Origin of the sequence: Streptomyces sp. STR69 (genome assembly GCF_024519455.1) — a bacterium.
Taxonomy (GTDB): Bacteria; Actinomycetota; Actinomycetes; order Streptomycetales; family Streptomycetaceae; genus Streptomyces.
In genome coordinates, this window is the sequence record NZ_JALJRY010000004.1 from 113,734 (window position 1) to 169,913 (window position 56,180).

Below are 56,180 nucleotides of genomic sequence, written 5' to 3' on the forward strand. Positions count from 1 at the left end.
ACCCCGCTGAAGCGGACCACGAGCGGGTCGGTGGCCAGGCCCCGGGAGACGTTGAGCACCACGCCGTAGGTCACCCAAGCGAGGCTGAACACGCCGAACGCGGTCACCCCGAGGGAGCGGGCGACGTAGATGCCCACCGCGAAGTTGCTGATGCTGGAGGCCGCCTGGTCGGCCAGTCCCCAGGAGAGCCGACCGACGAGGGCCCGTTTGGCGGACCGGGCCGGTCTCGCCGTCGTCTGTGGGTTCTCCCCGTCGGTGGTCATCGGCGTCATGTCTTGATCAGTCCGGCCTCGTGCAGGGCGTCGGCCGCGCCGGCGACGCTGTCGAACGGCAGCCCGGACCGCTCGGCGACGTCCAGCAGACTGTGCTCTCCGTCGGAGAGGTTGAGCACCCACAGCATGGCCATCTGCGCCTGCTTGGTGTCGCTGCGTCCGCCGAGCGCGTCGTACAACCCGCGGCGGCCCAACTGCGGTTCGCCGTAAGGGCTGAGGTTGAGGTACCGCCGGTTGCGGTCGAGAACGGTGAACGCCTCGCGGCAGACGGCGAGGGTGTCCGCCATCGCCTCCGGGAAGACGAAGTCCGGGTTGTCCGCCGAGGTGTGGTACTCGGGGTACCCGGCGTACGGGGTCCGGCTGAGCGAGCCCACGCCGAGGTTGAACCCGGGCGAGCAGTACTGCCGCTCGTCGTAGCCGTACGGCGTGAACTCGTTGATGTGGTGCGGCCGTTCGGACGCGGTCAGCACGTGCCGCAGCACCCGGTCGATCTCCGCGTCGCCGCGCCTGCTCTGCTTGTACGTCAGCTGCCCCGCGTCCCCGGCGCAGGCCAGCACGAGCCCGTGCTTGACCCGGTCGATCCGTTCCGCGTTGCGGGCCAGCCAGGTGATCGCCCCGATGGTGCCGGGTGCGTAGATGAACCGGTAGGTGTAGTACGGCGTTTCCCGCGCCAGCGCGCGGGCCAGGAACGTCGCCACCGCGATGCCGGCGAGGTTGTCGTTGGCCAGCGACGGGTGGCAGGTGTGGCAGGAGACGATGACCTCGTCGGCCACCTGCCCGGGGACCACGTGCTCGGCGTAGGTGAGGTGGCCGTCCGCCAGGGTGGAGTCGATCCGCACCTCGTAGTCACCGTCGGGCAGCGCGTCCAGGGTGTCCTGCGCCAGGCAGAATCCCCACTCCGGCTTGTAGTAACTCGTGCGGTACGGCACCCAGTTCGGGTGCTCCGGCAGCGTGTGCAGGTGTTCGCGCAGCTCGGCGAGCGGCATGGTCCGCGACACCGGGACGCTGTAGCCGAGCACGTGCAGGCTGGACGCGGCGAAGTCGACGACCCGCCGGCCGGTGGCGTCGGCGATGTACGCGTCCCGGATGTTCCACTCCTGCGGAACCGTCCAGTCGAGGACCTGGGTCCCGGTCGGCACCTCGTGCACGTCCAGCGGGAGGTACTCGCCGACGATGTCCAGGGTGGCGCGCACCCCGTCGCCGGTGATGCTCCGGCAGAGCGGGTACAGCCGCTCCACCAGTGCGTGCATCTCCTCGCCGACCGCTGTCATCGGCGCCACCGCAGGGTGTCGTCGACGGTGCCGGCTTCGGTGGCCGCGCGGAGCACGGCGAGGCGGGTGAAGCGCTGCTCGAAGTCCTCCCGGGTCAGCCCGAACTTCCGGTAGGCGTCGGCGAGTTCGAGGGCGCCCTGCTTCACCGTCCACTCGCAGTCGAAGTCGGGGATCGCGCTGCGGAAGCGGGAGAAGTCCACCCGGTACGAGCGCGGGTCGGCGCCGTTCTCGCCGGTGATCACCACCTTCGCGCCGGACACCGCCTCGGCGACCTGCTCGGCGATCTCGGCGACGGTGACGTTGTTGATCTCACTGCCGATGTTGAACGCCCGGTCGTGGACCGCCTCGCGCGGCGCGGTCAGCGCGGCCGTGAAGGCGCGGGCGATGTCGGCGGCGTGCACGAGCGGGCGCCAGGGGGTGCCGTCGGAGAGGACCAGCACCTCGCCGGAGAGCAGCGCGTGGCCCACCAGGTTGTTCAGCACGATGTCGGCGCGCAGCCGGGGCGAGTAGCCGAAGGCGGTGGCGTTGCGCATGAACACCGGGGTGAAGTCGTCGTCGGCCAGCGCGTGCACGTCGTCCTCGACCCGCACCTTGGACTCCGCGTACGGCGTCACGGGGCGCAGCGGGGCGTCCTCGGTGACCAGGTCGTCGCCGCCGGAGGCGCCGTAGACGGAGCAGGTCGACGCGTACAGGAAGCGTCGAACTCCCGCGTCGCGGGCCAGCTTTGCCAGCCGTACGGACGCGTGGTGGTTGATGTCGTAGGTGAGTTCCGGGGCCAGCGAGCCGAGCGGGTCGTTGGAGAGCGCGGCCAGGTGGATCACGGCGTCGAACCCGGCCACGTGCTCGGCGGTGAGGTCGCGCAGGTCCACCCGCGTCCCGGGCGGGTCGGCGGGCTGCGGGCCGAGGACGGAGTCGGCGAACAGGCCGGAGTCGAGGCCGACGACCTCGTGTCCGGCGGCGGTGAGGACGGGTGCCATCACGGTGCCCAGATATCCCTGGTGTCCGGTCAGTAGTACGCGCAAGGTGTTCAACCCCCCAGGTTGAGCGTGAGTTTGGTGACGGCGAAGGCCTCGGCGTAGCGCGCGTGGCATTCGATACCGCGGATCCGGGCGAGGCCGAGGAAGGCCTCGCGGTCGTACCACGGGCGGTGCCGCTGCGAGGGGTAGTGCTCCTGCAGCAGCCGCACCTTCTGTTCGGCGGTCTCGGTCTCCAGCGGCTGGTAGGCCGCCGGACGGCCGAGGTCGCCGTCCCACTTGACGATCTCGTAGCCGAGCACGAGGTGGTCGCGGAACGCGGTGGTCATGAGTTTCGCCAGGCCGCGGTGGTCCTGGTGGGCGTCGTCGGTGCGCGGCGCGAGGACCAGCTCGGGCTCGGTCCGCGCGCGGAGTTCCTCGACGGCGGCCTTGGCCTCCTCCCAGTGCGCGGGCAGGCGGCCGTCCGGCAGTTTGTGCACGGTCAGCCGCAGGTCGGCGCCCGGGCAGAAGGCGGTGAGCGCGGCCTGTTCCTCCTGCTCGCGCTCGCTGCCGCCGCCGGACAGCACCAGCGCGTCGACGCGGATGCCGGGCCGTGCCTGGCACAGCGTGAGCAGGGTGCCGCCGGCGCCGATGGCGATGTCGTCGCAGTGGGCGCCCACGACGACGATCCGGTCGAGCCGGCCGGCTCCGAGCCTGATCACGCACGCACCCCCGCGCTGTCCCGCTCCCACACGGCCCACGGGCGGTCGCCCCGCGCGTAGGCCTCGTCGAGCGCGGCCCGCTCCTTCACGGTGTCCGTCGGCTTCCAGAAACCGCGGTGCTGATGCGCCACCAGCCGTCCCCGCTTGGCGAGTTGGGAGCATCCGTCGGCGACCAGGTCACCGTTCTCCGGTATGTGGTCGAAGACCTCCTGGCGGAGCACGAAGTAGCCGCCGTTCTCCCACAGCGGCATGTCGCTCACCGCGGTGATGCCGCCCACCAGGCCGTCCTCCCCCAACTCCACGCAGTGGAACGAGGATTGCGGCGGCACGACCATCATCGACGCGCCCGCGTCGCGCGCGGCGAACCTGTCGATCATCTCCGGCAGCGGGGCGTCGGTGAGGACGTCGGCGTAGTTGGCGAGGAACATCTCGTCGCCGTCCAGGTGGTGGCGCACCCGGCGCAGCCGCTCACCGATGGGCGACTCGATGCCGGTCTGGGCGAAGGTGATCGTCCAGTCGGCGATGTCGGTGGAGAGCAACTCGGTCTGCCCGCCGCGCAGGACGAAGTCGTTGGACACCGTCTCCTCGTAGTTGAGGAAGAAGTCCTTGATGTGGTGGGCGCCGTAGCCGAGGCACAGGATGAACTCCTTGTGCCCGAAGTGCGCGTAGTAGCGCATGACGTGCCAGATCAGGGGTCTCGGCCCGACCATCGCCATGGGCTTGGGGACGTCGTCGGAGGTTCCGTTGCGCATGCGCATCCCGTAACCGCCGCAGAACAGGACGACCTTCATGCTGTGACCTCTTTCGACTGCGCGACCTCGACGATGCTCAGTTCCGGGATGGGGAAGACGAGCCGGCCGCCCCACTCGTGCACGTAGGACAGCTGCTCGACCAGTTCGGCCCGCAGGTTCCACGGGAGGACGAGGACGTAGTCCGGCTTGTCGACGGCTATCTGCTCGGGCGGCAGGATCGGGATGCGGGTGCCGGGGGTGAACCGGCCGTGCTTGTACGGGTTGCGGTCGACCGTGTAGGCGAGCAGGTCGGGGCGGATGCCGCAGTGGTTGAGCAGGGTGTTGCCCTTGCCGGGGGCGCCGTAGCCGACGACCGTCTCGCCGCGGTCGGCCGCGTCGATGAGGAACCGCAGCAGGTCCCGGCGGACCTTGGCGACCCGGGCCGAGAACTCGGTGTACCCGGCCAACTCCTGCAGTCCGGCGGCCTTCTCGCGGGCCAGTACGTCGGCCACGCGCTGCGAGGGCTCCCCCGCGACCTCGGCCGGCCGGGACCACAGCCGGATGGAGCCGCCGTGCGTGGGCAGCAACTCGACGTCCACGAGCGTGAGTCCGCCGCTGGCGAGGGCCCGGATCGCGGCGGCGACCGTGTAGTACTGGAAGTGCTCGTGGTAGATCGTGTCGTACTGGTTGTCCTCGATCAGGGTCAGCAGGTGCTGCACCTCGATGGAGACCCAGCCGTCGTCGGCGACCAGGGCGCGCAGCCCCTGGGTGAATCCGACCACGTCGGGGATGTGCGCGTACACGTTGTTGGCCACGACCAGGTCCGCCGGGCCGTGCTCGGCGCGGACGGCGGAGCCGGTCTCGGGGCTCAGGAAGTCCGTGAAGGTGGGCACACCCGCCTCGCGCGCCGCGGCGCCGACGTTCACCGAGGGCTCGATGCCCAGGCAGCGGATCCCCCGGTCCACCACGTGCCGCAGCAGGTAGCCGTCGTTGCTCGCGACCTCGACCACGAAGGAGTCGGGGCCGAGGTCGAGGCGCTGTACGGCGCCGTCGACGAAGGTGCGCGCGTGCTCCACCCAGGAGGTCGAGAAGGAGGAGAAGTACGCGTACTCCTTGAACGTCTCCTCCGGCGTGATCAGCGGCGGTATCTGCGCCAGCCAGCAGTCGGTGCAGACCCGCAGATGCAGCGGGTACGCCGGTTCCGGCAGGTCCAGTTGGTCCGCGGCGAGAAAGCTCTCACACGGCGGTGTCGCCCCCAGGTCGACGACGCTCGCCATCGCTTCCGAGCCGCAGAGTCGGCATCGTGTCATGTGCTGTCCCCATCCCCCCTGCCCGCGTGGGTGTCCCCACCGCGAGCCAGTGCTGACCGTCCCGCGATCGCGGTGCGGTACTCCTCCAGCAGGCGCTCCAGGCCGACGGCCGGGCTGAATCCCTGCTCGTAGCGGTGCCGGGCCGCCCGGCCCATCTCGCGGTTGCGGTCCGGGTCGGCCGCGATCCGGCGGATGCCGGACGCGAGCGAGGCGGCCTCGCCGGGCCGGTGCAGCAGTCCGGTGACGCCGTCCTCGACGAGTTCGACGAAGGCGCCGTGACCGGCGGCGACGGTCGGCACCCCGGCCGCCATCGCCTCCACGACCACCAGGCCGAACGCCTCCAGCCAGGTCGAGGGCGCCACCACGGCGACCGACCGTGCGATGGCCTTGCGGCACTCCGCCGGGTCCAGCAGGCCGACGTAGCGCACGTCGTCGCGGCCCGCCGCCCAGGAGGTCACCTCTTTCTCCAGCGGCCCCGTGCCGGCGATCGCGAGCGGGACGCCCACACCGCCGCTCGCCGCGACCTCGTCCCACGCGGCCATGAGCAGCCGTACGCCCTTGGCCTCGGCGAGCCGGCCGAGGTAGAGCACCTGCTCGCCCCCGCCGTCCCGGCGGATGTCGGGTTCGGGGACGAAGTTGTGCTTCACCGCAAGGCGTTCGGCCGGCATGCCGGAGTGCACCAGGACCTCGCGCTGCGCGGCGGAGATGCAGAGGAAGCGCTCCACGCCGGTCCACCAGCGCCGCCGGTTGACCGACAGGCTGACCGCGAGCGGCACGGTCGCGAGGCTGGAGTTGCGGTAGCAGCCGTGCCGGACGGCGGGCAGCGGGGTCGAGCCGACGCACTCGGTGCACGGTCGGCCGTCCCGCTGGAGTGTGCCGGGCGGGCACACCTGGGTGTAGTTGTGCAGTGTGGCGACGGCGGGCACTCCGACGTCGGCGCAGGCGGCGATGACCGCGGGCGACAGGAGCGGGAACACGTTGTGGACGTGCACCACGTCCGGCCGCTCGGCGCGCAGCCTGTCGGCGAGTTCCTTACGGACCCCCGGGTTCCACGGCACCAGGAGCGGCACCGCGACCTTTCCGAGGAGGGAGCGGGCGCCGATGTCGTCGCTGCGCCGCTCGAACAACTCGACCCGGTGACCGGCCGCGCGGAGCAGCTCCACCTCCTGGTCGACGACCTTGTTCTCCCCGCTCGGCTGCGCCGAGTTGTAGCGGTTGTGCACCACGAGAACGTGCATGCTCAGTTCACCTCCGATCCACGGGCCCAGCGCGGGACGTGCCGTCGAGGGGCTTCGAGCTTCGCGAGCGGCTTCCCGAGCTGCGTCGAGAGCGGAGCGGCCTGGGCCGGTGCCGCCAACAGCGAGGCGGCCAGGGCCAGATGGAGCAGATACGGCGAGGCGTCGCCGAGACCCGCCTCGGTGTACGAGGCGATCGCGCAGTAGCTGATCAGGAAGATCGCGCAGGCCCGCTGCAGCGACGGCGGGCGCAGCAGCGCGACACCGCCCAGCACGACGATGATCACCGCGACGAGGGCGACACCGACCAGACCCTGCTCGTTGTAGACGGCCAGCCAGCTGTTGTCGATCGGCAGCCCGCCAAACGACTTGTCGCCCAGACCCACGCCGAACAGCTGCTGCGCGGTCGACCGGGGCTCGGCCAGCAGGGCGTTCCAGACCTTGGCCCGGCCGGTGAGACTGGAGAAGTTCTCCTGGCTCTGCCCGCGCAGGAACCAGGTCTGCAGCGCGGAGGCGAAGCCCACCGCGGCCACCACGGAGATCAGCACCGCCCAGGTGAAGAAGCGGCGGGCCGCGGCGCTGGTCAGGATGAGCGAGCCGATCGCCAGCGCCAGCCCGAGCAGCAGGCCGAGCGTGGCCGTCCGGGTGTGGGTCAGTGCGAGCAGCACCAGCGACGGCACGATGACCAGCACGGCACTGGTCCGGTCGGTCCGCTTGCCGATGACGAGCAGCGCGGTGAGCCCGATGATGACCGCCGCGTACTGCCCGATCTGCGGCGGGGTGAGCGGCCACACCGCGCCGACGAGCCGTCCGCCGTAGAGGCCGGGCAGGGCCTTGCCCGGGGAGACGAGCAGGCCGAGGGTCACCGAGCCGAGGACCGCGAAGTACGCCCGGATGTGGTAGCGGACGAACGTCAGGCTGCCGTCCCACCAGCGGCTGAGCAGCCACAGGGTGCCGACGAAGAGCGTCAGCCGGAAGCAGCGGAACAGCGCGCCCATCCCGGACTCCAGGCTCGCGCTGGAGATCACGCTGGACACCAGCAGCAGGCTGAGCAGCAGCACGTAGGCGCTGGACCGGACGCGCACCCGCTGGTTGACCACGAGTGCCAGGCCGAACGCGGCGACCAGCGAGCCCATGGTGACCATCTGGATGAGGGAGCGGGGCAGCGGGACGATGGTCTTCGCCCCGGCGGAGCCGAGCGTGTTGAGGACCAGCAGCCCCCAGACGACCCCGACGGTCTTCGGTGTGCCGGCCGGGCGCGGTACGGCGCCGGGCGGCGTGCCCGCCGGGTCCGGTCCGCGCGTCGAGTTCTCGCTCATCTCAACCACCGGCCTGGAGGTCGAGGGTGCTGCCCTTGTCCTGCTGGTACGGCGCCGTCTGCCACTGCCCGAAGTCGAGCACCTTGCTCTGGTCCTCGGCGACGAACTTCCACGGCCCGACGTAGACGTTGTCGTGCCAACTGTTGTGCTGCTGCTCGGTGATGGCGTCGGCCACCCCTTCGCCGTGGTAGGGCGACCAGTCCGGATAGGTGCCGTAGTTGGACAGCACCGCCATGCGGTCGCACATCTCCGTGCACTTGACGACCGACTCGTCCAGCACGAAGCGGTTGTCGTGGATGTCCACCCACTGGGTCTTCCACCGGCAGTCCGAGTAGAGCGGTGCCTTGGCGATGGCCGGTCGCACGCAGGTGCTCGTCTTCTTCACCAGCAGGGTGCAGTCACCGGACGAGGTGTTGGCCGGGCTGTTGCAGAACCGGTCGGCGTTCTCCCACAGGGTGATCCCGGACCAGTTGTTCTCCAGCACGTTCCCGTAGATCTCGATCTTGTGGGTGCGGGCCTTGACCCGCGGTTCGCCGCCGGACTCGGACAGATAGATCGTCGCGTACGGGAAGTTGTCGCCGCTGTCGGCCGCCTTGCGGCCCTCGACCCAGTTGTTGCGCCGGATCGTGTTGTCCTTGATGACGGCGTTGTAGCTCGTCTCGTAGATCAGTGCGGCACCGTCGTTGGCCTCGATCACGTTGTTCTCGATGAGGAAGTCGTTGTTGTTGGTGTCCGCCCACAGCCCGGTGCCGCGGTTGTCGTGCACCCAGTTGCCGCTGATGTCGGCGCCGTTGACCTCCCAGAACTTGATGCCTCCGGTGCAGCCGCAGCCCTTCTGCTTCCGCTCCCAGTCACCGGTGTTGTTGCCGACGATCTCGTTGCCCTGGACCACCAGGCCGGTGAGGGGGCCGTTGCCCTTGTAGGCGTTCATGCCGTACTGGCCGTTGTCGCTCAGGCAGTCGGCGCGGACCTGCTGGCGGGCACCGGCCATCAGCCCGGCGCCGGAGTTGTCCTTGATCGTCGAGTGTTCGATGACCCACCCGTCGGCCGAGTCGTGGTTGACGACGCCCTCGTCCTGCGGCGCGACGAAACCCCGCACGGTCAGATAGCGGATGGTGACGTCGGCGGCGTTGCCGGTGAAGGCGTACTGGTTGACCTTCCGGCCGTCGAACACGGCGCCCGGCGCGCCGATGTAGTGGTCCCCCTTCTTGGGGATGACCTGGGCGTAGCGGTCCCGCTCAAGCCGGTGGGTGCCCGGCTTGAGCCAGAACGTGGTGTTCGGGGGGCTGTTCTTGGTCTTCGTCGCGAGGTCGCCGACCACCTTGGGGTCCACGGTCACCGCGCCCGCCGGCGCCTTCGCCGGTCCGGTGGCGGGGTTGGCGCACACCCGGGCCACGGACCGGGCGGCGGACGTGGCCGTGGACGGCGCGGCGTGCGGCTTCGTCGTGGCCGGGGCGCCCGACGTGCTGTCGCAGCCGGTCGCCGTCAGCAGGATCAGCGCCAGCGGTGCCACCGCCGACGCCCAGTGCCGTCTCATGTTCCCCACGCGCCCCCCTGGCCGCGAAACCCGAGCACGGTGGTGAACCCGTCCGTGCCGTCGGCGAATCCGGTGCCGACGAGCGTGGTGGTGGGTTCCTTGCGCCCGAATCCGGCGGAGTACCAGCCCAGCGGCGGTTCGCTCGCACCGCGGTGCGTCCGCCAGGACAACTGCTCCGGCAGGTCGAGCACCGCGGAACGCCCCTCGCCGTCGCGGATCCAGGTCAGCACCGCGCGGTGCCCCACCAGGTCCGCGGCGATCGCCGGGCCGAGGTGGAACGCCAACTGCACGTCCCGGCGCGGGCCTTGCACCTCGTCGACGATCCTCAGCTCCTGGCTCGCGGCCGTCAGCTCCACCCGGCGGCGGTGCACCGAGCCCTGGTAGCCGTCGTGCTCGGCGGCCCAACGGGTCACCCCCGCACCGGAGTTGTCCACGTCCAGGACGCGGGTGCGGGCATGCCGGGTCCACAGGAACGGGCCGCCCGAGACGGACTGGTCAGCGCCGTCCAGCTGGAGGGTGTTGTGGCCGAGGGTCGAGCGGAAGTACTCCCGCCACTCGGGCTGCCCGTGGTAGCAGTACGTCCCCGGGTCCGCGAGCACGTCGATCCCGTCGTGCCGGACCTCCACGGACAGTGCGTCGGCGTGGGCGTGCGCGGCGATGGACAGGAAGCCGTGCGGACCGCCGTCGCAGCGGCACCAGATCTCTCCGGGACCGCGCAGGACGGTGAGCCCCGCGTCGGCGAAGTGGTCGGGCCTGGTCGCCGGGCGGGCGGTTGCGTCCTTCGCGTACGGCCGGATGAGCGCCGCCAGCAGCGGGGTGCGCACATCGGTGCCGGTGACCGCCGGCCACCAGTCGAGCCGGCCGAACACGGCGTCGCCGGTGGCCAGCAGCGAGCCCCAGCGGTCGGTGCCCGCGCCGTCCAGGATCAGGCCGTGGCCGTCGTCCGCGTCTCCCTGGCGGGGCGGTCGCAGCCGGTTGTCCACTACGGCGGCGAGCGCGTCGGTCATCCGCAGCAGCACCAGCCGGAGCGACTCGGGCACCGGCACACCGGCGGCATCGGCATCGGCCAGCGCGGCCAGGCCGAGTTCCAGGACGAGTCCGTGGTACTCGGTGGCCAGCTCGCGGTTGAGGCCGGAGTCGAAGGTGTTGGCGCGCAACTCCCGGTCCAGCGACCGCAGCGCGTCGGACCGCCAACGCGCCGACGAGGGGAACCAGTTGAAGGCGCAGGCCGCGGCGAACTGTCCGGCGGTCTCGGCGATGACGTGGTTGTTCGCCGAGGAGCCCCGGCTGGGGAAGGCGGCCAGCCAGCGCTGGTGGTGCCAGATCTGGTTCAGCGCCACCGGGTTGTCCTCGAACAGCTCGGCCGCGCCCGGCCAGCCGTCGAGCAGCCGGCGGATCCACACCCAGGACAGCAGCCGGATGCCCAGCTCGATACCGCTGATCCAGTGCACACCGGACAGCGGCGGGTTGGCCTTCCACCACGACCGCAGGTGCTCGGCGACGCGCTCGGCGTACCGCTCGTCCCCGGTGACCGCGTAGGCGGCGGCGAGCACGGTGAGGTACTGGTGCCGGGACGGCTCCCAGATCTGCTTGATGTCCCCGGCCACGTCCTCGTCGCGGTACGGCACGTCGAAGGCGTAGCCGGACGGGGCCCGGCGCCCGGTCTTCGGGTCGTACGACCAGTCCGGGTCGGTGAGGTCGTCGCGGACCACCCCGAAGAACTCGGCGTGCCCGGCCATCAGTTGGTCCGCCTCGGCGACGAGCCGCTTCACGGCGTCCGGCGGCACCTCGGCGACCGTGCCCGCGGGCAGGACCGCGGTGAACCGGGCGCCGGTCACGCTCGGGCTGTCGGGCCGCGCCGACCGCCACCGCCGTCTGCGCACGGCGTCGCCCGCCCGGCCCGCGACCTCGCGCGGACCCATCCGGGACAGCCGGCGCAGGTACCAGCCCGCGCTCATGGTCATGGCGTCCTCGCCAACGTCACCGGCGCGCCGGCGGCCAGGCCAGCCTGCACGGCGAGGGTGGCCGCCGTGGTGGCGACCAGCGACTCCAGCGGCACCGGCATCGGCCCGCCGGACCGAACGGCCTTGATGAACGCGGCGAGTTCGGCGTTCTGGCCCTTGTCCCGGGCCTTGGGCAGCCGCGAACTGACCCACTTCTTACGGCCGTGGACGGAGGCGCGGACGAAGTCGTCGAGCCGCAGCACCTTCCCGTCCCCGACCAGGTCGAGGGTCTCCTTGGGGAAGCCGGAGGCGCCGGTGGTGACGTAGCTGATGGTGGCGGTGGATCCGTCCGGGTAGCGCAGGACGGCCTGGAGGTCCTCGTTGCCGGGCGCGGCCGTCGCGTACACGGAGACCGGGTCGGCGTCGAGGAGCCAGCTCGCCGTGTCGATGAAGTGGCCGCCCTCGCCGGCGAACCGCGAGCCCTCGGCGCCCTGTTGGAGGTACCAGCTGCCGTGCTGGAGCTTGCCCGCGTTGACGAGGTAACGCAGGTTCGCCGGACCGGTCCGGGCGCCGAACCGCTCCTTGGCCTCGTGGAGCAGCGGCGCGAAGCGGCGGTTGAAGCCCACCTGCAGGCGGTCGTTGCCGGACTCCTCCACAGCGGCGAGCACTCCGGCCAGCTCGTCCTCGGTGAGGGCCAGGGGCTTCTCCACGAACACGGTCTTGCCGGCCAGCAGCGCCTGCCGGGTCAGTTCGGCGTGCGAGCTGTGCCGGGTGACCACGAACACGGCGTCGACGGACTTGTCACCGAGGACGGCGTCGAGATCGGTGGTCGCCTTGGCGAAGCCGAACTTCCGCTGCGCGTTGGCCCCGGAGAGCGCCGTCGTGGTGACGACGGTCGCCAGCTCGACGCCCTCGCGTTGTGCCAGGTGTGGCAGCAGCATCGAGGTCGCGTAGTTACCGGCGCCGACGAACGCGAGACGCACCGGGGTCTTGGCGGACCGGGCCGGGGTGGAGGTTCCCTCGCTGCGGCGGACGGCGGGCACGGCCACCGAAGGGGCCTCCGGCTCCCCCGCCTCCTCCCTCTGCTCGGGGTAGCGGAACAGCACGGCGACGGCCTTCAACTCGCCGTCCTTCAGCCGCTGATACGTCTCTACGGCGTCATCGAAGTCGGCGACGTGGGAGACCAGGGGCTCCACATCGACGCTGCCCCGGGCGACGAGGTCGAGGAAGCAGGCCAGGTTGCGGCGCTCGGTCCAGCGGACGTAGCCGATCGGGTAGTCGCGTCCCTCCAGCTCGTACGACGGGTCGTAGCGCCCGGGGCCGTAGGAGCGCGAGAAGCGGACGTCGAGTTCCTTCTCGTAGTACGCGTTCCAGGGCAGGTCGAGGCGGCACTTGCCGATGTCGACGACCCGGCCGCGGTCCCGTGCGAGCCGGGCGGCCAGCTCGACGGGCTGGTTGCTGCCGCCGCCTGCGGCCAGGAACACCTGGTCCACGCCGTGGCCGTCGGTGAGTTCGGCGACGGCCGCTTCCACGGCGGCGGAGGCGGGGTCGCCGCAGGCAGCGGCGCCGAGGCGTTCGGCGAGTTCGCAGCGCGCCGGGTCCGGGTCGGCGCCGACCACTCGGACGCCTGCGGCAGTGAGGAGCTGGACGACCAGTTGCCCGATCAGTCCGAGGCCGATGACCAGGGCGACCTCGCCGAGCTGCGGCTCGCCCTGGCGCACGCCCTGCATCGCGATCGAGCCGACGGTGCCGAAGGCCGCGTGCCGCGGGGCGAGGCCCTCGGGGACGGGGGCGTAGAGGTTCTTCGGCACCCAGTTCAACTCGGCGTGCAGCGCGTGTTCGTTGCCCGCGCAGGCGACGAGGTCGCCGACCTTCACATCGTCGATCCCGGCGCCGACCTGCTCGACCACCCCGCACAGCGAGTAACCCAGCGGGGTGTAGGAGTCCAGCTTGCCCATCACCTTGCGGTAGGTGGCGGGCAGTCCGTTGGTGGCCACGCTCTGCATGACCTTGGCCACCTGGTCCGGCCGGGAGCGGGCCTTGCCCAGCATCGACATGCCGGCCTCGGAGACCTTCATGAGCTCGGTCCCGGTGGATATCAGCGAGTAGGCGCTGCGCACCAGCACACCGCCCGGCTTGCACCCCGGTACCGGAACGTCGAGCACCGCCAGCTCGCCGCTCTTGTAGTTCTGTACAACCTGCTTCACCAGAACTCCTGATTTCTAAGCCGTCGACCGAGTGCTCTGGGCGGGGCCAGAGGTCGCGTCGCGATACCAGTACTCGAGGGTCAGTACGTGCCACAGATGCTTGGAGTAGTCCGCCTGTCCGGCGGCGTCCTCGGCGACCATCCGGGCCAGCGCGTCACGGCGCAGCAGCCCGGACCGGACGAGCTCGCCGTCGTTGACCACCTCACGCACCAGCGGTGCCAGGTCCCGGCTCATCCAGGCGCGCAGCGGGGCGCTGAACAGGCCCTTGGGCCGGTACACGATCTCGCGGGGCAGGATCGAGGTGGCGGCTTCCTTGAGGACGGCCTTGCCCTGCCGCCCGACGATCTTGCGGTTGCCGGGTACGGCGAACGCCGCCTTGACCACCTCGATGTCGACGTACGGCGTCCGGACCTCGGTGGAGGCGGCCATGCTGGAGCGGTCCGTGTAGGCGAGGTTCAGACCCGGCAGGAACATGCGGGAGTCGGTCAGGCACATGCGGTTGACGAAGTCGTCGAGGTCGTTGTCCTGGTAGACGTCCGTGTGCTCGGTGATCACGTCGTCGACCGTCCCGGCCAGGTCCGGGTTGAGCAGGGCGAGCAGCTCGTCCTGGTCGTACATGGTGTAGCTGCGCCGGAACGCGGTCTCCTCCGGCAGATCGGCGAAGGAGAGGAACCGCTTCGCGAAGCGCACCGACCGGTAGCCGCGGGTGGCCGAGGCGACCGGCAGCCGGTCCACGACCCCGGACACCCCGCGCCGCAGGGGGCGGGGGACGCGCTGGTAGCGCAGCGCGAGCAGGTTGGCGAAGTGCTTGCGGTACCCCGCGAACAGCTCGTCGGCGCCCATGCCCGAGAGCATCACCTTGACCCCGGCCTCCCGGGCGGCCAGGCAGATCAGGTAGGTGTTGATCGCGGCGGGGTCGCCGATCGGCTCGTCCAGGCTGTACGTCATCTGCGGCAGCAGGTCGAGCACGTTCGGGGCGATCTCGATCTCGTGCAGGTCGACACCGAACTGCTTGGCGACCTGCCGGGCGTAGCGCAGGTCGTCCGGCATCGCCTCGAACTTGGCGTCCTCGGCGCGGAATCCGATGGTGTAGGCGGAGATCCCGGGCTGGTGACGGGCCGCCAGCGCGGTCAGATAGCTGGAGTCGAGGCCGCCGGAGAGGAAGGTCGCCACGGGCACGTCGGAGATCAGGTGGCGCCGGGTCGACTCCTCGACGATGGCGGCGAGGTCCGGCTGTTCACCGGCCAGGGCGCGGTCCCGGCCCTCGGCGGCGACGTCCTTCAGGTTCCAGAAGCTGCCGCGCTCCACCCTGCCGTCGGGCCGGCACCGCAGCCAGCTGCCCGGCGGCAGTTTCTCCGCCTCGCGGAACGCGCAGCGGGAGTCCGGCACCCAGTAGTAGAGCAGGGAGGCCACGAGCGCCGCCTGGTCCACCTCCAGGGACTTGCCGGTCGCGGCGGCGAGCGCCTTGAGCTCGGAGGCGAACATCAGGCCCTCGCCGCGCCGGAGCAGGAACAGCGGCTTGATGCCGAGCTGGTCGCGGACGAGCACCAGCTCACCGGTGCGCTCGTCGAAGATGCCGAACGCGAACATGCCGCGCAGCCGGGGCAGACAGTCGGTGCCCCAGCGTCGCCAGGCCTCCAGCACCACCTCGGTGTCGGAGGTGCCGCGGAAGCGGACCCCGGTGGCCTCCAACTCGGCCCGTAGTTCGGGCGCGTTGTACAGCTCGCCGTTGTACGTCAGGGCGAGGCCGTCCGAGACCATCGGCTGGGCGCCGGTCTCCGACAGGTCGACGATGGCCAGCCTGCGGTGCCCCAGCTGCACCTCACCGTCGCCCAGGGGGTGGCCGTAGCGGCCCGAGCCGTCCGGGCCGCGGTGGGCGAGGGTGTCGGTGAGCCGGTCGGTGACGGCCTTTCCGTCCGGCCATCGGTATGTGCCCGCGATGCCGCACACGTCTACCGCACCTCCTGGTCGTTGTCCGGGACCCGTGCGGCCCGTATCGGCTGCCGTTCGGTGAGCCGTCGGCCCGGCGCGTTCTGCCAGGTCGGCGGCTCGGTCCGGCCGCGCAGGGCGTTGGCCAGCCCGTCCCACAGCGTGCCGTCGGTCCGGTCGCGCGGATCGGGGTCGATCAGCACCACACCGACGACCGGGATGCGCTGGTCCGCGAGCTGCCGTGCCACGGTGTGCAGCCATGCGGCACTGCCGTGTCCGGCACGTACGACGAGCACAGTGCGGGTGCCGAGGTACTGGAGGTCGGTCCACGCCGTGCCCGGTGCCACCGAGCCGACGCCGATCCGCTGGTCCTGCGGGGACACGGTCGCGGCCATTTCGCCGCCGACCACGTTGGGGTCTCCCGGTTTCGGGCGGCGGCCCGAGAGCTGGGTGCCGGGGAGACCGTCGACGACGGTCACCGGCCCGTCCGCCGACAGTGCCCGGGCGAGGCCGAGGGCGATCGCCGTGGTGCCGCGCGCGGAGCCCAGTTCCAGCAGCGACAGCGGTTCCGCGGAGCCACGCGCGGTGCGGGCCAGCGTCGTGGTGAGGCGTTCGCGTGCCACCCGGGTCCGTCGGCGCTGCCACAACCTGCCGGAGCGGCGGGGCAGTTCCGCGATGACCGAGGCGCCGAGGTTCGCCGCGATGTCCCGGCGCAGCACGGGGCGGTCCGCGACGACCACGCCGACCGCGGCCAGCGCGAGCCCGACGAAGAGCCCGAGGACGAGTCCCACCACGCCGTCGGTGACGAGGGCCTTGGGCAGGGAGTGCGGCACCGCGCGGGGGGCGTCCACGATCTGGGTGCCGGCGACGAGCTGGGGTGCGCCGACGCGTGCCTCCTCGGCGCGTTGGCCGAAGTCGGAGATCTGTGAGGTGAGTTCGGCCCGCCGCGCGAAGAGCGACTCGAGGTTCGCCGCGTCCTTGGGGTCGGTGTCGGGAGACCGGCCGCCGATCGACTTGTTGACGTCGGCGAGCTCCGCCTGCATCCGGGCCTGCTGATCGAGCAGGCCCTGGGCGTTGGCGTTGGCGATGTCGTTGATGCGCTTGGCGTGGTCCGCGACGAACGCCTCGGCCAGTGCCTTGGCGCGGGCCACCGCTTCGGCGTCGGTCTTGGCCGTCACATCGATCTCAAGGACGTTGTTGGTGAGTCCGGTGCCCCGGTAGTCCTTCATGAAGTCCTCGGGTTTTTCCGGGGACTTGAGGATCTTCAGGGCCGCACCGGCGATCCGCGAGGTCGCCAGCAGCTGGGCGTCGGTGCGGATCAGCGTGCCGGTGTCGTTCGGCTGGTCCTCCTGATGCGCGACCAGGACCTTGGTCACAGCGGCCGGGGCCGGCGGCATCAGGACCGCCACGGCCGCGCCGGCCAGCAGTCCGAGCAGCGCCATGGCGCCCCACAGGCGGCGGCGTCTGCGCACCGCGACCACCAGTGCCTGGAGGTCGAGGAGCGGGGTGGCGGCCGACGACTCCGAAGTCGTGCTCGTCGTCACGCTGGATCTCCTGTCGCGTGGCCATGGACCGCGAACGTCAAAGTGGCGTCGTCGGAAAGTCGGTCGGCGGTTTTCTCCGTCGGCCGGGTGCGGACCGTGCCGGCGACGACGACGCCGACGAGCTCGTGCCCGCCGTCCGCGCACGCCTCGGCTATGCCGGCGAGTTCGGCGGCGGTCCAGCTGCCCGCGCTGAGGACGGCGAGGGCGCCGGACTCGGTGTCGCGGTCCGGCACGATCGGCCGGTCCGCCGAGACCTCCACGACCCGCAGCCGGGGGTCGTTGGTGGCCTCGGCGACGAGCTGTCCCGCGGCCAGCCGGGCGACCTCGTCGCCTTCCGGTACGACGACCAGCAGCCGCCGGGGGGCGGGCAGTTGGTCTCTGAGGCGGGCGCACACCCGCCGGTAGCGGATCCGCCGCTCGGCCTCGTCGCCGGAGCGCTGCGGGGCCGGTACGTCCCATCGGACGTCGGTGCCGAGAAGCCGGCGGAGCCGGGCCCGTGCGCCGTGGCTCTCGGGCCGGTGCCCGGCCCGTTCGCCGGGCACGTCGACGGTGCCGAGGATCGGCGAGCCGAGCGCGGCGGCGATCTCCGGTTCGGTGCGCAGCCGGCGGCTCACCCGTGCGGCGGCGAGATGGCCGACGACGGCGAGCAGGAAGAACAGCAGTGCCCCGGCGCCGATGAGCTGTGTCCTCGTCGGCGCCGACGCGCCGGTCGGCCGGGGTGCCGGTCCCATGACGACCATGCTGGCCTTGGCGGACGCCGGGTTGGCCTCCTCCAGCTTCTTCATGGCGTCCTGGAGTCCGGTGCGCAGGCCTTCGAGCTCGGTGCGGGCCTGCACGCCCTCCACGGTCTGCCCCGGGTTCGCCGAGTCGGCCAGGTCGGTGATACGGCGGTTGGTCTCGGCCACCTGCTTCCGCAGTGCCTCCGTCGCCGTGTCCGCCGCGGCGTCGGTGCTGCCGCCCGCGATACGGGTGGCGAAGGTGACGAACTGCTGGGCCAGCTGGTCGGAGAGCCGCTGCGCGCGCTCCGGGGTGTCGGCCGTACCGGACACCTTGATGATGTTCCCGTCGTCCGCCTTGGCACTCACGTCTTTCTGCAACTCGGTGCCGCTGACGCCCCACTTCAGCGCGTCGGCCGCGCGGTCGACCACCGCCGAACTGGTCGCGATGTCCACCTGGGTCAGCAGTTCGCGCTCTTCCCACTGGCCCGGCAGCAGGACCGATGCCTCTGCCGTGTAGCGCGGCGGAAGCAGCAGCACCGAGGTGCCGTAGCCGAAGAGCGCGCCCACTACGGCGAGGACGGCGAGGAGCCGCCATCGCCGGCGGAGAATCCGTCCGATCGTGACCAGGCGGATCGTGTCGTCATTCAATGGTGCGGCCTCTTCCCCGTACGGACCTGCCCACCCGCGGACACCGGGGCTTGGTCCCGGCAGGCGGCGGTGTAGGCGGCGAGCAGTGACGCTTGCGAGTTCTCCCAGGACAGCGGTCCGCTGATCCGCTCCTGGCCGATCTTTCCCATCCGGTCCCGCTTCTCGGGATCGTCGAGGAGCAGCGCGACGAGTTTGGCGAACTGGGCCTCGTCGTTGGCGGGCGCGTAGACGGCGGCGTCGCCGGCGGAGACGCGTGCCTCCCGGAGGTCGAACGAGACGATCGGCCGTCCCATCGCCATGTACTCCAGGACCTTGTTCATGGTCGACACGTCGTTGAGCGGATTGTGCGGGTCGGGGGAAAGGCAGACGTCGGCGGTGCACAGGTAGCGCACCAGGTCGGCGTCCGGGATGCGTCCGGTGAACTGCACCTGGTCGGAGAGGCCGAGCTGCCGGGACAGTTCGACCATCGCGTCGAAGGCGTCGCCGGCGCCGACGAAGACCGCGTGCCAGTCGGTCCGGCCGACCTCGTCGCGCAGTTTCGCCAGGGCCCGCAGGGCGTAGTCGACGCCGTCCTGGGGGCCCATGACGCCGAGGTAGCACAGCAGATGGGGCTTGCCCTGCTTCAACTCCGGCTCCGGCGGCACCGGTTGGAACCGGTCGGTCGCGGGCGCGCTGCGCACCACGAAGACGTCCTCGGGCCGTCGGCCGCCGCGGCGCAGCGCGACATCCTTGTAGCTCTCGTTGGTGGCGAGCACGATGTCCGCGGCCCGGTAGGTCCGCCGCTCCAGCGCGCACACGGCGCGGTAGAGCAGGTCCTCGCCGCGGTCGAACCGGGAGAGGTACAGCTCGGGCACCAGGTCGTGCTGGTCGAAGACGAACCGCGCGCCGCGCCGCTTCATCCACAGGGCCGGCAGGAACAGCAGGTCGGGCGGGTTGCAGGCGTGGACCACGTCGACCGGGCCGACCTTGCGGGCCAGCCGGACCGTGTGCCACAGCGCCGATCCGTACTCCCGGAGATAGCCGGCCGGCCCTCCGGTGGCCGCGCGCAACGGGTAGCGGTGGATCCGCACCCCGTCGATCACCGCCTCCGCCTCCGTGTCCCGCTTCTCCCCCCGGGGGCAGATGACGTGCACCTCCCAGCCCGCGTCGCGCAGCGTGGTGCATTCCTGCCACACCCGCCGGTCGAAGGGGACCGACAGGTTCTCCACCAGGATCAGCGCGCGACGGTTCGTGCCGTCGCCGCCGGTCTCGTTACCAAGCAAGGCCTATGTACCCCGGTTCGGTCCGGCGCGCGTCGGCGTCGGGAAGGCGGATGAGGTCGATGATCGCCGGTTCGCCCGTGTGGGGAAGTGCCGACAGCACGGTCGCGTCCTTGGTGCCCACCAGGCACACCTCGGCGTGCTCCAGCACCTCGTCGACGGAGTCGGCGAGCAGTTGCGCGAGGTGCGGCAGGCGGCTCTCGATGTACTCGCGGTTGGCGCCGAGGAGCCGGGAGAGGCTCACGTTGGCGTCGTAGATCTTGAGGTCGTAGCCCTTGCCGAAGAGCCGCTCCGCGAGTTCGACGAGCGGACTCTCGCGGAGGTCGTCGGTGCCGGGCTTGAAGGAGAGTCCGAAGAGGCCCACCTTGCGCTTGCCGGTGCGCTCGACCAGGTCCACCGCGCGCTGCAGATGGTCGGAGTTGGAGGCCAGCACGTGGGACAGGATCGGCACCGAGACGTCGGCCCGCTGCGCCGCGAAGACCAGGCTGCGCAGGTCCTTGGGCAGGCAGGAACCGCCGAAGGCGAAGCCGGGTCGCAGGTAGGCGGGGCTGATGTTCAGCTTGCGGTCGGCGAGGAACACGTCCATCACCTGGTGCGAGTCCACGCCGAGGGCCTGGCACACGGCGCCCAGTTCGTTCGCGAAGCCGATCTTGAGGCCGTGGAACGCGTTGTCCGCGTACTTGATGGCCTCGGCGGTCGGGATCGGCACCCGGAACACCTCGCCGGGCAGGCCGTCGTAGAGCGCCGCGACCGCGTCGCCGCTGGCCGGGTCGAGTTCGCCGATGACGGTCTTCGGCGGGTCGAAGAAGTCCTTGACGCTGGTGCCCTCGCGCAGGAACTCCGGGTTGACCGCGACCCCGATGTCCACGCCGGCCGTGCCGCCGACGTGCTTCTCCAGGATCGGCACCAGCAGGTTCAGGCAGGTGCCGGGGAGCATGGTGCTGCGGAACACGACGGTCTGCCGTCCGCCCCGCTCGGCGAGCGCGGCGCCGATCTCCTCGGTGACCCGCTCCAAGTAGGTCGTGCACAGGCTGCCGTTGGGCTCGGACGGGGTGCCCACGCAGATCAGCGACACCTCGCTGCCCGCGATCGCCTCGCGGACGTCGTCGGTGGCGCGCAGGGCTCCGGTCCGCACGACCTCGGCGATGAGCTCGCCGATACGTTCCTCCACCACCGGGGCCTTGCCGTCGTTGACCAGGTCGACCTTCACCTGGTTGACGTCCACCCCGATGACCTCGTGGCCCATGCTGGCCAGGCACGCGGCCGACACACAGCCCACGTAGCCGAGCCCGAAAACGCTGACTCTCATGACCGGTCTCTCCCCCCAGGCAGGCCCCTGCGGCCTGCGGTCCGCGCGCCGGTCGGACGACCCCCGCGCATCAGTAGGCCCCCTGCCCGTGGATCACGGCACGCAAGGTCTTCCACAAGATCACTGTGTCCAGGGCGAGCGACCAGTCCTCCACGTACCGCAGGTCGAGGCGCACGGCCTCCTCCCACGGAAGATCGCTGCGCCCGCTGATCTGCCACAGGCCGGTGAGCCCGGGCTTGACCAGCAGCCGCCGCCGGATGTCCGGGCCGTACTCGGCGGACTCCTCCGGCAGCGGAGGCCGGGGGCCGACGAGCGACATGGATCCGGTGAGCACGTTGAAGAGCTGCGGGAGCTCGTCGATCGAGTAGCGGCGCAGCACCCCTCCCACCCGGGTCACCCGCGGATCCCGGCGGAGCTTGAACAGCAGGCCCGCGCCCTCGTTGCGCTCGGCCAGTGCCGCACGTGCGCTGTGGGCGTCGGCGACCATGCTGCGGAACTTCAGCATGGTGAACTCGCGACCGTCCTTGCCGACTCTGCGCTGGCGGTAGAACACCCCGCCCCGGCTGTCCATCAGCACGAACAGCGCGACCAGGATCATCAGCGGCGCGAACGCGATCAGCAGGATCGCGGCGCCCATCCGGTCGACGACCCCCTTGATGGCCCGGCGGCCTCCGGTGAAGGTCGGCATGCTGACCCGCAGCAGCGGTATCCCGAGGACCGCGTCGACGTGCAGCCGCGGGCCGGCCACCTCCATCAGCACGGGGGCGACGATCATCTCGGCGTCGCTGCCTTCGAGGTTCCAGGCCAGCCGCTGCAAACGGTCCGGTGACCAGTGCGGGTCGGGTGTGACCGCGACGACCCGGTAGCCGTCGTGGCGGACGTGCTTGGCGACGTCCTCCAGCAGGCCGATGACCGGCACCCCGTCCAACTGGTCGCCGTCGAGGGCGCCTTGGTCGCCGTCGACCCCGCGGCCGTCCGTCGTGCACACGGCCTCCACGCGCCAGCCGAGGTGCGGGAACTTGCGGGTCCGGCTGATCAGGTCGCGCACGGTTGCCGGGCTCCCGGCGGCGAGCACCGGTCTCAGACAGCGTCCTTCGTTGCGCTGTTTGTGCAGCCAGAGACGGAGCACATACCGCTCGGTCATGGTGACGATCGCGATCGCGGGGATCGCGACGAAGATCCAGAGCTTGATGTTGCGCGAGGTCAGAGCGATCCCGCCGAGCGCCAGGACGACGGTCGCCGTGAACAGCGAGCGTCCCAACCGGCGGAATTCCTCGGCGCCTTGACCGAGTACGGCCGGAGACCACGAGCGGCTCACCGCCAGCGCGCCCAGCACCAGCAGCTGGGTGCCGAAGGCGAGAATGCCCCACTTCTCATGCCAGTTGGCCGCGTCCCGGGCCCCGAAGAAGTCGCCTATTCCCCCCACCACGCAGGCGGTGGCCACGGTGTCGCTGAAGATCACGGTACGTCTGTACCGCTGTTCCCATTCGATCGCCGGCTGTCCGATCGCCCCGCTCGCCAGCCGTTCGCGCGCCGACGGAAAAGGCCCGACTATTCCCCCCTGCCGCACTGAACCCCCCAAGGTCCCCAGTGGTGTTGACGTGGTCGCCGCACACTGTCACTCCCCTACGGGAGGCCCCCGCCCCCCGCACTGCAACTCCCCCGCGGAAGCCTCCGCTCCGCTGTTCCCCCTCGGGAAGCCCGCGCCCCCGGCGCCTGACGTCCCGGCCATGTCACTACTTCGCGAGCACCCCACCCTGGCGACATCGGACTCGCAGGTCCCACCAGACTCCTGAATCGCACGGGAACCCGTCGCGACCTCGGATGCTCTCCATGCCCCAAGCCCCCCTCGGGCCAACAGAATTGATCACCCCCACGTCCGGCGCGAGAGACACAACTGCTGGCCATCTGCATCGCCGGACACATAGATCATCTTTTGTCGCCTGGTGTCACACCGTGCGAAGCAAGGTCAATCTAGACCATGTGTGCCCGCCTGGAGAGAGGTCTGTGTGGAATTTGTGCACAACATTTGACGCCGAGTCGATAGATCTGTGACTGCCCGCAGGTGCTTCGGTGACGCAAAACATGCCGTGTGCCCAGTGACGGTGGGAGTTCTCCGGACCGTTGGCACTGGCAATCAGAGGTGTCCGACACTGATCGACTGCACCGGGGAAGAGGACTTCACCGCTCCGGGTGCTGGTGAGGCTGTCGGCATGGTCGTGGGCATCGCCGTCGCCGCCGTTCCGGGACGATCGGGCGCGGTCGCCGGGCACCGGAGACGTCGAGGTGGGGGTGTCCGGTTCCAGCAGGCCCCAGCCGCCGCGGACGCAGTTGACGAATGGCGGGAAAGCGACGGACACGAGGGTGTCGGAGGCCGTGGGGGCGGTGCCGGTCCAGCCGGGTGAGACGGGTCGGCGAGTGGACGTGACCGGGCTGGAGGGCGACGGAGAAGTGCCCGTTCCCGGGTGTTGCGCTTCTCGGCCTGCGGCCCACATGGCAGAGGACCGCGCGGTGTTCACGTCATCGGGCCGCGCCGGTGCTGTTCCATGATTTCTTCGGCCACGACCAGGTCCTGCCAGGACATTCCCACGCTCTTGAAGACCGCGGTGCGGTCCGGGGCGAGCGTGCGCGTGCCGCGGACGACGTCCGCCATCGGGATCAGCCCGTCGGCGTGGAGGTGGCCCTCGCGGATCGCCAGGACGACGTCCCCGGCCTCGCGCAACGCCGTGCGTACGTCTTCGACCACGACGTTCGCGCGGGCCATCAGCGAACCGTCCAGCTCACGCACGTCCGGCTCATGGGATCCGACCGCGATGACGACCGTACCGTCCGTCAGGTGCGCGGAGTCGAACAGCGGCGTACGGGCGCTGGTGGCACAGACCACCACCTGTGCCCGTCCGAGCCGTACCGTCAGGTCCGGTGAGTCCGCGGCGACGACGGTGGTGCGGGGTGGCAGCTGCTCGCGGGCTCGGTCGGGGTGGCGAACCACATAGGTGACGTCGGCCGGTTCGACCGAGCCGCCGGCCCGGATCGCGTCCACGTGGCCGACCGCCTGGGGGCCCGCGCCGAAGACCACCAGCTCGATCGGCCGGGTGAACCGGGTGAGCAGCGGAGCGGTCGCCGCGACGGAGACGGCCGGCGTGCGAAGGTTCGTCACCGCGATCCCGTCCATGATCGCCCGCAGTTCGAGCGTCTCCGCGTCGAACAGCAGGTAGGCGCCCTGGATTCGAGGCAGTCCGCGGCCCGGATTTCCCGCGGCGAGCGTCACCGTCTTCAGGCCCACGGCGGAGGCCCCCGCCGACGGCATGAGCAGCAACTGGCCGCCGGCCACGTCGAGGACGGACCGTTCCAGGTCCGCACTCGGCTCAAGTCCCGCCCGAAGCGCGCGGGTCAGCGCCGCTGCCGCCCGGTCCCGGGTCAGTGCCCGCTCGACGTCGTCGGCCGAGAGGATCGGAAGGTGCTCGAAAGATGTCATCGCAGCACGAATCCTGACGCGAGAGGATCCCTGGGATCAACAGTGAACCGACTCCAACCGCAGCGGTGGGCCACGCCGGTCACGCTCGCAACGGCGGCCTCGGTTCCGCCGTCCGCCGTGGTCTCGGCCACGACCGTGCAGACGAAGACGGTGACGTTGCACTGGTGAAGGTCACCGAGGGACTTCACCTCTCTGCCGACGGTCCGGTGTCACTGTCTCCCTTTCCGGCGCCCGGAAGGGGACTCCGATCAGAGGGCGATGCCCTTCACCGGGTCGGCCGGGAACGCGCCGGCGATCCGCGGGTACGCCGCGTCCGCCTCGCCGAGCCGGGTGTCGAGCGGCTCCTGCGGCCGGACGGCGAGCTTGCGGTCGTCGCTGGTCAGGCATCGCCCGGTCGCCAACTCGAATTCCCACCCGTGCAGTTGGCAGGTCAGTACGCCGTCGGTGACGGTGCCGAAACGCACCAGGTCGGCTTTGAGATGCGGACAGCGGCGCTGGACCACGTGGCCGTCGGCGAGGGCGTACTCGTCGACCCCGGACGACTCCGCGTAGTAGCCCTCCGCATACGCCATCCGGGCCTGCGACAGCGACTTGAAGAAGGTGTAGACGAATTCGTTGTACGACCCTGAGCGGGACGCCTCGAAGCGGCACGACAGGAACAGTTCGTTCACCCAGTCCTCGGCCCGGTCTCTTACGAGCCGCTCGATCAGGGGTCGTGCCGCGCGGAACCGGTAGCGGAACGGCCGGCCGTCGTGGGCGGCGATCTCGCGGCTCAGGAAGTCGAAGACGATCGACTCGTCGTCTCCACCGTCCACGGCCCCGACGTCGAGCAGGATGCGGCCGTTCACTCCGGCGCAGGTGTGGTTGGCGGTCCGCATCAGCGGTTCGACCCACTCCTTGAGCCGGCCGAGCAGGTCCGAGCGGTCCTGCGGCAGCTCACCGAGGATACGGTCGATAACCGGCCAGGTCTTCTGCTGGTATGCCAGCAGCTACGGGCGCCGGTCCCGGATACGTGCGATCTCCTCATCCGGTATCTGTGTCACCGCGCACCCGTGCTCCGGGGTCAGTTCGACCGTGGTGCCGGTGAGGAACAGGTGCGCATTGTCCCTCCCGTGTTCGCGCAGAAAGTCCAGGAAGGCGAACTGGTCGGGGAACACGTTGGTGTCGTCCTGACCGAAGTCGTTGAGGTGGAACAGGTCCTCGTCCAGGAAACAGGGTGGACCCGCGAACGGCAGCACGTGCGACGCCTGGTACTGCTCGATGTAACTGAGCGCCCGCGCCATGCCGTTGAGGCGTTTGCGCTGCGCGCTGATGAGGACGCTCAGTCCGCCGTCCAGTTCCATGACCTTGTCGTTACGGGTCTGCACGAACCGGTGGAACCCGAGGTCGGCGAGGGCGTCGCGCAGATGCGGGACGGGACAGTCCGGCAGCAGCACTGTCACGTCCTTCGACATGTGCCGCTTCAGCCAGTCGGGGTCGAAGTGGTCGCGGTGCAGATGCGAGACGTAGAGGTAGTCGGCGTGGGTGAGCAGGCCGGGATCGATGCCCGTGTTGTCGGGGAACGGTACCCAGGAACCGAAGTAGGCCGGGGTGAACCAGGGGTCGCAGACGATCCGTCCGGCGGCCGTCTCCAGCAGCAGGCCGGCATGGCCGATGGAAGTGATGCGCATGGCGCAGGGGCTCCTTGCCTCGGTCTGTGGGGTGGGCGGGGTCGCCCGTCGTGGCGGGACGTCGTCATCCGCGGCGTGGCATGCGTGTGTGTCGGCAGTGCGAGGCCGACTTCAGGTGGGGCAGGTCATCAGGCCGGCCGCCTGCTTCGCCACGAGGACGCGCCGCACACTCGCGTCGACACGGGTCCGTAGCGCCGGGTCGGACCGCATCGCGTCGAGGACGGCGGAGGTCATGGCAGGTACGTCGTCGGTGCTCACCGTCACGATGAGGTCCCCGCCCGCCCGCAGGAACGCCAATGCCCGATGTCCCGGCGGAACGGCCTGGACGGCGACGGCGTTGCCGAGGTCGTCGGAGACGACGACGCCGTCGAAGCCCAGGTCCTTGCGGAGCATTCCGTCGATCACGGTGGTCGAGAACACGGCTTGGTGCGCCGGATCGATGCGTGTGTAGGTCGCGAGCGACACCATGACGAACCGTGCGCCGGCGGCGATTCCGGTGCGGAAGGAGCTCAGATCCAGCGCGTCGCGGGTCAGCGTCGTGTCCGTGACACCGGCCGTGGTGTCGGTGTTGTCCCGGACCCGGCCGAGCCCCGGGAAGTGCTTGAGCGTGGTGAGGACGTGCGCCTGGCCGAATCCCCGGACGAAGGCGCCGTCCTGACCGCCCACCGTCTCCGCACCGGAACCGAACTGCCGGTCGTACCGGCCGATCGGGCCGTTGGCCCGGCCGATCGAGACGGGCACCACGTCCGCGACCGGGGCGAGATCGAGGCGCACGCCCGCCTCGTGCAGTTCCTCCGCCCAGACGGCCGCCTGCTGCTGCAGCCGGGACGCGGTCCACCCGCCCTGCACCTGGGCACTCGGGATCTCGGTGAATCCCGCCCCGCTCAACTGCTGGACCTGCCCGCCCTCCTGGTCCGTGGCGACCAGGGTGCCGACCGTGGCGTGAGCCACCGGCAGGTCGAGCCGCCCCATTTCGCCCACAACCCCCCGTACGCTGCTCAGCCCGGACCGAACGGGACCCATGAGAATGACCGAACCGACGTCGTGACGTTTCAGCACCGCCACCTGCGCCCGCTCGGTGGCAACGGTGGTGCCCGGCCCCGCCGAGACCGCACCCATGAACAGCTGGCCGACCCGCTGCGACCGGCTCATGCCGGCCAGGACATGACCAGCGCAGGAGGAAGCGGCATGGGAGGCTCCGGCCGTGGGCGCGGCGGAGGCGAACCGGTCGGAGGTATCGGCTCCGGGCCGTACGTCACCGCAGCCGACTGCGGCGACGGCCGTCACCGCCAGCACGATGAGCAACCGGGGAACCCGCGTCAACCGCGCGCGCCGGACCGTACGCTCCGGGTCTTCCGAGATCTTCACTGCGCTCCTGTGCAAGGCGAGTGCCGTCCGGCGCCTGTGCGTGCGCCGCTGTCCACTCAGTGAGTTGTGCGGCTCACAGGAAAAGTTCGGTGACCTCACTCACAACCGACATGACCCCGCTCGTGGACCCGCCCGCATGCCGGCCGAAGACCTCTCCCGCGGCCGACTGTCCGACAGCACGGCGACGGCCTGGACTGCGTCGTGGAGACCGTCGCCGTACTGTCGGCAGCCCGCCTGAGCGAACGCGTCTTCTACGTACGCTGCACGCTCTCCGCGATCGACAACAACCAGCTCGTCATCACCACGCCCAAGACCCGCTCCAGCAAGAACTGGTCAGTGCCCAGCGTATTGAGACGAGTAAAGGAGTCCGTGTGGTCAGGCTTCCGCCGGACAGCGTCGTTTGGACCTCAACCGCCAAGATTCGCCGATGAGTTGGCGTGCTCGCGGGCATTGACGGTCTCCGTCCGTGCTGTTCGGATTGGCAGTCGGGGTTTCCCTCATCGCTGGCGTGGGGTGTCGATGTCGATCGGGTGGGGTGACGTACCGGGTTGGCTGTCGGCACTCGGCTCCGTGTTCGCGCTGGGGTTCGCCGCTGTCGCTGTCGTGGTCACGCGCCGTACGTACCAGATCGAGTCGGAACGCGACCGCGTCGATGCGGAGGCCCGAGAGGTTCAAAGATCCTTCTCCCGGAGGTCTCAGGCCGGGCTCGTATCGGCCTGGTGGGGGCAGTCCCGAGACGGGCAGTGGGGCGCGTTCGTACGCAACACCTCGGAGATTCCGATCTATCAGGCGTATCTGACGGTGTTGGGTCTGGACGACCACTCCGACGACATCAAGTTTCACTACCTTGTGGTACCGCCGTCGAACGAGGCACTGTTCCGCCCGGTGAGCACCGGCCAGTCGGCGCAGGGGACAACCGCCCGTCGCGTGAAACTCAGCTTTACGGACTCGGCCGGTGTGCGCTGGCTGCGCAACCAGTACGGCAGCCTGAGCGAACTTCAGCCGAACCTGCTCATCGAGGCCGACCCGCTCCGCGCGGGAGTACTCGCCCAGTTCGAGTCCGACTTCCTGGCGACCTACGGAGTCGCGGTCGCCTTCGACACGGACACCGCCGGTCTCCCCCAACAGCAGTTTGTGGCCGGACTCCAAAACCCTTCCACGACCGACGCGCTGATCTGCCCGCATGACTGGATCGGAGATCTGATCTCCCGTGACCTGGTCGAGCCGACTGTCCTGGCCGCCGAACATCAGAGCGTCTTCCCCGCCTGGGCACTGTCCGCGCTGACCGTCGGCGGACGTCTGTACGGGATACCGACGAGCGTGGACACCGTCGCGCTGATTCGCAACACGCACCTTGCGCCACAACCACCCGAAACCCTGGACGAGTTGATCGCCACAGGCAGCGCACTACGCAACGCCGGCCGCGTGAGCAGCGTATTCACGGTGCGAGTCGGTGAGCACGGCGATCCCTTCCAGATCTGGCCCCTGTTCACCAGCGCCGGCGGCTGGCTCTTCGGCAGGACGTCCGACGGCGAGTGGGATCCGACACGCATCGGCTTGGCCACTCCGGAATCCATCGCCGCGTTCGAACGGCTGGGGGAACTCGGTGAGTCCGGCGCAGGACTGCTTCGTCGGTCGATGGACCGCGATGAAGCCTTCGAGCTCTTTGCGACAGCCCGTAGCCCCTACCTGATCAGTTCCTCGGATGCCCTGCGGCGCCTTCAGCACAGCGAGATCCCGATCGCGGTCAGTGCGGTGCCACCGTTCGCCGACGGCGCGCCAGCCTCGGCCTTGACTCTGGTTCACGGCCTGGTCATGGCGAAACGCGGCCCCAACAAGATCATTGCCCATGACCTTTTCGCTGACTACCTGACCCACAACCATGTCATGACGGCCTTGTCCAACGGCATCGTCGCACCGGTTGCGCTGGCCGGCGCCAGCGCCGCGGACACCGCGATCCAACAGTTCCTGGAACTCTGCGAACGGGGAACACCGATACCACTGTTTCCGCAGATGGACGCGGTCTGGCGAGTCCTGGAAGAAGCAGAGGTCGCCATCATCGCCGGAGCGCCGGCCGACACGACCGCGAGGCAATCCGCCGCGAGCGTGACCGCGATCTTCAGGTCCGAGGAGGGAGACCCGCATGGCCGACCCGTGGTGCGGTAGCAGCCCTGTTCAGCCTCGTCGTCCCATGACAGCTCGTCAGTGCAACTGGTGGGCCGCTTCAGCTTGTTGGGGCTGCCGTCCTTTCTGTACGCGTTCACGTTCGACACCACCCGCACGCTGGTCAACCTGCTCTGCAAGGGAGTCTTCGAGCGCTGTCCGCACACCGACGGCACCCTGCCGTTCGTCTCCTACCGCACCAGCCTGCTGACCGTGACGCCGGCAGTCGCCCAGCAGCTGGTATCGCCGGACTGGACGAGACGTTCACCCCGGCCGAGCGGCTGACCGTCGAACTGTCCAACGCCCTGGCCCGGTTCACGCCCCTGGCCGCAAGGATCGGCGCCGAGTCGTCCTGATCCTCCCGCACATCGCGTCACTCGTCGGGGATGCCGGCGCCACTGAGGGCCGGGACGGTGTTCTCCGGGCGGAACAGGGAGCGAGCGCCGCATCGGAACTGGTCGAGCTTGTCGACGATGGTCTGGCCGACCGGGAGGTGGCCCCAGATGCTGATGCCCTGGTGGGTGCTGGGTTCCCACGTCGTCTCGTCGATGACGATGGGGTTCCAGCCGACTTCCCACTCGAAGCCCGACGGGGTACGGGCGTAGTAGGAGAGCTCCTTGTCATTGGTGTGCTGGCCCACGGACAGGGCCATGTCGAAGCCGAGTTCACACACCCGCTGGTAGCTCTGGGCCACGTCGTCGAGCGTGGTCACCTGGACGTTGAGGTGTTGCACCCGGGTGCGGACGGGGTCGATGGGCAGGCCGCGGACGGCGGCGACGGCGATGGAGTGGTGGCGTTCGTTGACCCGCAGGAAGCGAATCTTGAGTTTGACGCCGCTGATCGTCTCGTCGATGCAATCGGTCAACCGGGCGTCGAAGACCGTGTTGAAGTAACCCCGCAGCTGAGCCGGCTTGGTGGACGTGATCGCGACGTGGCCCAGGCCGGAGTCGCCGGTGACGAACCCGGACGCGAGCATCCGCAGCGGCTCGGGCGTCAGGACGGGCGCGGTGTAGATCTCCTGGGTGATGCCCTTGGGGCCGGGGAAGCGCAGGAGGCGTTCGACGCCGCGCAGCTCGGCCTCCTCCTTTGAACCTTCGACGACGGGTACGCCGTGTGCTCGTATCCGGGCCTCGATCTGCTCGAAGGTGGCATGGTCGTCGATGTGCCAGCCCGTGGCGACGACGTCCTCGGCCGGGCCGGACCGGAGCAGGAAGCGGCACTCCTGGTCGTCGAGGCGGAACCGCATCAGGCCGGCGTCGAGGTCGTCGCGGTGCATACCGATCGCGTCGGTGCCGAAGCGGCGCCAGTCGGCGAAACGGTTGGTCTCGATGACCAGGTAACCGAGGTGGACCGAACCGAAGACCGAGGTGCTCATCGCCGGCCCGCCAGGAAGTCGGCACACAGCCGGTTGAACAACTCGGCGCGTTCGAACTGCACCCAGTGGCCTGTGTTGGCGACCTCGTACAGATCGCAGTTGGGCATCCGCTCGGCCAGCATCCGGCCGCCGCTCGGCCGGTTGACCTTGTCCGCCGCGCCCCACAGCACCAGAGTCGGCACAGGCAGCCGGGACAGGCGATCGTCGCGGGTGAAGTCCGTCTTCCACAACGTGCGCAGGGCGCCCGGGCCGGACGGGCGGCGCAGCGGCGGGGCGGCGATGACGTCGGGGTCGATGCTGTCCCGGTAGCGCGCGTCGATGACCGAGTCGGGCACGTCGGCGGCGTTGAAGACGAGGTAGTTGCGGATGAACTTCTCCAGCTTCAGCCGCGAAGGGCCCTCGCCCCTGTAGTAGTTGAGCAGGCTGTTGAGACCCGGCGTGGGCAGCGCGCGCGTGGTGCCTATGCCGCCGGGGCCCATGAGCACCATGCGCTCGACCCGCTCGGGGGTGTCCAGGGCCAGGCGGAGGGCACAGGCACCACCGTAGGAGTTGCCGACGAAGTGCGCTTTTTCCAAGCCGAGTTGGTCGAGCAGCCCGCGGATCGCGTCGGCGAGGTACCCGAAGGGGTCGGCACCGTCGACACCCTTGGTGCTGCGCCCGTAGCCGGGCAGGTCAGGGACGATGACCCGGTACTCCTTGGCCAACTCCCCGATGTTCCGGGCGTAGTTGGCGACACCGGAGGCGCCGGGACCGCCGCCGTGCAGCAGCAGGACGGGCGGGCCGTCACCGGTCTCCGCGACGAAGATCTCCTTGCCAGCGACATCGAGCAACGACTCCTGCATCGACGGCAGTTCGGTGTGCGTGGTCATGGCGTTCCTTAGCCGACGATCGAGGCGGATGTGCGCGGCGCCGGAGCGAAACCGGCCGGGGGCGGGGGAAGTTGGGCATCGGCGGGTGCGGCGGCGTAGACGTAGGCGTCCGGGCGCAGGGCGAGGGTGGCGACGCGGTGTGCGGCCAGCCAGGGGAGAAGGACGCCGTCGCTGTCGACGACCGCGCCCTCGGCCGGTCGCGAGCCCGCCGGCAGGACGGTCACTGAGGGGACGTCGACGCGGTTCCAGGCGGGCTGCGGGGCAGGCGGTCCACTGTGCAGGAGGAGCCAGCGACCGCCGAGTACGTCGTCCAGGCGCACCCGGTTGCCGTCGGCGGCGGTGACCCAGGGCTGGGGTATCTGGTGCCCGGATGCCTTGGTGCGAGGGCGGGCCTGCAGGCCCTCGGCATAGTGGGCGACGGGGATCCAGTTGGAGTCCTGCAGCCAGCCGCCGAAGCCCGGGATGCGGTTGAGGACCGGCAACACCGTGTTACGGACCCGGGTGACCGGCAGTCGTCGTTCGGTGATGATCCGCCCGACGAACACCGCCCGTTTGGTGACTTCCTTGACGTGCGGCTTGCGCTCCGCCTCGTAGGAGTCGAGGACCGTGTCGGGCAGCTCGCCGCGCAGGACGGAGTCGAGCTTCCAGCACAGGTTGGCCGCGTCGCGCACACCGGCGGCCATGCCCTGGCCGATCCACGGCGGCATGGCGTGAGCGGCGTCGCCGGCCAGGAACACCCTGCCCGTCCGGAAGCGGGCGGCGAAGCGCACGTGGTGGCTGTACACGGTGGCCCGCAGGATCTTGATCTGGTCCCGGCCGATCCCGTATCCGGACACCATCGAGTAGATCGCGTCGTCGGTGGTCAGGTGCTTCTCGTCGTCGCCCGGCAGGATCGGGAACTCCCAGCGGTGGTGGCCGAGCGGGGTCGGGCAGTCCACCGCGGGCCGGGCCGGGTCGCAGCGGAAGCGCAGCCGGTCGTGGTCCGGCCAGGGTTTGAGCATCTCGGTGTCGATGACCACCCAGCGGTCCTCGTACGTCTTGCCCTCGTAGCCGACGTTCAGCTGGGCGCGGGTGGGGCTGGAGCCGCCGTCGGCCGCGATCACGTACTTCGCGCGCAGGCGTCGTACGGAATCGTCGGAAGTGGAGAGCACGGTCAGTTCCACGCCGGCGCCGTCCATGGACTGGCGCAGCCGCAGGCACTCGTGGCGCAGCAGGATCTCGACGTTCGGGTAGCGGTCTGTGCCGTCACGCAGGACCTGTTCCAGCGCGGGCTGGTAGATGAACATCTGCGGCGGATGGCCGTGCCCGCGCGGGGTGGGACTCGCGCTGAGGAAGGCCCGGCCGCGCGCGTCGACGAAGTCGAGCGGCCGCTCGGCCAGCATGTCCCGCTTGAGCCGGTCGGCCAGACCGGCGCGCTGCCAGATCCGCATGACCTCCTCGTCCGTGGAGATCGCCCGGGCCCGGGAGTAGACCTCGGCGTCCCGCTCCAGCACGACGACCCTGAGGCCCATGGCCCCGAGCAGGTTCGCCGCGGTCACGCCCGTGGGTCCGTAACCGATCACCGCCACGTCGTACGCGCCGGCCTCGACCGCGTCTCCGGGATCTTCCTCGGCTCTGACCTTGGCACTGATCTCACTCACCAGGCCACCTCACTAGTCTTTGCGGCTCTTGTTGTAGCGTTTACTACAATTGGAATAGTCGCTACGCTAATCTGGGTGCCGGAGACGGTCAAGAGTCGGCACAGCAGGAAAGGCGCATTCATGGCCAAGGCGCAGACGGCGCGCAAGAAGCGCGCGAACGGAGTCGAGTCGCGGCTCCGCATCCTCGACGCCGCTGTCGAGATTGCGGGCGAGCGTGGGTACGAGGGCACGTCGATCGCCGCGGTCAGCGCCAAGTGCGGGCTGCCCGCCAGCTCGATCTACTGGCACTTCAAGGACAAGGACGACCTCATCGCCGCGGTGATCGAGCACAGCTTCGAGACCTGGCTCATGGCCGTCGAACTGCCCGCCGAGGAGACCGGCACGCCGATGGAGCGCGTGGCTGCCATGGCGGTCAACGTGGCGAAGTCGCTGGTGGACGCACCGGACTTCCTGCGCCTAGGCCTGATGCTCGCCCTGGAACGGCGCCCCACCGAACCCCGTGGCCGGACCGTGTTCCTCCAGGTCCGCGACATCGCCGGACAGAAGATCGCCGAAGTGGTCAAGATCCTGTTCCCCGGCCTGGACGAGGACGAGGTACGCACCCTCACCACGTACGCCGTCGCGGGCGCCGACGGCCTGTTCATCCATCGAGAAGTCACCGGCGACGCCGTCGACCTGGTGGGCCTGTTCGAACTGCACGCACAGCTCGTCCACGACGCGGCGACCCGCATGGCAGCAAGGAGCACGGGATGACCCTGTCCGACCGGCAACGTGAGGAAGCCGGCCTGCTGCTGCGTGAAGCCGAGCACCATGTGGCGCCGATCGGCCCGCTGTCGGCCCTGCTGCCCGGCCTGGACCTGGCCGACGCCTACGCCGTCCAGCGGGACAACATCGGCTGGCGCCTGGCCGACGGGGCCAGTGTCGTCGGCCACAAGGTCGGCCTGACCGCAGCCGCGATGCAGGAGCTCCTCGGCGTGGACGAGCCCGACTTCGGCCATCTGCTCGACGACATGGTGCACCGTGACGGCAGCACCCTCCTCGCGGGGCACTACTGCCAACCGCGCGTCGAACCGGAGATCTGCTTCCTGTTCGCCCGGCCCCTGCACGGCCCCGGCGTCACCGTCGAGGACGTCCTGGACGCCACCGAAGCGGTCGCGCCCGCGCTGGAGATCGTCGACAGCCGGATCCGCGACTGGGACATCACCCTGGTCGACACGGTCGCCGACAACGCCAGCTCCGCCGGCCTGGTCCACGGGGCCTGGACGCCCGTGAACGAGGTGCCCGATCTCGCCGCCGTCACCGTCGATCTGTTCGTCGACGGCGAGCGCGTCGCCTCCGGCAGCGGCAAGGAGGTCCTGGGCCATCCCGCCGCCGCGGTCGCCTGGCTCGCCAACACCCTCGCCTCCTTCGGAACCTTCCTGGAGCCCGGACACGTGGCGCTGCCCGGCGCCATGACCACCGCCCCCTTCGTCCACGCCGGCCAGAAGACCGAGGCACGTTTCAGCGGTCTCGGCCCGGTGTCGGTGGCCTTCGTCTGAAGCGTCCGAAAACAGAGCCGCCCATGTCTCCTGCCCTGCGCCGGACACAGCCCCCGACTCCGGCAATGCGCCGTCGGCGGCGTTCCCGGTCGCCGACGATCTCGTACGACGGCCGTGCGACCTCCGCACCCCAGGTCGACCGCGAGACCGTCACTCTCGTCCCCGGCGGGGTCCGCTCCGGCTTCCTCCAACACGCCGAAGCCGGCTCGGCCTGCCACGGGTATCGGCGCCCGTGGCGTGCTCGTCGACACAGGCCGACCCGGACAGGCGGCGGCAGGGACGGCATGACCACCGACGCGGGCCTCGACCCGCTCACCACACAGGAGCCTCAGGAGACCGCCGCATGACCACCACACCACAACGCGTCGACGTCCACCAGCACATCGTCCCGCCCTTCTACCGCGACCTCCTCGCCAAGGCGGGCATCGCCGACGCCGGAGGCCGCGCCCTGCCCGACTGGAGCCCTGAGTCAGCGCTGGAGCTGATGGACCTGCTCGGCACCGCCACAGCGATCGTGTCCGTCTCCACTCCCGGCACCGGCTTCCTCTCCGACCCGGACGAGGCCAGCGCACTGGCCCGCCGGCTCAACGACTTCTCCGCATCCCTCACCGCCGACCATCCCGGCCGCTTCGGGTACTTCGCCACCCTACCCATGCCCGACGCCGCCGCCTCCGCGACCGAGGCCGCCCGGGCCCTGGACGAACTGGGCGCCGACGGTGTCACCCTCCTGGCCAACAACCAAGGCACCTACCTCGGCACGGACGGCCAGGACGCGCTGTGGCGGACCCTGGACGAGCGCGGCGCCATCGTCTTCGTCCACCCCGCCGACCTTCCGGGACAGGCTGTCGACGGCATCCCACCGTTCGCCGCCGACTTCCTCCTCGACACCACCCGCGCCGCCTACCTCCTGGTCCGCAACGGCGTTGTGCGCAGGTACCCACACATCCGGTTCATCCTCGGCCACGCCGGCGGCTTCGTCCCGTACGCCCCCCATCGCATGGCCGTGGCCCTGGCGGGTGACACCGGGCGCAGCCCCCTGGACACGCTGGACGACTTCCGCGGCTTCTATTTCGACACCGCCCTGTCCTCCAGCCCCGCCGCCCTGCCCACCCTGCTCTCCTTCGCCCGCCCCGGCCACGTCCTCTTCGGCAGCGACTGGCCCTTCGCCCCCACGCCCGCCGGCCAGTACTTCGCAGGCGGCCTCGACACCGGCGTGGAACCCGACACCCTCCAGGCCGTCAACCGCGCCAACGCCGAAGCGCTCCTCCCCCGCCTGGCCGCCACGCCCGCACCGACGCCGTCCCCTCCGGCCGCGGTACGTCTGCGCCAGGGCGCCCAACGGGCCGCCGCCCGCCTGCTCTTCAAGCTCGTCCAACCCGGCACCGACTGACGACATCTCCATGACCAGCACCCCCCACCCGCGGACCGGGGAAACCCAGGAAACCGAACCGACGGTGGCCACGGGCCGAGCCGGACACCACGGCGTGCTCTTCGCGATGTGTCCGGCACTCGTCCTGGTCGTCGCCTCCGTCTCCGCGCTCAGCCTCACCCTGCCCGACCTCGCCATCGACCTGTCGGCGTCCAACAGCACCCTGACCTGGATCGCCGACGCCTACACCGTCACCCTGGCCGCCTTCGTGCTACCGCTCGGCGCGATCGGCGACCGCCTCGGACGCCGCAACGTCCTCATCGCCGGCACGGTCGTCTTCGGCGCGGCGTCTCTGGCCGCCTCCTTCGCCGACTCCACCACCACCCTGATCGTCTGGCGGGCCGTCATGGGCCTCGGTGCCGCGATGATCATGCCCGGGACGCTCTCCACCGTCACCGCCGCGTTCCCACCCGAGCAGCGCACCAAAGGCGTGGCCACGTGGTCCGGGTTCGCGGCCGCCGGCGCCATCATCGGCATGCTCGCGCACCCGGCCACACCATCGGCATGTCGGAGCTGGCCCGCCGCATGAAGATCACCCGTAGTCGGCTGACCCACATGGTGACGCGCCTCCAGCAAGCCGGGTACGTGGACCGCCAGGAGGACCCCGTCAACCGGCGCAACCAGCTCACCCTCCTCACCGAGCAAGGGCGGCAACTCCTGGAGCGGGCGGCCCCGGGGCACGTCGAGGCCGTACGCCGGGCGGTCTTCGACGTACTGACCCCCGAGCAGGTGCGTCAGTTCACGGAGATCGGCGAAGCGATCAACACGGCTCTGCAACGAGTGGACGCCGATGCCGCCGATCCCGAGACACTGCAGTGGCTGCGCCGGTGAACGCCACCCTCGACCACGAGCTTCCCCGAGCGGATCCGTACGGGCAGTACGCGTACTCCGGAGTCTCGCGCGGCAAGAGATCGGTGCTGTCGACATGGTCGACAACACCAACAGCTTGCGCGGCGGCGCGAGGAACGCGCCGTTCGAACGGTGTACGTGGTGTGCAGACTCGGTGTCACTCACCGCGCAGCCTTCGGGCTTCAAAACCGTGTGCGAGTGACCGGGACGGGCCCTTACCCTCCGGTCATGGATCTTCGCGAAGAACTTCCGGGCGACAGAGAGCCTGTGCGGGACATCCATCTGCGGGCGTTCGGTGACCACGGCCTTGTCGTGGCCGACCTGGTCGACACCCTGCGGGGCACGATCGCGCCCGCGGACGGTCTCTCACTGGTCGCTGAGCTCGACAGGCAGATCGTCGGGCACATCATGTTCACCCGCAGCCTGCTCGATGCCCCTCGGCGACTGGTTGAGGTGCATGTGCTCAGCCCGTTGGCCGTCATGCCCGAGCATCACAAGCGCGGTATCGGCTCGGCCCTGGTCCGACACGGGCTGAAGACCCTCGCCGAGCGGGCCGTCCCCCTGGTCTTCCTGGAGGGAGATCCGGACTACTACTCCCGCTTCGGCTTCGCGCCCGGTGACGACCAGGGCTTCCGAAAGCCATCCCTGCGCATTCCAGATGGCGCCTTCCAGGCCCTCAGACTCCCGGAGTACGAGCCATGGATGACGGGGACACTGGTCTACGCGGAGCCGTTCTGGCGGCACGACGCCGTCGGCCTCCGCGACCCCAGCGCATAGTGCCGCGAGAACCGCTACCCCTGTCATGACGTGACGCACCGTGCGGATACTGGTCCGGACGGCGCGATGTCGCCAGGCTGTCCGGGTGGCAGAACCAGCACGCGTCCGCCAGATCGAGGACGCCGAGGGGCAGCGCCTGCTGCGGATCATCCGCAGAGGCACGGGGTCGGTGGTGACCTGGCGGCGAGCCCAGATGGTGCTGCTGTCCGCCCAGGGCATGCCCGTTGCGAAGATCGCCGAGGTCACCTTCACCAGCGCGGACCTGGAAGACCTCCCGCGACCCGGACCGTGCGTCCAAGAAGGCTCGTGTCGAGCACCTCTACGCGCTCGCCGACGGCGAGGTCATACCCGAGGCGGGCGAGCCCGAAGTCGCCTTCTGCCTGGGCGAGTTCGGCCCGCTCAACCTCCAGCCCGACCCCGGGCGGCAGTGGGCCGAGCAAGCTCTACGGCCACATCAAGCAGAGGAAACGAGCGGTCCCAGTCCCGCAGAAACCCCGATCAGACCTTCGACAGACCCGCAGTGATCTTGTCCAGGTCCAGCAACGGCGTTTTCGCCGGCCTCCGAGTAAAGGTGCCGATGAGCGGCATGCTCAACCTCGAAGACCGGAAACGACCCATACGAAAAAGGCCCCCGCAGGCTCTCGCCTGCGAAGACCCTTCGCTCTGTCGGGACGACAGGATTTGAACCTGCGACCCCTTGACCCCCAGTCAAGTGCGCTACCAAGCTGCGCCACGTCCCGTTGCCCGTCTGACCTGGGGTTTCCCCTGGTCGAACGTGCATGGAAACAATACCGCACTCGCGTCGGTGATCGCGCACGCCTTTATCGGGGGCCGGCTTCCGGGCGACTCGTCCGGCGACGCTTGACCTGAAGTTTGGTTGAGGTTGCACGATCGTCCGCATGACCATCACCACGGAACACAGCAGCCCGTACACGCACGGCGACCTGCCCCGGCTCATGGGCCTGATGACCGGCGACGAGAAGCACGGCCCTGCGGCGACCTCGACGCTGGACGTGCTGTGGGTGCTCTACGACCGGGTGCTGCGGGTCGGCCCGGAACGCATGGGCGACCCGGAACGGGACCGGTTCCTGCTCTCCAAGGGGCACGGACCGATGGCGTACTACGCCGTACTGGCCGCCAAGGGATTCGTCCCGGTGGAATGGCTACCGGGCTTCGGCTCGTACGACTCTCCGCTCGGGCACCACCCGGACCGGATGCTGGTGCCGGGCGCGGAGATCGGCAGCGGGTCGCTGGGGCACGGGCTGCCGATCGGCGTCGGGACGGCACTGGGGCTGCGCGCGCAGGGGCTCGCCGAGCCGCGGGTCTGGGTGCTGGTGGGGGACGCCGAGCTGGACGAGGGCAGCAACCACGAGGCCATCGCCTTCGCCGGGCCCGCCGGACTGGACCGGCTGCACACCGTCGTCGTCGACAACTCCTCGGCCACTCACGCCCGGCCCGGTGGCATCGCCGCCCGCTTCGAGGCAGCGGGCTGGTCGACCATCACCGCCGACGGCCGCGATCACGACGCGCTGTACGCCGCCTTCACCGCGCCGCATCCCGGCCGGCCTCATGTGGTCGTGGCCCGGGTGGAGCCCAAGTCCGCCTGATCGTCCGCCCGTTCAGCTGTCCGTTCACCAATCCAGTCGGCAATCCGGTCGGCAATCCACTCAGCCATCCGCTCAGCAGCGGCTCAAGAAGGGCTACCTCTTCATGGACACCATGCGTGACCGTTTCGCGCCCGTCGTCTCCCGGCTTCTCGACGAGGATCCACGCGTTGCGGTCGTTCTCGCCGAGATCGGCGTGGCCAACCTCGCCGAGGCACAGCTCCGCCACCCGGACCGGGTGATCAACGTCGGCATCCGCGAGCAGCTCCTCGTCGGCGCGGGTGCGGGACTCGCGCTGACCGGGATGCGCCCCGTCCTGCACACCTTCGCCAGTTTCCTCGTCGAGCGGCCCTTCGAGCAGGTCAAGCTGGACCTCGGGCACCAGGGCGTCGGCGCGGTGCTGGTGAGCGCGGCGGCCTCGTTCGACTGGCCCGCCGGCGGGTTGACGCACATGGCTCCGGGCGATGTGGCCCTCCTCGACACGCTCGACGGCTGGACCGTGCACGTGCCGGGCCACCCGGACGAGGCCGAGACCCTGTTGCGGCACGCGGTCGCCGCGGGCGACGACAAGGTGTACGTACGGCTGTCCGCGCAGTCGAACGCCGATGCTCTCCCGGTCGACGGTCAGCGTTTCCTCCCCGTGCGCGAGGGCCGCTCCGGTGTGGTCGTCGCGGTCGGGCCGATGCTCGACGCCGTACTCGACGCGACGGAGGGCCTCGACGTCACCGTCCTGTACGCCACGACCGTACGGCCCTTCGACGGGACCGCGCTGCGCCGTGCCACGCGGACGGCCGGTACGGACGTCGTCCTCGTCGAGCCGTACCTGGCCGGCACCTCGACGGCCGCCGCGAACGACGCACTCGCCGAAGTACCCCACCGGGTACTGGGCCTGGGCGTGGCCCGCCCCGAACTGCGCCGCTACGGCACCCTCCCGGAACACCTGTCCGCCCATGGCCTCGACGCCCGGACACTGCGCGAACGGATCGAGGGTTTCGTCGGGGGCGGACGCGCCACAACGCACGGCTGACACCCGCCGACCTCCCCCGGAGAGACCGGCCGACTGCCCCCGGAGCGGGGCGGCTCAGTCGTCGGACGGCAGGCCCAACTCCGGGTAGGACTCCAGGAGTCGGGGCGGGGCCGCCTGGCGCCAGGAGTCGGCGAGGATGTCGCGCAGTTCCTCGTCGCTCTCCAGCGCGGCGAGCCGGGCCCGGACCCAGGCGAAGCCCGCCTCGTGATCGGCGACCCAGAACTTCTCGGGCTCGGCCAGGACCAGTTCGTCGCGCTCCTCCTTGGGGCAGCGCACGGCGATGGAGGTCTCCTCCTCGGGCAGCGTGACGAACATCTTCCCGGCGACCCGGAACGTGGGCATGCTCCAGGCGATCTTCTCCGTCGTGTCCGGGAGGGAGAGGGCGATACGGCGTACGTCTTCGGCATCCGGCATGACACGCAACATAGCGGCCGGCACTGACAATCACCTGGTGAGAGCGTGGGCCCGCGTGCTGCCGGGCGGCTTCGGGGTCGCCGTCGGACAACGCCTCTACGACGAGGCCGTGATCGCGTTCACAGCCCGCGCGTCGCTCGGAACTGGCGGAGCGGCGTTTGGTGTTGCCCCACACCGGCAGTTCGCGGGGGGCGTTCATCGTGTCGAAGCATCCGCGGCAGCAGGCTGTTGTGAACCGCCTGCGCGAACGCGCGCGGTGCAGGACGGAGTCCCAGGACTCGAATCTGTCGTGGGAGTCCGCCGCACAGCCGCGGTTCAGTCCGTGCCGGATCCGGTCGAGTTCGGCCGGGGTGACGAACTGGGCGGCCGGCAAGGCGACGCGTCGCCCACCCGCTTGTAGTAGAGCGTCGTCGGCCGCAGCACCCCGGCCGGGCTCGCCGCGTAGTCGGGGATCACGCCGGCCCGGGTCCAGCCGGCCGAGTCGTAGAGGCGTTCGGCGGTGCTGTCCGTCTCGGTGTCCAGGTGGAGGAGGGTGACGCCGGCCGCCACCGCCGCGTCCTCCGCGACGGTCAGCAGCCCGCGCCCGAGGCCCTGTCCGCGGGCGTCCCGATGCACCATCAGCTTGACGAGCTCGGCGCGGTGGCGGCTGTTGGGCTTGTCGGCGAAGGCCAGGCTCACGGTGCCGACGACCCGTTCGCCGTCCCGCGCAGCCCACACGGCGAGCCGCCCTGCGCTCACCGCGTCGGCGCGCTCCCGCCACCAGGCGACGGCCGCCGCCCGGTCGAGCGGCGCCAGGAATCCGACCGATGCTCCGTCGTGCACGGTGTCGGTCAGCAGATCCGCCAACTCTTCGATTGCGGCGAGCAGTTGGGGCACGTCCAGTCGCTCCGTCCTCATGGCAGCACCACCGCCAGGACGTAGCGGACCCCGTCCGGACCCGGGCACCGGAACCGTGTCGGGCCCCACACCCGCAGCCGTAGACAGTCTCCGGTGTCGAGATGGTGGTCGGTGTCCCCGGCCGTCACGTCGAGGGTGCCCTCCAGGACCCAGATGTGCTGTTCGAGGCCGGGGACGGGCGGCCGGTCGTAGGCGATGTCGGCGCCCGGCGTGAGCCGTCCCTCGACGAGTTCGCCGCGCAGGCCGGTGTGCGGGGGTGACACGGAGCGTCGTAGGAAACCGGCGGTGCGGTCCTCCCACACGGGCTGGTCGGCGGCGGGCATCAGCGGGGTGGGCTCGGCCTCCACCTCGCTGAGGAGTTGGGACATGGTCCGGCCGTAGACGCCGCACAGGCGGTTGAGGAGGGAGGCGGTGGGGCTGGTCTCGGCACGTTCGGCGCGGGACAGGGTCGACCGGCTCACTCCGCTGCGTTCCGCCAACTCCCCGAGGGACCAGCCGTGTTGGGCCCGCAGCTCGGCGAGCCGGGCGCCCAGTCGGACGTCCATGGGGTCGTAGGGTGCCACCTTTTCCTCAGATCTCATATCCGGGACGGTATCCCGGATATGAAACGGTGAGGTTACGTCCGGGCCACTTCCGCCAGCGCGTCAAGCACCGGGCGGATCAGCGGGTGCTCCTCCGTGCCGCGTCGTACGGCCGCGAAGACCCGGCGGGTCGGGGCCACCCCGTCGACGGGCCGGACGACGACTCCCGTCAGGTCCATGCCGCGCAGGGCCGAGCGGGGGACGAGGGCGACGCCCGCGTCGGCCGAGGCGAGGGCGACCACGGCGCGGAAGTCGTCGGAGGAGTGTTCCAGGCGGGGCTGGAATCCGGCGTTCTCGCAGGCCAGGACGACGACCTCGTGACAGGGGTTGCCCGGGTAGGGGCCGATCCACGGGTCCTTGGCCAGTTCGGCGAGGGGGACCTCATCGGCGTCGGCGAGGCGGTGGGCGAGCGGGACGACCGCGTCGAAGGGCTCGGCGTAGAGCGGGACATGGATCAGGCGCGGGTCGTCGGCGGGCGGGGCGCCGCGGTACTCGACGGCGACCGCGACGTCCACCTGCCGGTCCAGCACCATCGGCAGACTGGCGTCGCCCTCGGCGTCCTGGACGCGGATCCGGATGCCGGGCGCCAGTCTCGCGAGACGGGTCACGGCGGGTGCTACGACCTGTGCGATGCCGGTCGCGAACGCGGCGACGGTGACCGTGCCGGCCTCGCCCGAGCTGTAGGCCGCGAGTTCCGCCTCGGCCCGCTCCAGCTGGGCCAGGACGACGTTGGTGTGGCCGAGCAGGATCTCGCCGGCCGGGGTCAGCCGTACCCCCTTGGCGCCGCGCTCGACCAGGCGGTGGCCGGTCTCCTGCTCCAGGGCGGCGAGCTGCTGGGAGACCGCCGAGGGGGTGAGGTACAGCGCGGCGGCTGCCGCCGTCACGGTGCGGTGGTCGGCCACCGCACGGAGGATATGGAGCCGCCGCGCTTCGATCATGGGACCGATTATCGCAAAATGTCCAAGCTGTTCAGTTCTCCGAGACGTCCAGCTCCGCGCGGGCCGCCACGAACGCGTCCACCGCCCGGTTCACGTCGTCCGTCGAGTGCGCGGCGGAGAGCTGCACCCGGATACGGGCCTTGTCCTGCGGGACGACCGGGTACGAGAAGCCGATCACGTACACGCCCCGCTCCAGCAGCAGTTCCGCCATACGGCCGGCCACCGCCGCGTCGCCGATCATCACGGGTGCGATGGCATGGTCGCCGGGGAGGATGTCGAAGCCTTCCTCGGTCATCCGGCGCCTGAACAGGGCGGTGTTCTCGGCGAGTTGGACGCGCAGGTCGTCCGCCGACTCCAGCAGGTCGAGCACCTTGAGGGAGGCCGCGGCGATCACCGGGGCGAGGGTGTTCGAGAAGAGGTACGGCCGGGAGCGCTGGCGGAGCAGCGCGACGATCTCGGCACGGGCGGCGACGTAGCCGCCGGAGGCGCCGCCGAGCGCCTTGCCGAGGGTGCCGGTGATGATGTCGACGCGGTCCATGACGCCGTGCAGTTCGGGGGTGCCCCGGCCGCCGGGGCCGACGAAGCCGACGGCGTGGGAGTCGTCGACCATGACCATCGCGTCGTAGCGGTCGGCGAGGTCGCAGATCTCGCGGAGCGGGGCGACATAGCCGTCCATGGAGAAGACGCCGTCGGTGACGATCAGCTTGCGCCGGGCGCCCGCCGCTTCCTTCAACTGCTGTTCCAGGTCGGCCATGTCACGGTTCGCGTACCGGTAACGGCGGGCCTTGGAGAGGCGGATGCCGTCGATGATCGACGCGTGGTTGAGGGCGTCGGAGATGACCGCGTCCTCGGGGCCCAACAGGGTTTCGAAGACACCGCCGTTGGCGTCGAAGCAGGAGGAGTAGAGGATCGTGTCCTCCTGGCCGAGGAAGGAGGAGAGGCGGGCCTCAAGCTCCTTGTGGACCTCCTGCGTTCCGCAGATGAAGCGTACGGAGGCCATGCCGTAGCCCCAGCGGTCGAGGGCCGCGTGGGCGGCGGCGACGACCTCGGGGTGGTCGGCGAGGCCGAGGTAGTTGTTGGCGCAGAAGTTGAGGACCTCGCCCGGTCGGCCACCCGCGGTGACCCGCACGGTCGCGGACTGCGGGGAGCCGATCACCCGCTCGGGCTTGTGGAGTCCGGCGGCGCGGATCTCGTCGAGGGTGGCGCCGATGTCGTCGCGCACGGAGTCGAACATCATCAATTCCCTTGCTACAGAGTCCAGTCGAGGATGACCTTGCCGCCGCGCCCGCTGGCCGCGTCCGCGAACGCCGCCTCGAAGTCGCGGTGTCCGTACCGGCCGGTGATCACGGGCGCGAGGTCCAGGCCGCCTTCCAGCAGGACCGACATCGCGTACCAGGTCTCGAACATCTCACGGCCGTAGATGCCCTTGATGGTGAGCATCGAGGTGACGACGCGGGTCCAGTCGACGGGGAACTCCTGGGAGGGCAGTCCCAGCATGGCGATCCGGCCGCCGTGGGTCATGTTGGCGATCATGTCGCGCATCGCCTCGGGGCGGCCGGACATCTCCAGGCCGATGTCGAAGCCCTCGCGGAGTCCCAACTCCCGCTGACCGTCCGCGATCTGAGAGTCCGTCACGTTCAGGGCGAGGCTCACGCCGATCTTGCGGGCCAGGGCGAGGCGTTCCTCGCTGACGTCGGTCACCATGATGTTCCGTGCGCCGGCGTGCCGGGCAACCGCCGCCGCCATCAGGCCGATCGGGCCCGCACCGGTGATCAGTACGTCCTCGCCGACTAGCGGGAACGACAGCGCGGTGTGCACGGCGTTGCCGAACGGGTCGAAGATCGCGGCGACATCGAGGTCGACGGGGACGCGGTGCACCCACACGTTGGCGGCGGGCAGCGCCACGTACTCCGCGAAGGCGCCGTCCCGGCCGACGCCGAGCCCGACCGTGGCCCGGCACAGGTGCCGACGTCCGGCCAGGCAGTTGCGGCACTTGCCGCACACCAAGTGGCCCTCGCCGCTGACCAGTTCACCCACGGCGATGTCGGCAACGTCCCGGCCGGTCCCGACCACCTCGCCGACGAACTCGTGCCCGAGCACGAGCGGTGTGCTGATCGCCTGCTGCGCCCAGCCGTCCCAGGCCCGGATGTGCAGGTCGGTGCCGCAGATCCCGGTGCGCAGCACCTTGATCAGTACGTCACCGGGTCCGACGGCGGGCTCCGGGACGTCCACGAGCCACAGCCCGGGCTCCGCCTTCTCCTTGACCAGCGCCTTCAACGCTACGGCTCCTGTGGGTGAGGTCCCGGGGCCGGGCCCGGTCCGGGTATGCCGGACGAGCCCGTTCCGGGGTGAGGGGTGGATTGTGCTAGCAATCTGCCCCACCGGAGCGCCCGGGTCCATCGAGGTTTTCTTAAGCGGTGCCGCAGCTTTCCTTCACACCTGTCACCCGGCCAGCCGCGAGACCTGGTAGTGGGCGATGTACCAGCCGTCCGCCAGCCGCCGCACCAGCACGGCGAGCTTGACGTCGACCGGCGGCCGGTCGGTGAACGTGAACTCCGTGTCGAGATAGCCGAGTACGAGATCGTCGGCGTAGCGCCGGGTCTCCAGGACGTCGTAGGCCGCCTTCATTCCGAGCGGCTGGGAGGCGTAGTACTCGGCGACGTCCGCTCGGCCGACGCCGTAGGGGTGCAGCCCCTGGAAGATCGCGTCCTCGGTGAAGAGCCGGGCCACCTCCTCCGGTTCATGGGCGTCGACGGCCGCTTTCCAGGGGTCCAGGACACCGCGCAGGATGAGTTCGTCGTCGTTCCCGCTGTTCATCTCCGTCGACCTTTCTCAGTGACCGGCGCTCATGCCGCCGTCGACATGGAGGATCTCGCCGGTGACGAAGGGAGCGTTCTCCAAGAAGAGCACGGCGTCGACGATGTCGCCCACCTCACCCATCCGGCCGACCGGGTGCAGGGCGGCGAGGAAGTCGTGGGTCTCCTCCGCGTGCATCGGAGTCTTGATGGTGCCCGGCGACACAGCGTTGACGCGGATGCCCCGGGTGGCGTACTCGATGGCGAGGGACTTGGTGGCGGACTGGATTCCGCCCTTGGTGAGCGAGGCCAGGACCGAGGGGACGCGGGCGTCCGCGTTGTCGACCAGGCTGGTGGTGACGCTGACGACGTGGCCGCCGCCCTGGGCGAGCAGGTGCGGAACGGCCAGCTGGGTGATCCGGAAGAACCCGGCCAGGTTGATGCCGAGCACGCTCGCGTAGTCGTCGGCCGTGTAGTCCGTGAAGGGCTTGGCGACGAAGACGCCCGCGTTGTTGACCACGGTGTCGATCCGGCCGAACCGCTCGATCGCGGCGGCCACGACCCGCTCGGCGGTCGCCGGGTCGGCGATGTCGCCCTGGACGGTCAGGATGTCCGCGTCGTCGGTGGGGGCAATGGTGCGCGAGGTGGCGACGACGGCGTAGCCGAGCTTGCGGTAGGCGTCGACGACGCCCGCTCCGATGCCCTGCGAAGCGCCGGTGACGATCGCGACCTTCTGGTTCCGAGTGCTCATGACGACCTTCTTCGAAGTAGTGGTGCTTGGCGTGTGGCCTCCGGTCGAGTTACTAGCCGACCGGTCGCCTATTCGAGAAGGTAGGTGACCTGGCGCGGTGAAATCAAAGGTCAGAGCGGCTTTTCCCAGGACCGGAATCCTCGCTGCTGGGAGGCCTGGCCTCCCAGTCGAGGTCAGCGGTGCGGGTCGCCCGCCGGCAGCCAGGCGTCCGGGGCGCGCAGCCCGAGGTCGCCGACGCCGTCGCACAGCGCGTCCACGACGGCGAGGACCGCGGCCCGCGTCTCGCCCTCGCGCCACACCAGCGACCAGGTCCAGTGGACCGACGGCCCGGCGATCTCGCGGCGTACGAGGTCGGGCGGCAGCGGAGTGGTCTGTCCCTTGGGTGAGTTGACGACCGGGCGGCGGCTGCGGCGGACGTGGTCGAAGAAGGCGGGGCCGGTGATCCCGCCGTCGGAGATCGGCGCCGCGTGCGCCCCGGTGTCGTGGGCGAGTTGCTCGGCGTAGACGTTCCAGGACGACCAGGACTGGGTGTCGTCGTCGAGGAGGACGGACGTGTCCCGGGCGCGGACGTCACCGGTGTCGCTGCCCGTGGCCACCGCGTACAGCCGGTCGGCGCCCAGGAGGCGGGCCCGCAGACCGTGCCGCTTCAGGTCCTCGTCCCGCACCCAGCACACCGCGAGGTCCAGGCTGCCGTCCGCGACCCGGGCGGCCTGCGTGTGCGAGGGCGCGATCCAGGCGTCCACATGCACCTGGGCCACACCGGCGGTGCGCGCGGTCAGGTCCGTGGGGAGCCAGTTGACGTAGCCCAGCCGGACCGCTTCCGAGCCCGCCAGCCGGCCGGCCCTGCGCCGGAGGTCGTCGGCGCGTTCCAGCAGGGCGCGGGTGTGCGGGAGCAGGGCGGCACCGGCCGGGGTGAGGGAGACCGAGCGACGGTCGCGGTCGAAGAGCCGTACACCCAGATCGCGTTCGAGGGCCTTGATCTGCTGGGAGAGGGAGGGGCCCGCGATCAGGAGGCGGTCGGCGGCCCGGCCGAAGTTCAGCTCCTCGGCGACGGCGACGAAGTACCTCAGTTGGCGCAGCTCCACGCCCGTCATGCTACGCGGGCTGGGAGGCCGGAACTCCCAGCAGGGAGCGAGCCCGTCGTGGCGCCCGCGCCGGTCCCGGGCCACGATGAGGGCATGGAGACCCGGCACCCTGTCGCCTGGCCGGGCGGGCCCGAACGGAGCGAGGTCATGCGAGAGTTCCTGGTCGAGATCACCACCACCATTCCCGAGGGCACCGCCAAGGACGAGGTCGACCGGCGCCGCGCCGCCGAGGCCGTCCGCTCCCGCGAACTGGCCGCGACCGGCCACCTGGGACGGCTGTGGCGCCCGGTCGGCGAACGGCGCAGCATCGGCATCTGGCTCGCCGACGACGAGGACCAGCTCCACGAGAAGGTGCTCGGCACCCTGCCCCTCGCCCCGTGGATGACCTTCGCCGTCACTCCGCTGGAACCGCACCCGAACGATCCCGGTCATGCGGAGTAACTCGCCCTGCCTGCAAGGGATTTCACCGCCATGAGCCCCGGTGCTCAAGTCCCTTCGACCCGGGCGGACGGCCCGCTCCTGTCGCCCTGGACCCATGTCGCCCGGGTCGCCGCGGCGCTCGCGGCGGGCATGGGGGTCGGCCGCTTCGTCTACACCCCGATCCTCCCGCTGATGCACGCCCAGGCGGGCCTGTCCACCGGCGCCGGCGCCCACCTGGCCACCGCCAACTACGTCGGTTACCTCGTCGGGGCGCTCGCGGGCACCCTCTCCCCCGCCCTGGTCCGCTCCCGCACGACCCTGCGCGGCGCGCTCGTCCTGCTGATCGGCACCCTTGCCGCGATGCCCGCCACGCACAGCACGGAGCTGTGGCTCACCCTGCGGCTGCTGGCGGGCGCGGCGAGCGCGCTGATCTTCGTCGTCGCGGTCAACTCGCTCCTCGGCCATCTCCGCGACCACCCGCCGCACCTGCCCGGCTGGGGCTTCGGCGGCGTCGGCGCCGGCATCGCGCTCTCCGGCCTCCTGGTCCTCGCCCTGCGCCCGATCGCGGACTGGCGGACCGCGTGGTGGGCCTCGGCCGCGCTCGCCGTCGTCCTGGCAGCGGCCTCGTGGAATCTACGGCCGGAGGCCCAGGTGTTGGCCGCGCCTGTGTCGTCCACGCACATGTCGGCTGCCCACACGTCGGCCGCGCACATCTCGACTGAGCACATGTCGTCCGCCAACGTGTCGTCCGCGCACAGGTCGGAAGCCCCTACGCCGACGGTCGACCGCCGTTTCGCCGCACTGTTCGTCAGCTACAGCCTGGAGGGCGTCGGCTACATCGTCGCCGGGACCTTCCTGGTCGCCGCGATCGCACAGGGCTCCCCCGGCTGGATCGGCGGCGGCGCGTGGGTGCTCGTCGGGCTGGCCGCCGTACCGTCCTCCGCGCTCTGGGCCCGGCTCGGGCGCCGCTGGTCGCGGCCCGGGCTGCTGCTGGTGGCGCTGGTGATCCAGGCGGTCGGCATCGCGCTGCCCGCACTGGTCGGCGGGGTGGCCGCGGCCCTGGTCTCGGCGCTGCTGTTCGGTGCGACCTTCATCGGCGTCAGCACCCTCGCGCTGGCCACCGGGACCCAGTTGCGCTTCCCGCGCTCGGTGGCGCTGCTGACCGCCGGCTACTCCGTCGGCCAGATCCTCGGTCCGCTCGCCGTCGCCCCGCTGCTGCGCCACGGTTACCGCCCGGCCCTGCTCCTGGCCGCCCTGGTGGTCCTCGCCGCGGCCGTCGCCGCCGCCGTCCTGCGGGCCGGCTCCCCGCACCACGCGGTGGCGGTACGGCAGTCCGTGCCGAAGCAGGGACTGCGGACCGCGCCCACCGACGCCGGCCGCTGATCAGGCGGGATGGGCGGCGCGGGCGCCGAGCAGAGCGAGGCAGTTGGCCCAGAGGGGGCTCAGCCGCCCGGTGTTGTTGTAGAGCTTGGCGAACATCACCTGGCCCTCAAGCTGCGCGACGACGGACCGCGCCGCCTCCCGGGTGTCGGTCACGGTGACGTCCCCGCGGTCGCGGGCCTCGATGACGACCGCGTCGACCATCTCGACCTGGGCGTCGAAGATCTCCTGCAACCGGGTGCGGACGGCCTCGGTCTGGTTGCTCATCTCCAGGCTGAGGTTGCCGAACAGACAGCCCAGCACGGTCCCGCAGCCCTGCTGTCCGGCACGCAGGCCGGCCTCCGTCTCCTCGAACAGCCGCCGGAGCCGCTCCAGCGGTTCGGCGCCCCCGCTCGCGGCGCTCAGGACGCGTGTCCACTCCCGCCGCTGCTCCGCCCAGTGCTCGTCGACGACGGCCAGTGCGAGGGCCTCCTTCGACTCGTAGAAGTAGTAGAAGCTGCCCTTCGGCACCCCGGCCGCCCGGCAGATCTCGGCCACTCCCAGCGCCGAGTAGCCGCGCGCCTCGAAGAGCGAGCGCCCGGCGGCGAGGATCTTCTCTCCGGCATCACTGGTCCTACCCATACGCCAACTATACGACCGGTCGGCTATGCGCCGCCGAGCCCCTCCAGCCGGGCCACCAGCTCCGCCGCGGTCGACTTGATCGTCTCCAGCCCCGGCCTCCCCCACGGCCTGGGCTCCGTGTCGACGACACACACGGTGCCCAGCACCATCCCCGTGGAGTCGATGAGCGGCGCCCCCAGATAGGAACGGATGCCGAACTCGTCGACGACCGGATTGCCCGCGAACCGCGGATAGTCGCAGACATCCTCAAGAACCAGTGCCTTACGTCGGACCACCACATGGGGGCAGAACCCATATTCACGCGCCAGCTGCCGCCCCACCTCGGGCTTGGCATGCTCCCCGCTCTTGGCGGCCCGGGGCAGCTCCGCACCGCCCGGAGTGTGCAGACCGACGAAGAACTGCCGGTTCTCGTCAATGAAGTTGACCATGGCGTACGGCGCCCCGGTGAGCTCGGCGAGATGGTCCGCGAAGGCGTCGAGCGCCGGGTCCGGGTGCTTCCCCAGGCCCAGCCCCCGCAGCCGTCGCATCCGCCCGGGTGCCTCCTTGTCCTCGGGCGTGAGCAGCAGACGACCGGCCGGACGCGGCGGGTCGTAGCTCATGGGCGTACTCCGTCCTTGTGGACGTATGTCATAGAGGAACTCCGTGAAGGGTGTGTGGGGATCACATGTGGGCACCATGGCTCGGCGCATGCGCCGGGGCGTGCTCGATGAGATGGCGTACGAGGGTCAGCAGGGTCTGCACCCCGGAACTGGAGATCCGCGCGTCGCAGCGCACGACCGGGATCCCGGGGTCGAGATCTATGGCGGCCCGCACCTCCTCGGGGTCGTAGCGGTAGGAGCCGTCGAACTCGTTGATCGCGACGATGAATCCGAGGCCGCGCTGCTCGAAGAAGTCGACGGCGGCGAAGCACTCCTCCAGGCGGCGGGTGTCGGCGAGGATGACCGCGCCGAGCGCCCCCTCGGACAGTTCGTCCCACATGAACCAGAACCGCTCCTGTCCGGGGGTGCCGAACAGATAGAGCACGTGTTCCGGGTCGAGGGTGATCCGGCCGAAGTCCATCGCCACGGTCGTCTCGACCTTGTTCTCGATGCCTTCGAGATCGTCGGTCGCGGCACTGACCGTGGTGAGCAACTCCTCCGTACTGAGCGGAGCGATCTCGCTCACCGCGCCGACGAAGGTCGTCTTGCCGACGCCGAAGCCGCCCGCCACCAGGATCTTCAGTGCGGTGGGGAAGGGATCGTGGCCGCTCACGTAGTCAGAGCTGTCGTCGTAGTCCATCGAGCACTGCCTCCAGAAGAGACCGGTCAGTGGGGTTGTGGTGGAACTCGGGCGGCTTGGTGGTCAGCGCTCCGCAGTCGACCAGGTCCGACAGCAGCACCTTGGTGACCACCGCCGGCAGCTTCAGGTGGGCGGCGACCTCGGCGACCGAGACGGGCGCGCGGCACAGGTCGAGCGCCTGCGCGTGCTCGGGGCCGAGATAGCCGAGGGGCGTGGCGCCGGTGGCCATCACCTGCGACAGGAGGTCGAGCGCGATGGACGGCCGGGTACGGCCGTTGCTGACCGTGAAGGGGCGCACAAGACGTCCGGCCGCGTCGTCCAACCAAGGCCCGTCGCCGGCCGTCGCCACGCTCAAGGCCTCATCGCAGGGGATTCGACGGCGTGCTGCCGGGGCGCGGTCACGAGGTAGGGGCGGACGCTCTTGACCAGCATCGCCATCTCGTAGCCGAGGACGGCCGCGTCGGCCTCGCGGCCGGCGAGCACGGCGAGACAGGTGCCGGAGCCGGCGGTGGTGACGAAGAGCAGGGTCGAGTCCAGCTCGACGACGACCTGCCGGACGTCTCCGCCGTCACCGAAGCGGACGCCCGCGCTCCGGCCGAGGGAGTACAGCCCGGAGGCCAGCGCAGCCATGTGGTCGGCGCTGTCGGGGTCGAGCCCGTGAACCGACTTCACGAGGCCGTCGCAGGAGAGCAGTACCGCGCTGGTGGTGTGCGGTACGCGCTGCACGAGGCCGCTCATCAGCCAGTCGAGATCGGATACATGGCCGGTCGGCGCGTCGCTCGCCATGGTGGATCGACTCCTTGGGGTACGAAGGTCTGCGGGAGCGCGGGTGGGGGTGCGGTGGTGGGACGCCGTGATCGTGGGGGTGGGGGCGTGCGTGGTCATCCGGCTGATGCGCTCCCGTCGTGCCGGGCGGTGAGGTCGTGACCGGGTACATGCACGTGGGCTTCGGCTATGGGTGCCACGTCCATGTGGGGGGCGAGGGTGAGCGGCCCCATCTCTGTGTGGGCTGCGGGGGTGTGGTCGCCCAGGGCGTGGTCTGCCGGGGTGCGGTCGGCGAGGAGGAAACGGTCTGTGCCGGTGCGTGCGGCGGAGAGAGCTGAGCTGGTGCCGGTACCTGCGTTGGTGCCGGCGCTTGTGTCGGAACCCGTGTGGTCGGAGCCCATGTGAGGCTGGCTCATATACAACCCGCCTGTGTGCACCCCGTTCATGTGCAGGGGCTCCATGTGGCTTGCCTCCGTGTGGGCCGACTCCATGTGCGCCGTGTCCATGTGTGGCCCGCCCGTCTGTGGCAACTCCGCATGCGACACCTCCACGTGCCGGACGTCCGTGTGGAGGGCTTCCATGTGCCCAACGTCCACGTGCGGCACCTCCACGTGCGGGACGTCCATGTGGGGTGACGCCATGTCGGCCTCCTCCACCAACTCCGCCGCCTCCATGTGCTGTTGTGCCTCCGCGAGGCCGATCCCGCGTTGGAAGGCCGCCATCAGGTCCGGGTCGTGGCCGACGGGGTGTTCGGAGTCCTGGCGGGGTGCGGGGCCGTCGCGGAGTTGGGGTGCGATGTGTTCCTGGGCGCGGCGCCTGGGCAGTTGGGGAGGCTTGCCCATGGTGCCGCGTACCGCGCCGCCCCGTGGGACGGGCGGTGTGGCCACGTTGGTCGCCACGGTGTGCCGGTCGTCGGGCCGGATGCCGGGTACGGCCTCCGCCGGGTTGGACCGTTCCGCGCGGGCGCCGCGCACGGGCAGCGGCACCGGTCCGCCGCCGCTCGGCACCGGCGCGACGGGCGGTGCGGAGTCCCGTCGTTGATGCCGTCCCGGTGCCCCGGACTCACGCTGGTGCCGCCCGGGCGCGGCGGGCGTCGCCCCGGGCGCACCCTGCTGGCCGGCGGCCCGCGGACCACCTTCGGCACCACCCCGGGCACCTCCTTGGACCCCGCCCGTCCCACCCTGCGTCCCGCCTTGCGCTCCGCCCTGCGGGGACTGCTGCGGAGGCAGGAGCGGGCGCCCTCCGCCCATCGTGTCCTCCGGCCGTCCCACGGCTCCGGGGGCGCCCGGCGCCGTACCCAACAGGGCCTGCGGCACGACGAGTACGGCCTGTACCCCGCCGTAGATGTTGGTCTGGAGGCGGACGTGGATGCCGTGGCGGCGGGCGAGTTGGGAGACCACGAACAGGCCGATGCGGCCGTCGGCCAGCAGGCTGGCGACGTTGACCTGGTCGGGGTCGGTGAGCAGGGCGTTCATACGGCTCTGTTCGCCGACGGGCATGCCGAGTCCGCGGTCCTCGACCTCGACGGCGAGCCCCGAGGTCACGAGGTTGGCGCGGAGCAGGACCTGGGTGTGCGGGGCGGAGAACACCGTGGCGTTCTCGACGAGTTCGGCCAGCAGGTGGATCACGTCGGCGACGGCGTGGCCGCGCAGGGTGCCGTCGATCGGCGGCACGAGTTTGACGCGGGAGTACTGCTCGACCTCGGCGATGGCGGAACGCAGCACCTCGGTCATGGAGACCGGGTTGCTCCACTGTCTGCGGGAGACGGCGCCGCCGAGGACGGCGAGGTTCTCGGCGTGGCGGCGGATGCGGGTGGCGAGGTGGTCGACGTGGAAGAGGCCCTTGAGCAGGTCGGGGTCCTCGATCTCGTTCTCCAACTCGTCGAGGATGGAGATCTCCCGGTGCACGAGGGACTGCAGGCGTCGGGCGAGGTTGACGAAGACCTCGACCTTCTGTTCACTGCCGGCCTGGCTGGAGAGCTGGGAGGCGGATACGACGGCGGTGACGGCGCCGTCGTGGGCGCGGGCCAGGTCGGCGGCGAGCAGGTCGAAGTCGTCGGCGTCCCCCGGCGGCCGACCGCGCGGCTTGCGCTGGGGCGGGCCCTCGCCGCGGCGCAGCGCCTCGACCAGGTCGCGCAGATCGGCCTCGCCGCGCGCGCTGTCGCGGCGCAGCGCGCCGATGCGGTCGCTGACGGAACCGGCGGCGCGACCGGCAGCCACGGCGGCGATCAGGATGCCCGCGAACGTCACCGACGTGGCTCCGGCGAGGACGCCCCAGAGGGTGAGGCTGGTCCGTGCTCCGGTGGAGCGGACGGTGAACAGGACGGCCGCGCTGGCGCTCAGCGCGACCGCGACGGGCGGGAGCACGGCGAGGCGCAGGAGCTGGGATCGTATGTGCGTCTCGGGCAGTGCGGGCACGGGGCGGGCGGCCGGTCGCCCGTGCCGGCCGCCCTCACGGCGGTCTGCGCGTGCGGCCGGTGCACGGAGTTGAGACATCGGCGTCCTCGTACTGGTGCGTCGGACCTGTTTGCTCGCGCGGGGTGCGCGATTCGGACATACGCCATCGCGGTGCCGGTCGAGAGAGCCGAAAAAATCGGCCCTGCGTCGCCCGGCGGACACTCACAGTAGTCGTCAACGCATCAGGTGCGATGGGCAGTTGACAAAGTCCCACGGCGAGCGTCCCGCTCTGGTATGAGGCCTCGCACGACAGACCGATAACCACCGCGACCGCTCGTCGAAGATGGACAAAGAATCGATCGCCCCTGATCAGAACCAGTCATGAACGGGCGCCGGGCACAGAGGAGTTCGATGCAGCCAGGCTCCGCCGCCCGGCCGCTCCGAGCTCGGCGGCCGGTCCGACAGAGCGATTTCGGGAGATGCGTCCCACCCTCCGCCGTGACCCCGGCACATCACAGGCAGTGTCCGCCGGAGCCCGCCGGCTGAGCGCGCGGAACCGATCTTGTCCGGATGCTGTCCGGACAGGAGTGGCGTCACTTCTGTCGGCTCGGCGGCCCTCGGCGCCTACACGTGGGGTGCCATGTCGGGGTTCTGCATCCTGGACCCGGACCAGATGGGTGGGGCGCAGGGCGTGCGGGGCGGTCACGTAGTGACGCGGCCGGTCGGTTCGCAGTGCGTCACGTCGGACGGCACGGGCACCGAGCCGGTGCCGGACCGGGCGAACCCCGTGATCTTCCTGGGTCTCCCGCTGCCGCTGCTCGCGCTCACGACGGGGACCCTACGCGGGCGTACGGCGGCTCCGTGCCCCGCGGTGAAGCGTCCCCTTCGACGACGCGGCGGATCCGACCGCCGAGACCGCCTCCGCCGTCGAGGGGACTGTCGCCCGTGTCAGCGCTCGTTCGCCAGGTCGAGTTCCGCCTGGGTCGCCGCCGCCTTCGACTCGGGCTGGGACCCCGCCTCCACCGGCTCGGCACTCTGCCAGGGACGCGCGAGTGTGCCTCCGAAAGGCTCCCACCAACGGTCCGTCGCCAGCTCGGCGCCCGGTTCGAACGGCTCGCCCGGCCTCGGTGTCGCGACGGCCTGGCCCGCCGCTTCCGCCGCGTCCGC

The 56,180-nt window shown here is 70.6% G+C and carries 55 protein-coding genes, 1 tRNA gene and 1 pseudogene (2 of these 57 only partly in view); 14 read left to right on the forward strand and 43 right to left on the reverse strand.

Features of this window, described 5'->3' with window-relative positions; genetic code table 11:
* The 22 genes from OC490_RS08935 to OC490_RS09040 form a co-directional block, all read right to left on the reverse strand.
* Positions 1 to 272, reverse strand: the 5' portion of a protein-coding gene (locus OC490_RS08935) for a hypothetical protein (protein WP_262057302.1). Its footprint begins 1,036 nt before the window's first position; the window shows 272 of its 1,308 coding nt (coding positions 1-272); its start codon is at positions 270 to 272; its stop codon lies beyond the left edge, outside the window.
* Positions 269 to 1,543 (reverse strand): DUF4910 domain-containing protein, encoded by a 1,275-nt coding sequence (locus tag OC490_RS08940; protein WP_262057303.1) that lies wholly within the window; start codon positions 1,541 to 1,543, stop codon positions 269 to 271. The genes OC490_RS08935 and OC490_RS08940 overlap by 4 nt, the downstream gene beginning before the upstream one ends.
* A complete protein-coding gene (locus tag OC490_RS08945) occupies positions 1,540 to 2,565 on the reverse strand; it encodes an NAD-dependent epimerase/dehydratase family protein (RefSeq protein ID WP_262057570.1) in 1,026 nt (341 codons plus the stop codon). Before OC490_RS08945 ends, OC490_RS08940 begins: the two co-directional genes overlap by 4 nt.
* Positions 2,566 to 2,570: 5 nt before the next feature.
* Positions 2,571 to 3,218 carry a PIG-L deacetylase family protein gene (locus OC490_RS08950; RefSeq protein WP_262057304.1) on the reverse strand — a complete coding sequence of 216 codons (648 nt, stop codon included), beginning with the start codon at positions 3,216 to 3,218 and terminating at the stop codon, positions 2,571 to 2,573.
* Positions 3,215 to 4,009: a sugar phosphate nucleotidyltransferase gene (locus OC490_RS08955; RefSeq protein WP_262057305.1), complete on the reverse strand. Its 795-nt coding sequence runs from the start codon at positions 4,007 to 4,009 to the stop codon at positions 3,215 to 3,217. Before OC490_RS08955 ends, OC490_RS08950 begins: the two co-directional genes overlap by 4 nt.
* The gene (locus OC490_RS08960) at positions 4,006 to 5,259 is read right to left on the reverse strand and encodes a class I SAM-dependent methyltransferase (protein WP_262057306.1); all 1,254 of its coding nucleotides are present in this window, start codon (positions 5,257 to 5,259) and stop codon (positions 4,006 to 4,008) included. Before OC490_RS08960 ends, OC490_RS08955 begins: the two co-directional genes overlap by 4 nt.
* Positions 5,256 to 6,497, reverse strand: a complete 1,242-nt coding sequence (locus OC490_RS08965; protein WP_262057307.1) for a glycosyltransferase family 4 protein — start codon at positions 6,495 to 6,497, stop codon at positions 5,256 to 5,258. The genes OC490_RS08960 and OC490_RS08965 overlap by 4 nt, the downstream gene beginning before the upstream one ends.
* A 2-nt stretch (positions 6,498 to 6,499) precedes the next feature.
* A complete protein-coding gene (locus OC490_RS08970; RefSeq protein ID WP_262057308.1) occupies positions 6,500 to 7,813 on the reverse strand; it encodes an O-antigen ligase domain-containing protein in 1,314 nt (437 codons plus the stop codon).
* 1 nt (position 7,814) lies between these two features.
* The gene (locus OC490_RS08975) at positions 7,815 to 9,350 is read right to left on the reverse strand and encodes a right-handed parallel beta-helix repeat-containing protein (protein ID WP_262057571.1); all 1,536 of its coding nucleotides are present in this window, start codon (positions 9,348 to 9,350) and stop codon (positions 7,815 to 7,817) included.
* On the reverse strand, positions 9,347 to 11,314 hold the full coding sequence (locus OC490_RS08980; protein ID WP_262057309.1) for a heparinase II/III family protein: 1,968 nt from the start codon (positions 11,312 to 11,314) through the stop codon (positions 9,347 to 9,349). The genes OC490_RS08975 and OC490_RS08980 overlap by 4 nt, the downstream gene beginning before the upstream one ends.
* A complete protein-coding gene (locus tag OC490_RS08985) occupies positions 11,311 to 13,500 on the reverse strand; it encodes a bi-domain-containing oxidoreductase (RefSeq protein ID WP_262057310.1) in 2,190 nt (729 codons plus the stop codon). The genes OC490_RS08980 and OC490_RS08985 overlap by 4 nt, the downstream gene beginning before the upstream one ends.
* Before the next feature lie 15 nt (positions 13,501 to 13,515).
* Positions 13,516 to 15,450: an asparagine synthase (glutamine-hydrolyzing) gene (asnB, locus tag OC490_RS08990; protein WP_262057311.1), complete on the reverse strand. Its 1,935-nt coding sequence runs from the start codon at positions 15,448 to 15,450 to the stop codon at positions 13,516 to 13,518.
* 2 nt (positions 15,451 to 15,452) lie between these two features.
* Positions 15,453 to 16,973 carry a Wzz/FepE/Etk N-terminal domain-containing protein gene (locus tag OC490_RS08995; RefSeq protein WP_262057312.1) on the reverse strand — a complete coding sequence of 507 codons (1,521 nt, stop codon included), beginning with the start codon at positions 16,971 to 16,973 and terminating at the stop codon, positions 15,453 to 15,455.
* The gene (locus OC490_RS09000; protein WP_262057313.1) at positions 16,970 to 18,340 is read right to left on the reverse strand and encodes a Wzz/FepE/Etk N-terminal domain-containing protein; all 1,371 of its coding nucleotides are present in this window, start codon (positions 18,338 to 18,340) and stop codon (positions 16,970 to 16,972) included. Before OC490_RS09000 ends, OC490_RS08995 begins: the two co-directional genes overlap by 4 nt.
* Positions 18,337 to 19,602: a glycosyltransferase family 4 protein gene (locus OC490_RS09005; protein WP_262057314.1), complete on the reverse strand. Its 1,266-nt coding sequence runs from the start codon at positions 19,600 to 19,602 to the stop codon at positions 18,337 to 18,339. Before OC490_RS09005 ends, OC490_RS09000 begins: the two co-directional genes overlap by 4 nt.
* Positions 19,592 to 20,908: a nucleotide sugar dehydrogenase gene (locus OC490_RS09010; RefSeq protein WP_262057315.1), complete on the reverse strand. Its 1,317-nt coding sequence runs from the start codon at positions 20,906 to 20,908 to the stop codon at positions 19,592 to 19,594. The genes OC490_RS09005 and OC490_RS09010 overlap by 11 nt, the downstream gene beginning before the upstream one ends.
* A 70-nt stretch (positions 20,909 to 20,978) precedes the next feature.
* Positions 20,979 to 22,478 carry a sugar transferase gene (locus OC490_RS09015; protein WP_262057316.1) on the reverse strand — a complete coding sequence of 500 codons (1,500 nt, stop codon included), beginning with the start codon at positions 22,476 to 22,478 and terminating at the stop codon, positions 20,979 to 20,981.
* Between the two features lie 945 nt (positions 22,479 to 23,423).
* Entirely contained in the window at positions 23,424 to 24,383 is a 960-nt protein-coding gene (locus tag OC490_RS09020) for an ornithine cyclodeaminase family protein (protein ID WP_262057317.1), read from the reverse strand.
* Complete coding sequence (locus OC490_RS09025) at positions 24,380 to 24,571, reverse strand: proline racemase family protein (protein ID WP_262057318.1); 192 nt, start codon at positions 24,569 to 24,571, stop codon at positions 24,380 to 24,382. The genes OC490_RS09020 and OC490_RS09025 overlap by 4 nt, the downstream gene beginning before the upstream one ends.
* Before the next feature lie 60 nt (positions 24,572 to 24,631).
* The gene (locus OC490_RS09030) at positions 24,632 to 25,261 is read right to left on the reverse strand and encodes a Rieske (2Fe-2S) protein (protein WP_262057319.1); all 630 of its coding nucleotides are present in this window, start codon (positions 25,259 to 25,261) and stop codon (positions 24,632 to 24,634) included.
* Positions 25,262 to 25,372: 111 nt separating this feature from the next.
* Entirely contained in the window at positions 25,373 to 26,053 is a 681-nt protein-coding gene (locus OC490_RS09035) for an MBL fold metallo-hydrolase (protein ID WP_262057320.1), read from the reverse strand.
* A 111-nt stretch (positions 26,054 to 26,164) separates the two neighbouring features.
* Positions 26,165 to 27,421 carry a glycoside hydrolase family 3 N-terminal domain-containing protein gene (locus OC490_RS09040; protein WP_262057321.1) on the reverse strand — a complete coding sequence of 419 codons (1,257 nt, stop codon included), beginning with the start codon at positions 27,419 to 27,421 and terminating at the stop codon, positions 26,165 to 26,167.
* Between the two features lie 201 nt (positions 27,422 to 27,622).
* Between OC490_RS09040 and OC490_RS09045 the strand changes: the two genes are divergently transcribed.
* Together OC490_RS09045 and OC490_RS09050 are read left to right on the forward strand one after the other, a co-directional pair.
* Positions 27,623 to 29,587: a hypothetical protein gene (locus OC490_RS09045; protein WP_262057322.1), complete on the forward strand. Its 1,965-nt coding sequence runs from the start codon at positions 27,623 to 27,625 to the stop codon at positions 29,585 to 29,587.
* A 48-nt stretch (positions 29,588 to 29,635) separates the two neighbouring features.
* Entirely contained in the window at positions 29,636 to 29,869 is a 234-nt protein-coding gene (locus OC490_RS09050; protein ID WP_262057323.1) for a hypothetical protein, read from the forward strand.
* 88 nt (positions 29,870 to 29,957) lie between these two features.
* Here OC490_RS09050 and OC490_RS09055 read toward each other — a convergent pair whose 3' ends face one another.
* From OC490_RS09055 to OC490_RS09065, 3 genes are read right to left on the reverse strand one after another with little or no spacing between them, the layout of a single operon-like run.
* Entirely contained in the window at positions 29,958 to 30,959 is a 1,002-nt protein-coding gene (locus tag OC490_RS09055; protein WP_262057324.1) for a VOC family protein, read from the reverse strand.
* Positions 30,956 to 31,828, reverse strand: coding sequence for an alpha/beta fold hydrolase (locus OC490_RS09060; RefSeq protein ID WP_262057325.1), 873 nt, complete (start codon positions 31,826 to 31,828; stop codon positions 30,956 to 30,958). Before OC490_RS09060 ends, OC490_RS09055 begins: the two co-directional genes overlap by 4 nt.
* An 8-nt stretch (positions 31,829 to 31,836) precedes the next feature.
* Positions 31,837 to 33,459 carry a bifunctional 3-(3-hydroxy-phenyl)propionate/3-hydroxycinnamic acid hydroxylase gene (locus OC490_RS09065; protein WP_262057572.1) on the reverse strand — a complete coding sequence of 541 codons (1,623 nt, stop codon included), beginning with the start codon at positions 33,457 to 33,459 and terminating at the stop codon, positions 31,837 to 31,839.
* A 129-nt stretch (positions 33,460 to 33,588) separates the two neighbouring features.
* On the opposite strand from OC490_RS09065, the gene OC490_RS09070 reads away from it, so the two are divergent.
* From OC490_RS09070 to OC490_RS49320, 8 genes and pseudogenes are all read left to right on the forward strand, one after another.
* Positions 33,589 to 34,221, forward strand: coding sequence for a TetR/AcrR family transcriptional regulator (locus OC490_RS09070; RefSeq protein WP_262057326.1), 633 nt, complete (start codon positions 33,589 to 33,591; stop codon positions 34,219 to 34,221).
* Positions 34,218 to 35,006, forward strand: coding sequence for a 2-keto-4-pentenoate hydratase (locus tag OC490_RS09075; RefSeq protein WP_262057327.1), 789 nt, complete (start codon positions 34,218 to 34,220; stop codon positions 35,004 to 35,006). Before OC490_RS09070 ends, OC490_RS09075 begins: the two co-directional genes overlap by 4 nt.
* A gap of 23 nt (positions 35,007 to 35,029) precedes the next feature.
* A complete protein-coding gene (locus OC490_RS09080) occupies positions 35,030 to 35,353 on the forward strand; it encodes a hypothetical protein (protein ID WP_262057328.1) in 324 nt (107 codons plus the stop codon).
* On the forward strand, positions 35,350 to 36,396 hold the full coding sequence (locus OC490_RS09085; protein WP_262057329.1) for an amidohydrolase family protein: 1,047 nt from the start codon (positions 35,350 to 35,352) through the stop codon (positions 36,394 to 36,396). Before OC490_RS09080 ends, OC490_RS09085 begins: the two co-directional genes overlap by 4 nt.
* 10 nt (positions 36,397 to 36,406) lie before the next feature.
* Entirely contained in the window at positions 36,407 to 36,964 is a 558-nt protein-coding gene (locus OC490_RS09090) for an MFS transporter (protein WP_262057330.1), read from the forward strand.
* Positions 36,940 to 37,266, forward strand: coding sequence for a MarR family winged helix-turn-helix transcriptional regulator (locus OC490_RS09095; RefSeq protein WP_262057331.1), 327 nt, complete (start codon positions 36,940 to 36,942; stop codon positions 37,264 to 37,266). Before OC490_RS09090 ends, OC490_RS09095 begins: the two co-directional genes overlap by 25 nt.
* A 246-nt stretch (positions 37,267 to 37,512) precedes the next feature.
* On the forward strand, positions 37,513 to 38,061 hold the full coding sequence (locus OC490_RS09100; RefSeq protein WP_262057332.1) for a GNAT family N-acetyltransferase: 549 nt from the start codon (positions 37,513 to 37,515) through the stop codon (positions 38,059 to 38,061).
* 85 nt (positions 38,062 to 38,146) lie between these two features.
* Positions 38,147 to 38,504 (forward strand): annotated as a pseudogene (locus OC490_RS49320) (IS630 family transposase); the annotation flags it as partial.
* A 223-nt stretch (positions 38,505 to 38,727) separates the two neighbouring features.
* Here the strand turns inward: OC490_RS49320 and OC490_RS09105 are convergent.
* Positions 38,728 to 38,801: transfer RNA gene (locus OC490_RS09105), tRNA-Pro, on the reverse strand.
* 159 nt (positions 38,802 to 38,960) lie between these two features.
* On the opposite strand from OC490_RS09105, the gene OC490_RS09110 reads away from it, so the two are divergent.
* Entirely contained in the window at positions 38,961 to 39,668 is a 708-nt protein-coding gene (locus OC490_RS09110) for a transketolase (protein WP_262057333.1), read from the forward strand.
* A gap of 103 nt (positions 39,669 to 39,771) precedes the next feature.
* The gene (locus OC490_RS09115) at positions 39,772 to 40,692 is read left to right on the forward strand and encodes a transketolase family protein (RefSeq protein ID WP_262057334.1); all 921 of its coding nucleotides are present in this window, start codon (positions 39,772 to 39,774) and stop codon (positions 40,690 to 40,692) included.
* Between the two features lie 54 nt (positions 40,693 to 40,746).
* On the opposite strand, the gene OC490_RS09120 is transcribed toward OC490_RS09115, so the two are convergent.
* The 9 genes from OC490_RS09120 to OC490_RS09160 all read right to left on the reverse strand — a co-directional run bounded on the left by OC490_RS09120 (position 40,747) and on the right by OC490_RS09160 (position 48,162).
* Entirely contained in the window at positions 40,747 to 41,106 is a 360-nt protein-coding gene (locus tag OC490_RS09120) for an MmcQ/YjbR family DNA-binding protein (RefSeq protein WP_262057335.1), read from the reverse strand.
* A gap of 315 nt (positions 41,107 to 41,421) precedes the next feature.
* Positions 41,422 to 42,003 (reverse strand): GNAT family N-acetyltransferase, encoded by a 582-nt coding sequence (locus tag OC490_RS09125; protein WP_262057336.1) that lies wholly within the window; start codon positions 42,001 to 42,003, stop codon positions 41,422 to 41,424.
* Complete coding sequence (locus tag OC490_RS09130; RefSeq protein WP_262057337.1) at positions 42,000 to 42,584, reverse strand: helix-turn-helix domain-containing protein; 585 nt, start codon at positions 42,582 to 42,584, stop codon at positions 42,000 to 42,002. Before OC490_RS09130 ends, OC490_RS09125 begins: the two co-directional genes overlap by 4 nt.
* A 35-nt stretch (positions 42,585 to 42,619) precedes the next feature.
* Positions 42,620 to 43,522: a LysR family transcriptional regulator gene (locus OC490_RS09135; RefSeq protein WP_262057338.1), complete on the reverse strand. Its 903-nt coding sequence runs from the start codon at positions 43,520 to 43,522 to the stop codon at positions 42,620 to 42,622.
* A 31-nt stretch (positions 43,523 to 43,553) separates the two neighbouring features.
* Complete coding sequence (locus OC490_RS09140; protein WP_262057573.1) at positions 43,554 to 44,756, reverse strand: glycine C-acetyltransferase; 1,203 nt, start codon at positions 44,754 to 44,756, stop codon at positions 43,554 to 43,556.
* 14 nt (positions 44,757 to 44,770) lie between these two features.
* Positions 44,771 to 45,799 (reverse strand): L-threonine 3-dehydrogenase, encoded by a 1,029-nt coding sequence (gene tdh, locus OC490_RS09145; RefSeq protein ID WP_262057339.1) that lies wholly within the window; start codon positions 45,797 to 45,799, stop codon positions 44,771 to 44,773.
* A gap of 165 nt (positions 45,800 to 45,964) precedes the next feature.
* On the reverse strand, positions 45,965 to 46,339 hold the full coding sequence (locus OC490_RS09150) for a YybH family protein (RefSeq protein ID WP_262057340.1): 375 nt from the start codon (positions 46,337 to 46,339) through the stop codon (positions 45,965 to 45,967).
* Positions 46,340 to 46,354: 15 nt separating this feature from the next.
* Entirely contained in the window at positions 46,355 to 47,068 is a 714-nt protein-coding gene (locus tag OC490_RS09155) for an SDR family NAD(P)-dependent oxidoreductase (protein WP_262057341.1), read from the reverse strand.
* Positions 47,069 to 47,241: 173 nt separating this feature from the next.
* Positions 47,242 to 48,162: a LysR family transcriptional regulator gene (locus OC490_RS09160; RefSeq protein ID WP_315986664.1), complete on the reverse strand. Its 921-nt coding sequence runs from the start codon at positions 48,160 to 48,162 to the stop codon at positions 47,242 to 47,244.
* Positions 48,163 to 48,300: 138 nt separating this feature from the next.
* Between OC490_RS09160 and OC490_RS09165 the strand changes: the two genes are divergently transcribed.
* Positions 48,301 to 48,594, forward strand: coding sequence for a muconolactone Delta-isomerase family protein (locus tag OC490_RS09165; RefSeq protein WP_262057575.1), 294 nt, complete (start codon positions 48,301 to 48,303; stop codon positions 48,592 to 48,594).
* Between the two features lie 30 nt (positions 48,595 to 48,624).
* Positions 48,625 to 49,956, forward strand: coding sequence for a YbfB/YjiJ family MFS transporter (locus tag OC490_RS09170; protein ID WP_262057342.1), 1,332 nt, complete (start codon positions 48,625 to 48,627; stop codon positions 49,954 to 49,956).
* Here OC490_RS09170 and OC490_RS09175 read toward each other — a convergent pair whose 3' ends face one another.
* From OC490_RS09175 to OC490_RS09210, 8 genes are all read right to left on the reverse strand, one after another.
* Positions 49,957 to 50,574, reverse strand: coding sequence for a TetR/AcrR family transcriptional regulator (locus tag OC490_RS09175; RefSeq protein WP_262057343.1), 618 nt, complete (start codon positions 50,572 to 50,574; stop codon positions 49,957 to 49,959).
* A 23-nt stretch (positions 50,575 to 50,597) separates the two neighbouring features.
* Positions 50,598 to 51,173, reverse strand: a complete 576-nt coding sequence (locus OC490_RS09180; RefSeq protein ID WP_262057344.1) for a GAF domain-containing protein — start codon at positions 51,171 to 51,173, stop codon at positions 50,598 to 50,600.
* Between the two features lie 61 nt (positions 51,174 to 51,234).
* Entirely contained in the window at positions 51,235 to 51,852 is a 618-nt protein-coding gene (locus tag OC490_RS09185; RefSeq protein ID WP_200708952.1) for a GTP-binding protein, read from the reverse strand.
* The gene (locus OC490_RS09190) at positions 51,830 to 52,201 is read right to left on the reverse strand and encodes a DUF742 domain-containing protein (protein ID WP_262057576.1); all 372 of its coding nucleotides are present in this window, start codon (positions 52,199 to 52,201) and stop codon (positions 51,830 to 51,832) included. Before OC490_RS09190 ends, OC490_RS09185 begins: the two co-directional genes overlap by 23 nt.
* Positions 52,202 to 52,203: 2 nt before the next feature.
* Positions 52,204 to 52,638, reverse strand: a complete 435-nt coding sequence (locus tag OC490_RS09195; RefSeq protein WP_019069670.1) for a roadblock/LC7 domain-containing protein — start codon at positions 52,636 to 52,638, stop codon at positions 52,204 to 52,206.
* A gap of 95 nt (positions 52,639 to 52,733) precedes the next feature.
* Positions 52,734 to 55,112 (reverse strand): sensor histidine kinase, encoded by a 2,379-nt coding sequence (locus OC490_RS09200; protein ID WP_262057345.1) that lies wholly within the window; start codon positions 55,110 to 55,112, stop codon positions 52,734 to 52,736.
* 603 nt (positions 55,113 to 55,715) lie between these two features.
* The gene (locus OC490_RS09205) at positions 55,716 to 55,841 is read right to left on the reverse strand and encodes a hypothetical protein (protein ID WP_262057346.1); all 126 of its coding nucleotides are present in this window, start codon (positions 55,839 to 55,841) and stop codon (positions 55,716 to 55,718) included.
* 120 nt (positions 55,842 to 55,961) lie between these two features.
* Positions 55,962 to 56,180 carry the end of an MBL fold metallo-hydrolase gene (locus OC490_RS09210; protein WP_262057347.1) on the reverse strand. The gene runs 996 nt beyond the window's last position, so the window shows 219 of its 1,215 coding nt (coding positions 997-1,215); its start codon lies beyond the right edge, outside the window; the stop codon is at positions 55,962 to 55,964.

Excerpts from the sequence above, each read along its gene's own strand:
- OC490_RS08940 (WP_262057303.1), bottom strand. The coding sequence starts at position 1,543 with ATGACAGCGGTCGGCGAGGAGATGCACGCACTGGTGGAGCGGCTGTAC.
- OC490_RS08955 (WP_262057305.1), bottom strand. The coding sequence starts at position 4,009 with ATGAAGGTCGTCCTGTTCTGCGGCGGTTACGGGATGCGCATGCGCAAC.
- OC490_RS08960 (WP_262057306.1), bottom strand. The coding sequence starts at position 5,259 with ATGACACGATGCCGACTCTGCGGCTCGGAAGCGATGGCGAGCGTCGTC.
- OC490_RS08965 (WP_262057307.1), bottom strand. The coding sequence starts at position 6,497 with ATGCACGTTCTCGTGGTGCACAACCGCTACAACTCGGCGCAGCCGAGC.
- OC490_RS08970 (WP_262057308.1), bottom strand. The coding sequence starts at position 7,813 with ATGAGCGAGAACTCGACGCGCGGACCGGACCCGGCGGGCACGCCGCCC.
- OC490_RS08975 (WP_262057571.1), bottom strand. The coding sequence starts at position 9,350 with ATGAGACGGCACTGGGCGTCGGCGGTGGCACCGCTGGCGCTGATCCTG.
- OC490_RS08980 (WP_262057309.1), bottom strand. The coding sequence starts at position 11,314 with ATGACCATGAGCGCGGGCTGGTACCTGCGCCGGCTGTCCCGGATGGGT.
- OC490_RS09010 (WP_262057315.1), bottom strand. The coding sequence starts at position 20,908 with ATGAGAGTCAGCGTTTTCGGGCTCGGCTACGTGGGCTGTGTGTCGGCC.
- OC490_RS09020 (WP_262057317.1), bottom strand. The coding sequence starts at position 24,383 with ATGACATCTTTCGAGCACCTTCCGATCCTCTCGGCCGACGACGTCGAG.
- OC490_RS09030 (WP_262057319.1), bottom strand. The coding sequence starts at position 25,261 with ATGCGGACCGCCAACCACACCTGCGCCGGAGTGAACGGCCGCATCCTG.
- OC490_RS09035 (WP_262057320.1), bottom strand. The coding sequence starts at position 26,053 with ATGCGCATCACTTCCATCGGCCATGCCGGCCTGCTGCTGGAGACGGCC.
- OC490_RS09055 (WP_262057324.1), bottom strand. The coding sequence starts at position 30,959 with ATGAGCACCTCGGTCTTCGGTTCGGTCCACCTCGGTTACCTGGTCATC.
- OC490_RS09060 (WP_262057325.1), bottom strand. The coding sequence starts at position 31,828 with ATGACCACGCACACCGAACTGCCGTCGATGCAGGAGTCGTTGCTCGAT.
- OC490_RS09070 (WP_262057326.1), top strand. The coding sequence starts at position 33,589 with ATGGCCAAGGCGCAGACGGCGCGCAAGAAGCGCGCGAACGGAGTCGAG.
- OC490_RS09075 (WP_262057327.1), top strand. The coding sequence starts at position 34,218 with ATGACCCTGTCCGACCGGCAACGTGAGGAAGCCGGCCTGCTGCTGCGT.
- OC490_RS09080 (WP_262057328.1), top strand. The coding sequence starts at position 35,030 with ATGTCTCCTGCCCTGCGCCGGACACAGCCCCCGACTCCGGCAATGCGC.
- OC490_RS09085 (WP_262057329.1), top strand. The coding sequence starts at position 35,350 with ATGACCACCACACCACAACGCGTCGACGTCCACCAGCACATCGTCCCG.
- OC490_RS09090 (WP_262057330.1), top strand. The coding sequence starts at position 36,407 with ATGACCAGCACCCCCCACCCGCGGACCGGGGAAACCCAGGAAACCGAA.
- OC490_RS09095 (WP_262057331.1), top strand. The coding sequence starts at position 36,940 with ATGTCGGAGCTGGCCCGCCGCATGAAGATCACCCGTAGTCGGCTGACC.
- OC490_RS09100 (WP_262057332.1), top strand. The coding sequence starts at position 37,513 with ATGGATCTTCGCGAAGAACTTCCGGGCGACAGAGAGCCTGTGCGGGAC.
- OC490_RS09110 (WP_262057333.1), top strand. The coding sequence starts at position 38,961 with ATGACCATCACCACGGAACACAGCAGCCCGTACACGCACGGCGACCTG.
- OC490_RS09115 (WP_262057334.1), top strand. The coding sequence starts at position 39,772 with ATGGACACCATGCGTGACCGTTTCGCGCCCGTCGTCTCCCGGCTTCTC.
- OC490_RS09120 (WP_262057335.1), bottom strand. The coding sequence starts at position 41,106 with ATGCCGGATGCCGAAGACGTACGCCGTATCGCCCTCTCCCTCCCGGAC.
- OC490_RS09125 (WP_262057336.1), bottom strand. The coding sequence starts at position 42,003 with ATGAGGACGGAGCGACTGGACGTGCCCCAACTGCTCGCCGCAATCGAA.
- OC490_RS09130 (WP_262057337.1), bottom strand. The coding sequence starts at position 42,584 with ATGAGATCTGAGGAAAAGGTGGCACCCTACGACCCCATGGACGTCCGA.
- OC490_RS09135 (WP_262057338.1), bottom strand. The coding sequence starts at position 43,522 with ATGATCGAAGCGCGGCGGCTCCATATCCTCCGTGCGGTGGCCGACCAC.
- OC490_RS09140 (WP_262057573.1), bottom strand. The coding sequence starts at position 44,756 with ATGTTCGACTCCGTGCGCGACGACATCGGCGCCACCCTCGACGAGATC.
- OC490_RS09150 (WP_262057340.1), bottom strand. The coding sequence starts at position 46,339 with ATGAACAGCGGGAACGACGACGAACTCATCCTGCGCGGTGTCCTGGAC.
- OC490_RS09155 (WP_262057341.1), bottom strand. The coding sequence starts at position 47,068 with ATGAGCACTCGGAACCAGAAGGTCGCGATCGTCACCGGCGCTTCGCAG.
- OC490_RS09160 (WP_315986664.1), bottom strand. The coding sequence starts at position 48,162 with ATGACGGGCGTGGAGCTGCGCCAACTGAGGTACTTCGTCGCCGTCGCC.
- OC490_RS09165 (WP_262057575.1), top strand. The coding sequence starts at position 48,301 with ATGCGAGAGTTCCTGGTCGAGATCACCACCACCATTCCCGAGGGCACC.
- OC490_RS09170 (WP_262057342.1), top strand. The coding sequence starts at position 48,625 with ATGAGCCCCGGTGCTCAAGTCCCTTCGACCCGGGCGGACGGCCCGCTC.
- OC490_RS09175 (WP_262057343.1), bottom strand. The coding sequence starts at position 50,574 with ATGGGTAGGACCAGTGATGCCGGAGAGAAGATCCTCGCCGCCGGGCGC.
- OC490_RS09180 (WP_262057344.1), bottom strand. The coding sequence starts at position 51,173 with ATGAGCTACGACCCGCCGCGTCCGGCCGGTCGTCTGCTGCTCACGCCC.
- OC490_RS09185 (WP_200708952.1), bottom strand. The coding sequence starts at position 51,852 with ATGGACTACGACGACAGCTCTGACTACGTGAGCGGCCACGATCCCTTC.
- OC490_RS09195 (WP_019069670.1), bottom strand. The coding sequence starts at position 52,638 with ATGGCGAGCGACGCGCCGACCGGCCATGTATCCGATCTCGACTGGCTG.
- OC490_RS09200 (WP_262057345.1), bottom strand. The coding sequence starts at position 55,112 with ATGTCTCAACTCCGTGCACCGGCCGCACGCGCAGACCGCCGTGAGGGC.